Source organism: Novosphingobium sp. PhB57, from assembly GCF_004342985.1.
Classification (GTDB): domain Bacteria; phylum Pseudomonadota; class Alphaproteobacteria; order Sphingomonadales; family Sphingomonadaceae; genus Novosphingobium.
In genome coordinates, this window is sequence record NZ_SMBO01000001.1 from 115,344 (window position 1) to 172,814 (window position 57,471).

General features: G+C 66.6%; 50 protein-coding genes and 1 tRNA gene (2 of these 51 running past the window's edge). 38 read left to right on the forward strand and 13 right to left on the reverse strand.

The genetic code is table 11. The annotated features are described in order from the left end of the window. From EDF58_RS00480 to EDF58_RS00575, 20 genes are all read left to right on the forward strand, one after another. Nucleotides 1–1,183: the 3' portion of a UDP-N-acetylmuramoyl-L-alanyl-D-glutamate--2,6-diaminopimelate ligase gene (locus tag EDF58_RS00480; RefSeq protein WP_132261755.1), read on the forward strand. Its footprint begins 317 nt before the window's first position; the window shows 1,183 of its 1,500 coding nt (coding positions 318–1,500); its start codon lies beyond the left edge, outside the window; the stop codon is at nt 1,181–1,183. Between the two features lie 4 nt (nt 1,184–1,187). Continuing rightward, complete coding sequence (locus tag EDF58_RS00485; RefSeq protein WP_132261757.1) at nt 1,188–2,765, forward strand: Mur ligase family protein; 1,578 nt, start codon at nt 1,188–1,190, stop codon at nt 2,763–2,765. A gap of 16 nt (nt 2,766–2,781) precedes the next feature. Next, nucleotides 2,782–3,852, forward strand: a complete 1,071-nt coding sequence (mraY, locus tag EDF58_RS00490) for a phospho-N-acetylmuramoyl-pentapeptide-transferase (RefSeq protein WP_132261758.1) — start codon at nt 2,782–2,784, stop codon at nt 3,850–3,852. Nucleotides 3,853–3,865: 13 nt separating this feature from the next. Further along, nucleotides 3,866–5,266 (forward strand): UDP-N-acetylmuramoyl-L-alanine--D-glutamate ligase, encoded by a 1,401-nt coding sequence (gene murD / locus EDF58_RS00495; protein ID WP_132261760.1) that lies wholly within the window; start codon nt 3,866–3,868, stop codon nt 5,264–5,266. Continuing rightward, nucleotides 5,266–6,477 (forward strand): putative peptidoglycan glycosyltransferase FtsW, encoded by a 1,212-nt coding sequence (locus tag EDF58_RS00500; protein WP_132261761.1) that lies wholly within the window; start codon nt 5,266–5,268, stop codon nt 6,475–6,477. Before murD ends, EDF58_RS00500 begins: the two co-directional genes overlap by 1 nt. Next, complete coding sequence (murG, locus tag EDF58_RS00505) at nt 6,474–7,685, forward strand: undecaprenyldiphospho-muramoylpentapeptide beta-N-acetylglucosaminyltransferase (protein ID WP_132261763.1); 1,212 nt, start codon at nt 6,474–6,476, stop codon at nt 7,683–7,685. The genes EDF58_RS00500 and murG overlap by 4 nt, the downstream gene beginning before the upstream one ends. Continuing rightward, nucleotides 7,682–9,103 carry a UDP-N-acetylmuramate--L-alanine ligase gene (gene murC, locus EDF58_RS00510; RefSeq protein ID WP_132261764.1) on the forward strand — a complete coding sequence of 474 codons (1,422 nt, stop codon included), beginning with the start codon at nt 7,682–7,684 and terminating at the stop codon, nt 9,101–9,103. The genes murG and murC overlap by 4 nt, the downstream gene beginning before the upstream one ends. Further along, nucleotides 9,100–10,023, forward strand: a complete 924-nt coding sequence (gene murB, locus EDF58_RS00515) for a UDP-N-acetylmuramate dehydrogenase (RefSeq protein ID WP_132261766.1) — start codon at nt 9,100–9,102, stop codon at nt 10,021–10,023. The genes murC and murB overlap by 4 nt, the downstream gene beginning before the upstream one ends. Next, entirely contained in the window at nt 10,020–10,976 is a 957-nt protein-coding gene (locus EDF58_RS00520; protein ID WP_132261767.1) for a D-alanine--D-alanine ligase, read from the forward strand. The genes murB and EDF58_RS00520 overlap by 4 nt, the downstream gene beginning before the upstream one ends. Beyond that, nucleotides 10,973–11,938: a cell division protein FtsQ/DivIB gene (locus EDF58_RS00525; protein ID WP_132261769.1), complete on the forward strand. Its 966-nt coding sequence runs from the start codon at nt 10,973–10,975 to the stop codon at nt 11,936–11,938. The genes EDF58_RS00520 and EDF58_RS00525 overlap by 4 nt, the downstream gene beginning before the upstream one ends. Then, nucleotides 11,938–13,218 (forward strand): cell division protein FtsA, encoded by a 1,281-nt coding sequence (ftsA, locus tag EDF58_RS00530; protein WP_132261771.1) that lies wholly within the window; start codon nt 11,938–11,940, stop codon nt 13,216–13,218. The genes EDF58_RS00525 and ftsA overlap by 1 nt, the downstream gene beginning before the upstream one ends. A 261-nt stretch (nt 13,219–13,479) precedes the next feature. After that, complete coding sequence (gene ftsZ / locus EDF58_RS00535; protein WP_132261773.1) at nt 13,480–15,030, forward strand: cell division protein FtsZ; 1,551 nt, start codon at nt 13,480–13,482, stop codon at nt 15,028–15,030. Between the two features lie 150 nt (nt 15,031–15,180). Continuing rightward, nucleotides 15,181–17,244 (forward strand): SPOR domain-containing protein, encoded by a 2,064-nt coding sequence (locus EDF58_RS00540; protein WP_132261774.1) that lies wholly within the window; start codon nt 15,181–15,183, stop codon nt 17,242–17,244. Nucleotides 17,245–17,479: 235 nt separating this feature from the next. Next, complete coding sequence (locus tag EDF58_RS00545; protein ID WP_243654004.1) at nt 17,480–17,986, forward strand: YbjN domain-containing protein; 507 nt, start codon at nt 17,480–17,482, stop codon at nt 17,984–17,986. Nucleotides 17,987–18,269: 283 nt separating this feature from the next. Beyond that, nucleotides 18,270–19,079 (forward strand): pyrroline-5-carboxylate reductase, encoded by an 810-nt coding sequence (locus EDF58_RS00550; RefSeq protein ID WP_132261777.1) that lies wholly within the window; start codon nt 18,270–18,272, stop codon nt 19,077–19,079. Between the two features lie 147 nt (nt 19,080–19,226). Continuing rightward, a complete protein-coding gene (locus tag EDF58_RS00555; RefSeq protein WP_132261779.1) occupies nt 19,227–19,967 on the forward strand; it encodes a Bax inhibitor-1/YccA family protein in 741 nt (246 codons plus the stop codon). Between the two features lie 163 nt (nt 19,968–20,130). Continuing rightward, a complete protein-coding gene (locus EDF58_RS00560; RefSeq protein WP_132261781.1) occupies nt 20,131–20,826 on the forward strand; it encodes a hypothetical protein in 696 nt (231 codons plus the stop codon). Nucleotides 20,827–21,050: 224 nt separating this feature from the next. After that, nucleotides 21,051–21,126, forward strand: a tRNA-Ala gene (locus tag EDF58_RS00565). 161 nt (nt 21,127–21,287) lie between these two features. After that, nucleotides 21,288–22,343 (forward strand): GTPase ObgE, encoded by a 1,056-nt coding sequence (gene obgE / locus EDF58_RS00570; protein ID WP_132261783.1) that lies wholly within the window; start codon nt 21,288–21,290, stop codon nt 22,341–22,343. A gap of 143 nt (nt 22,344–22,486) precedes the next feature. Then, nucleotides 22,487–23,446 carry an alpha/beta hydrolase-fold protein gene (locus EDF58_RS00575; RefSeq protein ID WP_132261784.1) on the forward strand — a complete coding sequence of 320 codons (960 nt, stop codon included), beginning with the start codon at nt 22,487–22,489 and terminating at the stop codon, nt 23,444–23,446. A gap of 10 nt (nt 23,447–23,456) precedes the next feature. On the opposite strand, the gene EDF58_RS00580 is transcribed toward EDF58_RS00575, so the two are convergent. Next, nucleotides 23,457–24,785 (reverse strand): family 1 glycosylhydrolase, encoded by a 1,329-nt coding sequence (locus EDF58_RS00580; protein ID WP_132261786.1) that lies wholly within the window; start codon nt 24,783–24,785, stop codon nt 23,457–23,459. Between the two features lie 161 nt (nt 24,786–24,946). Between EDF58_RS00580 and EDF58_RS00585 the strand changes: the two genes are divergently transcribed. From EDF58_RS00585 to EDF58_RS00595, 3 genes are all read left to right on the forward strand, one after another. Continuing rightward, nucleotides 24,947–25,906: a DMT family transporter gene (locus tag EDF58_RS00585; protein ID WP_132261787.1), complete on the forward strand. Its 960-nt coding sequence runs from the start codon at nt 24,947–24,949 to the stop codon at nt 25,904–25,906. Nucleotides 25,907–26,037: 131 nt separating this feature from the next. Then, nucleotides 26,038–27,168 (forward strand): glutamate 5-kinase, encoded by a 1,131-nt coding sequence (gene proB, locus EDF58_RS00590; protein WP_132261789.1) that lies wholly within the window; start codon nt 26,038–26,040, stop codon nt 27,166–27,168. Then, the gene (locus EDF58_RS00595; RefSeq protein ID WP_132261790.1) at nt 27,168–28,091 is read left to right on the forward strand and encodes an NAD(P)H-binding protein; all 924 of its coding nucleotides are present in this window, start codon (nt 27,168–27,170) and stop codon (nt 28,089–28,091) included. Before proB ends, EDF58_RS00595 begins: the two co-directional genes overlap by 1 nt. 69 nt (nt 28,092–28,160) lie before the next feature. Here the strand turns inward: EDF58_RS00595 and fahA are convergent, their stop codons facing one another. Together fahA and EDF58_RS00605 are read right to left on the reverse strand one after the other, a co-directional pair. Further along, entirely contained in the window at nt 28,161–29,477 is a 1,317-nt protein-coding gene (fahA, locus tag EDF58_RS00600) for a fumarylacetoacetase (RefSeq protein ID WP_132261792.1), read from the reverse strand. Between the two features lie 85 nt (nt 29,478–29,562). After that, nucleotides 29,563–30,327, reverse strand: coding sequence for a TonB family protein (locus EDF58_RS00605; RefSeq protein ID WP_243654005.1), 765 nt, complete (start codon nt 30,325–30,327; stop codon nt 29,563–29,565). 195 nt (nt 30,328–30,522) lie between these two features. Between EDF58_RS00605 and EDF58_RS00610 the strand changes: the two genes are divergently transcribed. The 4 genes from EDF58_RS00610 (at nt 30,523) to EDF58_RS00625 (ending at nt 33,104) form a co-directional block, all read left to right on the forward strand. Beyond that, nucleotides 30,523–30,792, forward strand: coding sequence for a GlsB/YeaQ/YmgE family stress response membrane protein (locus EDF58_RS00610; RefSeq protein WP_054439274.1), 270 nt, complete (start codon nt 30,523–30,525; stop codon nt 30,790–30,792). 106 nt (nt 30,793–30,898) lie between these two features. Continuing rightward, nucleotides 30,899–31,186, forward strand: a complete 288-nt coding sequence (locus EDF58_RS00615) for a hypothetical protein (protein WP_132261795.1) — start codon at nt 30,899–30,901, stop codon at nt 31,184–31,186. Between the two features lie 317 nt (nt 31,187–31,503). After that, complete coding sequence (locus EDF58_RS00620) at nt 31,504–32,106, forward strand: superoxide dismutase (RefSeq protein WP_132261797.1); 603 nt, start codon at nt 31,504–31,506, stop codon at nt 32,104–32,106. A gap of 131 nt (nt 32,107–32,237) precedes the next feature. Next, nucleotides 32,238–33,104, forward strand: a complete 867-nt coding sequence (locus EDF58_RS00625) for an NAD(P)-dependent oxidoreductase (RefSeq protein WP_132261798.1) — start codon at nt 32,238–32,240, stop codon at nt 33,102–33,104. A gap of 165 nt (nt 33,105–33,269) precedes the next feature. Here EDF58_RS00625 and EDF58_RS00630 read toward each other — a convergent pair whose 3' ends face one another. Beyond that, nucleotides 33,270–33,923 (reverse strand): sigma-70 family RNA polymerase sigma factor, encoded by a 654-nt coding sequence (locus tag EDF58_RS00630; protein ID WP_243654006.1) that lies wholly within the window; start codon nt 33,921–33,923, stop codon nt 33,270–33,272. Further along, nucleotides 33,916–34,128, reverse strand: a complete 213-nt coding sequence (locus tag EDF58_RS00635; protein ID WP_132261800.1) for a NepR family anti-sigma factor — start codon at nt 34,126–34,128, stop codon at nt 33,916–33,918. Before EDF58_RS00635 ends, EDF58_RS00630 begins: the two co-directional genes overlap by 8 nt. A gap of 271 nt (nt 34,129–34,399) precedes the next feature. Here EDF58_RS00635 and EDF58_RS00640 point away from each other — a divergent pair, with 271 nt between their 5' ends. Beyond that, the gene (locus EDF58_RS00640) at nt 34,400–36,061 is read left to right on the forward strand and encodes a CHASE domain-containing protein (RefSeq protein WP_132261802.1); all 1,662 of its coding nucleotides are present in this window, start codon (nt 34,400–34,402) and stop codon (nt 36,059–36,061) included. 95 nt (nt 36,062–36,156) lie between these two features. Further along, nucleotides 36,157–36,534, forward strand: a complete 378-nt coding sequence (locus tag EDF58_RS00645; RefSeq protein ID WP_165921302.1) for a PilZ domain-containing protein — start codon at nt 36,157–36,159, stop codon at nt 36,532–36,534. Nucleotides 36,535–36,680: 146 nt separating this feature from the next. Here the strand turns inward: EDF58_RS00645 and EDF58_RS00650 are convergent, their stop codons facing one another. Further along, a complete protein-coding gene (locus tag EDF58_RS00650; protein ID WP_132261806.1) occupies nt 36,681–37,475 on the reverse strand; it encodes a response regulator in 795 nt (264 codons plus the stop codon). Nucleotides 37,476–38,019: 544 nt separating this feature from the next. Between EDF58_RS00650 and EDF58_RS00655 the strand changes: the two genes are divergently transcribed. The 3 genes from EDF58_RS00655 to EDF58_RS00665 all read left to right on the forward strand — a co-directional run bounded on the left by EDF58_RS00655 (nt 38,020) and on the right by EDF58_RS00665 (nt 39,683). Next, nucleotides 38,020–38,685 carry a sigma-70 family RNA polymerase sigma factor gene (locus EDF58_RS00655; RefSeq protein WP_243654007.1) on the forward strand — a complete coding sequence of 222 codons (666 nt, stop codon included), beginning with the start codon at nt 38,020–38,022 and terminating at the stop codon, nt 38,683–38,685. 108 nt (nt 38,686–38,793) lie between these two features. After that, complete coding sequence (locus EDF58_RS00660) at nt 38,794–39,201, forward strand: response regulator (protein WP_132261808.1); 408 nt, start codon at nt 38,794–38,796, stop codon at nt 39,199–39,201. 95 nt (nt 39,202–39,296) lie between these two features. Further along, nucleotides 39,297–39,683 carry a DUF2501 domain-containing protein gene (locus EDF58_RS00665; protein WP_165921303.1) on the forward strand — a complete coding sequence of 129 codons (387 nt, stop codon included), beginning with the start codon at nt 39,297–39,299 and terminating at the stop codon, nt 39,681–39,683. A gap of 94 nt (nt 39,684–39,777) precedes the next feature. Here EDF58_RS00665 and EDF58_RS00670 read toward each other — a convergent pair whose 3' ends face one another. Beyond that, the gene (locus EDF58_RS00670) at nt 39,778–40,242 is read right to left on the reverse strand and encodes a pyridoxamine 5'-phosphate oxidase family protein (RefSeq protein WP_132261812.1); all 465 of its coding nucleotides are present in this window, start codon (nt 40,240–40,242) and stop codon (nt 39,778–39,780) included. 120 nt (nt 40,243–40,362) lie between these two features. Then, nucleotides 40,363–40,845 carry a hemerythrin domain-containing protein gene (locus EDF58_RS00675; protein ID WP_132261814.1) on the reverse strand — a complete coding sequence of 161 codons (483 nt, stop codon included), beginning with the start codon at nt 40,843–40,845 and terminating at the stop codon, nt 40,363–40,365. Nucleotides 40,846–41,025: 180 nt separating this feature from the next. Here EDF58_RS00675 and EDF58_RS00680 point away from each other — a divergent pair, with 180 nt between their 5' ends. Beyond that, complete coding sequence (locus EDF58_RS00680) at nt 41,026–42,033, forward strand: DNA topoisomerase IB (protein ID WP_132261815.1); 1,008 nt, start codon at nt 41,026–41,028, stop codon at nt 42,031–42,033. A gap of 54 nt (nt 42,034–42,087) precedes the next feature. On the opposite strand, the gene EDF58_RS00685 is transcribed toward EDF58_RS00680, so the two are convergent. Further along, a complete protein-coding gene (locus EDF58_RS00685; protein ID WP_243654008.1) occupies nt 42,088–44,655 on the reverse strand; it encodes an HWE histidine kinase domain-containing protein in 2,568 nt (855 codons plus the stop codon). Continuing rightward, on the reverse strand, nt 44,642–45,283 hold the full coding sequence (locus tag EDF58_RS00690; protein ID WP_132261818.1) for a biliverdin-producing heme oxygenase: 642 nt from the start codon (nt 45,281–45,283) through the stop codon (nt 44,642–44,644). Before EDF58_RS00690 ends, EDF58_RS00685 begins: the two co-directional genes overlap by 14 nt. 345 nt (nt 45,284–45,628) lie before the next feature. On the opposite strand from EDF58_RS00690, the gene EDF58_RS00695 reads away from it, so the two are divergent. The 3 genes from EDF58_RS00695 (at nt 45,629) to EDF58_RS00705 (ending at nt 50,707) form a co-directional block, all read left to right on the forward strand. After that, nucleotides 45,629–46,384 (forward strand): Crp/Fnr family transcriptional regulator, encoded by a 756-nt coding sequence (locus EDF58_RS00695; RefSeq protein WP_243654009.1) that lies wholly within the window; start codon nt 45,629–45,631, stop codon nt 46,382–46,384. Between the two features lie 209 nt (nt 46,385–46,593). Further along, nucleotides 46,594–49,062 (forward strand): PhoX family phosphatase, encoded by a 2,469-nt coding sequence (locus EDF58_RS00700; protein WP_132261820.1) that lies wholly within the window; start codon nt 46,594–46,596, stop codon nt 49,060–49,062. 274 nt (nt 49,063–49,336) lie between these two features. Next, nucleotides 49,337–50,707: an aromatic ring-hydroxylating dioxygenase subunit alpha gene (locus tag EDF58_RS00705; RefSeq protein WP_132263997.1), complete on the forward strand. Its 1,371-nt coding sequence runs from the start codon at nt 49,337–49,339 to the stop codon at nt 50,705–50,707. A 67-nt stretch (nt 50,708–50,774) separates the two neighbouring features. On the opposite strand, the gene EDF58_RS00710 is transcribed toward EDF58_RS00705, so the two are convergent. Genes EDF58_RS00710 through EDF58_RS00720 form a run of 3 tightly spaced genes read right to left on the reverse strand, consistent with a single transcriptional unit; the run spans nt 50,775 to nt 55,034 of the window. Beyond that, nucleotides 50,775–51,623: a sulfotransferase gene (locus tag EDF58_RS00710; protein WP_243654011.1), complete on the reverse strand. Its 849-nt coding sequence runs from the start codon at nt 51,621–51,623 to the stop codon at nt 50,775–50,777. Beyond that, nucleotides 51,620–52,921, reverse strand: a complete 1,302-nt coding sequence (locus EDF58_RS00715) for a DegT/DnrJ/EryC1/StrS family aminotransferase (RefSeq protein ID WP_243654012.1) — start codon at nt 52,919–52,921, stop codon at nt 51,620–51,622. Before EDF58_RS00715 ends, EDF58_RS00710 begins: the two co-directional genes overlap by 4 nt. A gap of 13 nt (nt 52,922–52,934) precedes the next feature. Then, nucleotides 52,935–55,034, reverse strand: a complete 2,100-nt coding sequence (locus EDF58_RS00720) for a nucleoside-diphosphate sugar epimerase/dehydratase (protein ID WP_165921304.1) — start codon at nt 55,032–55,034, stop codon at nt 52,935–52,937. Between the two features lie 485 nt (nt 55,035–55,519). Here EDF58_RS00720 and EDF58_RS00725 point away from each other — a divergent pair, with 485 nt between their 5' ends. Together EDF58_RS00725 and EDF58_RS00730 are read left to right on the forward strand one after the other, a co-directional pair. Beyond that, nucleotides 55,520–56,761, forward strand: coding sequence for a glycosyltransferase family 4 protein (locus EDF58_RS00725; protein ID WP_132261823.1), 1,242 nt, complete (start codon nt 55,520–55,522; stop codon nt 56,759–56,761). 97 nt (nt 56,762–56,858) lie between these two features. Then, nucleotides 56,859–57,471: the 5' portion of a formyltransferase family protein gene (locus EDF58_RS00730; protein WP_132261824.1), read on the forward strand. 293 nt of this gene lie beyond the right edge of the window; only the first 613 of its 906 coding nucleotides appear in the window; its start codon is at nt 56,859–56,861; its stop codon lies off the right edge, out of view.

A 57,471-nucleotide genomic window follows, 5' to 3' on the forward strand; every position in this document is an offset into this window, starting at 1 on the left:
CCAGCCGGTTCCCGAGACCCTGGTGGCCGTCACCGGCACGAACGGCAAGACCTCGACGGTCGAGCTGACGCGCCAGATCTGGCGCATGGCGGGCCAACGCGCGGCCTCGATCGGCACGCTGGGCGTCACCACGAGCGACGAAACCGTCTCGACCGGGCTGACCACGCCCGACATCGTCACGTTCCTCGCCAACCTGACCGGCCTCGCGCGGGAGGGCGTCACTCATGTCGCCTACGAGGCGTCCAGCCACGGCCTTTCGCAGTACCGGATCGAGGGACCGCGCGTTTCGGTGGGCGCCTTCACCAATCTCTCGCGCGACCATCTCGATTATCATGCCGACATGGACGATTACTTCGCGGCGAAGATGCGCCTGTTCGACGAAGTGGTCGTCGATGGCGGCACCGCCGTGATCTGGGCCGACGATGCCTGGTCGGACAAAGCCATTGCCCATGCCGAAAGGCGCGGGCTCAAGACGTTCACCGTGGGTGCCAAGGGCACCAGCATCCGCCTCTCGGGTCGCAAGCCGGGCGGACTCGGCCAGAAGCTGGAGCTCGAGCATGAGGGCAAAGCCTACGTGCTCGAGCTTCCGCTCATCGGTGCCTACCAGGCCGCCAATGCGCTGGTGGCGGCAGGGCTGGTGCTGGCCAGCGGCGGCGATGCCCATACGACTTTCGATGCCCTGAAGCGCCTCGTCACCGTGCGCGGGCGGCTTGAGCGCGCCGCGATTTCCTCGGTAGGCGCGCCGGTCTATGTCGACTATGCGCATACGCCAGACGCGCTGGAAGCGGCTATCGCGGCGCTCCGTCCCCATGTGGAAGGGCGCCTGATCGTCGTCTTCGGCGCCGGCGGCGACCGCGACCAGGGGAAGCGGCCGGACATGGGCCGCGTGGCCAGCGAAGGCGCGGACGTGGCGATCGTCACTGACGACAATCCGCGCGGCGAGGATCCAGCGGCGATCCGCGCGATGGTCCTGGCCGGAATGGGCAAGGATGCGCGGGAAATCGGTGACCGGCGCGAGGCGATCGGCGCGGCCATCGCCGAGGCTGGACGGGGGGACATCGTCCTCATCGCGGGCAAGGGGCATGAACAGGGGCAGATCATCGGCAGCGGCGACTCCGTGCGCGTCCTGCCATTCGACGACGTAACCGTGGCCAGGGAAATGTCTGGTCCGCAGGGAAGGTAGTGCGATGAATGCTGTAGCCCGGATCCTCGATTGGCCCAGTGATTCGATCGGGGGAAGCGACGCCGCGGAGGAGAACCCGCTGGCCCCGTCGACGCAAGGCCTGTGGGATTCCGCCACGCTTGCGCGGGTGCTCAAGGGTGCGGCCAGCAGCGAGTTCACCGTCTCCGGCGTAGAGATCGACAGCCGCGACGTTCAGCCCGGAGACTTGTTCTTCGCGCTCAAGGGTGAGGCCATGGACGGCCACCGCTTCGTCGAGGGGGCTTTCGCCAAGGGTGCGGCGGCGGCCGTGGTCGACCGGCCGGTCGATGGGCCGCACATCCTGGTGGAGAACACCACCGAGGCGCTGGAACTGCTCGGAAACGCCGGCCGCCTGCGTGCCCGCGGCCCGATTATCGGCGTGACCGGGTCGGTCGGCAAGACCGGCGTCAAGGAAGCGATCTGGGCCGCGCTCGACCGCGCCAGCCGGGGCGATGCCCATCGCTCGGTCAAGAGCTACAACAACCACGTCGGCGTCCCGCTCAGCCTGGCGCGCATGCCGGCGCGCGCCCGTTTCGGCATCTTCGAAATGGGCATGAACCACGCGGGCGAGATCGCCGGGCTGACCCGGCAGGTCCGTCCAGGCGTCGCCGTCATCACCACCATCGCGCCGGCCCATATCGAGATGCTGGGCTCGATGGAGGCCATTGCCGATGCCAAGGCGGAGATATTCGAAGGGCTGGAAGAGGGCGGGATCGCCGTGATTCCGGCCGACAGCCCCTATTTCAACCGGCTGAAGGAAGCCGCGGTCGCCGTCGGCGCGCAAGTCGTTTCCTTCGGCAAGGCCCGCGACGCCGACGTCCGTCTGCTGGACGCGGTGCCGGCGATTGGCGGCGGCTCCCTGGTGACCATCGACATGGGCGACCGGCGCGTCTGCTATACCGTCGCGTCGCCCGGCGAACATCATGTGATCAATTCCCTTGCGGTCATGGCCGCAGTGCGCGGGGTGAAAGGTGACCTTGGCGCTGCAGGCGTGGCGCTCGCCGAAATGGGCGGGCTGCCGGGCCGGGGCGCGCGACTGGAAATCGACGTTCCGGGTGGGGAGCCCGACGTCGATGCCGATGCAGCCGGTCGCCGCCCCGCGTCGCCCCGCAATGGCGGCAAGGCGCTGCTGATCGACGAGAGCTACAACGCCAATCCGGCCTCGATGCGGGCGACGCTCGACCAGCTCGGGCGCACCCCCGCGCATCGCCGCATCGCCGTGCTGGGTGCGATGAAGGAACTGGGCAGCCACGGCCCGGATTACCACGCCGCGCTGGCCGGTCCGATCCGGGAGGCGGGAGTCGATTACGCCGTGCTGGTGGGCGAGGAGATGGCCCCGCTCGCCCAAGCTCTTGAAGCCGCCGAACATTCAGGGGAACTGGGGAAATCCGCTAGTCTTCCGCTTGGCAAGACGGTGCCCTTCGCGCATTGCCTGAGCGTGCGGGAAGCCGTGGATGCACTGCGCGAATTCGGTCTCGAACGGGATGACGTCATCCTGGTCAAAGGCTCGAATTCGGTGGGCCTGTCTTCCCTCGTGAACGCGCTCGACAAACAGGAAGGGTAGGGGGCAACCCCGCAAGATGCTGTATCTCATCGCAGATTGGTTCCATTACGAGGGACTGTCCAACCTCTTCCGCTACCAGACGTTCCGTTCCGGCGCGGCGCTGATGACGGCGCTGGGCCTTGGCCTGCTGATCGGTCCGCGCTTCATCAACATGCTGCGCGTGCGCCAGGGCAAGGGCCAGCCGATCCGCGAAGACGGCCCGCAGAGCCACCTTGCCAAGCGCGGCACCCCCACGATGGGCGGGCTGATGATCCTCACCGCGCTGGTCAGTTCGATGATCCTGTTCATGGACGTGACCAACCCCTTCGTCTGGGCCTGCGTGGCCGTGACCGTGGGCTTCGGGATCATCGGGTTCCTGGACGACTATGACAAGGTCGCCAAGCGCAGCACCGCCGGCCTGTCGAGCAAGTTGCGCCTGGGGCTGGAGTTCGTGGTGGCGGGCATCGCCTCGTACATCATCGTCAGCCAGCTCAACACCAACCTCTATGTTCCTTTCCTGTCGGGCCGCTACATTCCGCTCGGGCCGTTCTACTACGTCTTCGCGGCCGTGGTGATCGTGGGCGCGGGCAATGCCGTGAACCTGACCGACGGCCTGGACGGACTGGCGACGATGCCGGTCATCATCGCAGCGGGTACTTTCGCGATCATCTGCTACCTGGCGGGCCGCGTCGACTACGCCAATTACCTCGGCATTCCGCACGTTCCGCGCGCGGGTGAACTCGCCGTGTTCTGCGCCGGGATCATCGGCGCCTGCCTTGCCTTCCTCTGGTTCAATGCCCCGCCCGCGGCCGTCTTCATGGGCGATACCGGCAGCCTCGCCCTCGGCGGCGCACTCGGCGCCATTGCCGTGGCCGCGCACCACGAGATCGTGCTGGCCATCGTCGGCGGGCTGTTCGTGCTGGAAGCGGCTTCGGTCATCATCCAGGTGTTCTGGTTCAAGCGCACCGGCCGCCGCGTGTTCCGCATGGCGCCGATCCATCACCATTTCGAGCAGAAGGGCTGGAAGGAATCGACCGTCGTGATCCGCTTCTGGATCATTTCGATCGTCCTTGCCGTCCTCGGCCTCTCCACGCTCAAGCTGCGATAAGGGGCGCCGGGTCTTGATCGTCTCCCCCGCCTTTGCCGGAAAGCGCTACGCGGTGCTCGGACTCGCGCGCTCCGGACTCACGGCGGTGGAGACGCTGCTGGCCAGCGGCGCCCACGTCATGGCCTGGGATTCGCGCGAAGAGCCGCGCCACGCCCTCTGCGCGCGCCGTCACGAGGAAAGCATCGAAGTCGCGGACCCCGTCACCGCCGACCTGACGGGCTATGACGGTGTGGTCGTCTCGCCGGGCGTACCGCTCAACAAGCACCCGATCGCCGAAGCCGCGCGCCGCCACGGCGTGCCGGTGATCGGCGATATCGAGCTTTTCGCGCTCGCCCGCGGCAGCCTTCCCGCGCACCGCGTCGTCGGCATAACCGGCACTAACGGCAAGTCGACCACGACGTCGCTGGTCTGCCACCTGCTGGAAAGCGCCGGTGTGCCCACCCGCGTCGGCGGCAATATCGGCGTGCCGGTGCTGGGCGAAGATCCGCTGCCGGAGGGCGGCGTCTATGTGCTGGAGCTGTCCAGCTACCAGATCGATCTCACCCGCAGCCTGGACTGTGACGTGGCCGCGCTGCTCAACATCACGCCGGACCATCTCGACCGCTATGACGGGTTCGAGGCTTATGCCATGTCCAAGGCGCGCCTCTTCGCGATGCAGGACGCCGCGCGCCCCGCCATCTTCGGCACCGGCGACCGCGAGACCTCCGACATTGCCGAGACCGAGGAACTGCGCCGCGCGCCCGGCGCCGTCCGCCGCGTCGGCGGGCAGGACCTTGCGCCGCTCCAGAAGGACTGGCCCTCGCTGCAAGGCCCGCACAACCTGCAGAACGCCGCCGTGGCTGTCGCCATCGTCGAGGCCCTGGGCATTCCCGCGGAGCAGTGGCAGCCCGCGCTGCGCACCTTCAGCGGGTTGCCGCACCGCATGGAGCGCGTGGCCGAGGCCGGCGGCGTGCTCTACATCAACGACAGCAAGGCGACCAACCCGGCCTCGACCGCACCGGCGCTGGCCGCGTTTCCGCCCGATCCCGAGCCGCGCCTCCACTGGATTCTCGGCGGTCTTCCCAAGGGCGACGACCTTGACGAATGCGCGCCGTTCTTCGGCAATGTCGCGGCTGCCTATACCATCGGCGATGCCGGGCCGCGCTTCGCCGAAATCCTCGCCCCTTACACCGAAGTGCACCGCAGTGAGATGATGGCCGAAGCCATCCGCGATGCGATGACCCGCGCCAGACCGGGCGACGTCATCATGCTTTCGCCCGCCTGTGCCAGCTTCGACCAGTTCCGCGACTACGAAGCGCGCGGACTGGCCTTCCGCCAGATCGTCGAGGCTCTGCTCGAACTTCATGGCGAGCAGGAGCAGGGCGCATCCGCCGATACGCCCGAGGGTGAAGGCGAAGATGGGGTGAAGCACTGATGGCCACTGCCGCTCCCGGTTCCGCTTCGGGCGTTCAGCCCGCCAACGTCCGCTACAACCGCAACCGCCGGGGCCAGCTGGCGATCTGGTGGCAGGAGATCGACCGCACCGTCCTGGCCATCGTGCTGATCCTCATGGGCATCGGCGCCGTGGCGGTGGCGGCCGGTTCGCCCGCGAGTGCGCGGCGCCTGTCGACCGCGCATGAAAAGCTCTCGCAGCTCCACTTCTTCTGGCTGCACTTGCGCTGGCAGTTCGTGGGCCTTTGCGCGATGTTCTGGGCGTCCAGCCTGTCGAAGGACAGCGCCCGCCGCGTGGGTATCCTGATTGCCGCGGTCATGCTGGTAGGGCTGGTGCTGGTGCCGGTGATCGGCTCCGAAGTGAACGGCGCGCGGCGCTGGCTGAAGCTGGGCGTCTCGATCCAGCCGTCGCAGTTCCTGGGCTCCGGCTTCCCGATCCTGCTGGCCTGGATCCTGTCCTGGCGCGCGCGCGATCCGCATATTCCGGTGGTGGCGATCTGCTTCTGCCTCATGGGCCTGCTGGGCGCGCTGCTCATGGCGCAGCCGGACTTCGGCTCGACGATGCTGTTTTCCGGCACGTTCTTCGTGATGATCCTGCTGGCGGGCATACCGCTCAAGCGCATCGGCATGTTCGCCGGGCTGGGCGTCGCGGGTATCGTCCTGATGTATTTCACATACGACAACGGCCGCAACCGCATCGATTCCTTCCTGTCCGGCGGCAATGCCTTCGACCAGGTGGACCTTGCGCAGCGCACGCTCCTGAACGGGGGGTGGTTCGGGCAGGGCTTCTGGATGGGCGCGCGCAAGATGGCGCTGCCGGAAGCGCATACCGACTACATTTTCTCCGTCATCGGCGAGGAATTCGGGCTGATCGCCTGCGTCGTCATCGTCATGATCTACCTTGCCCTGCTGACGCGGGTCATGCTGCGTCTCGTGGATGAGGAGGACCTCTTCACCGTGCTCGCCGCCTCGGGCATCGCCTCGCAGTTTGGCGGGCAGGCTTTCATCAACATCCTGGTCAACCTGCAGCTCTTCCCGTCGAAGGGCATGACCCTGCCGCTGATCAGCTACGGCGGCTCGTCCACGGTGGCCATGTGCATGACTGTCGGCCTGCTGCTGGCGATCACGCGCCGCAATCCGTTCATCAAGCGCGAAAAGTTCTCACTGCGCGCCGTTGGAGACTTTTCTTCATGAGTTCGGCCGTATCCGGCTCGGTCAGCCGCCACTACGTCCTCGCCGCGGGCGGAACGGGCGGCCACCTCATCCCCGCCTTCGCGCTCGCCGCGGAGCTGGACCGTCGCGGCCATCACGTCGCGCTCATCACCGACGAGCGCGGCGCGGCCATTCCCGGCAAGCCCGACTATCTGCCCGCCCATGTCCTGCCGCAGGGGCGCATCGCGGGCAAGAATCCGCTGAACTGGCTCAAGGGTTTCAAGGGCATCCTGTCCGGCCGCGCGATGGCGCTGCGCCTGTTCGAGAGTTTCGAGCCGACTGCCGTGGTCGGCTTCGGCGGCTATCCCGCCTTGCCGACGATGCTCGCCGCCCGTTCGGCGAAGATCCCGACGGTGCTGCACGAGCAGAACTCGGTGCTCGGCCGGGTGAATCGCTACTTCGCCGGCAAGGTCAACGCCATCGCCACGGCCTTTGCGCAAGTGGACCGGCTCGATCCGAAGCTGGCGGAGAAAGTCACGCTGGTCGGCAACCCGGTGCGCGAGGAAGTGCTGGCCCTGCGCGACGCGCCGTTCCCCGAATTCGGCGAGGACAGCCTGCTGCGCATCCTGGTGACCGGCGGCAGCCAGGGCGCCCGGGTGCTTTCCGAAGTCGTGCCGGACGGCCTTGCCATGCTGCCCCCGGCGCTGTGTTCGCGGCTCCAGGTGATCCAGCAGTGCCGTCCCGAGGATATCGATGCCGTGCGCGCGCGCTATGCCGGCCACGGCATCCCCGCCGAACTCGCGACTTATTTCGAAGACATGGCCGAGCGGCTTGCCGGCGCCCATCTCTTCATCGGCCGCTCCGGCGCCTCGACCATCGCGGAGCTTACCGCGGTCGGCCGACCGGCGATCCTGATCCCGCTGCCGATCGCCACCGACGACCACCAGGCCGCCAATACCCGCGAGATCGTCGCGGCCGGCGGCGCTCGCGCAATCCGACAGGAAAGCTTCACCGCGACCATGCTCGCGAAACAGATTCAGGCCATGGCCCAGCACCCCGAAACCCTTGCCAACGCCGCTCACGCCTCGTGGAACTGCGGTTATCCCAATGCCGCCAGCGATCTTGCCGACCTTGTCGAGAGCTTCGGCGCGGCCCCGATCATGGACGTGATCCGCCTGGAGAAGGCCATGCCCGCCAAGGGCGGCGAGGCGCTCGCAAAGAGCCAGCTCGCGAAGGTGCCCGCACAGTGAGGGGCGTCGGCACCGACATCGGCACGATTCACTTCGTGGGCATCGGCGGCATCGGCATGTCCGGCATTGCCGAAGTGATGCACAACCTGGGCTATTCGGTGCAGGGCTCCGACATTGCCGAGGGCTACGTGGTCGAAGGCCTGCGCGGCCGGGGTATCAAGGTCATGATCGGCCAGTCGGCGGAGAACGTCGAGGGCGTCGCCGTGGTCGTCACCTCCACCGCCGTGAAGCGTGACAATCCGGAAGTGGTCTACGCGCTCGAAAACCGCATTCCCGTGGTCCGCCGCGCCGAGATGCTGGCCGAGCTGATGCGCCTCAAGAACACCGTGGCCGTGGCCGGCACGCACGGCAAGACCACCACGACATCGATGGTCGCGGCGCTGCTCGATGCCGGCGGGGTCGATCCCACTGTCATCAACGGCGGCATCATCAATTCCTACGGCTCGAACGCGCGCCTCGGCGCTTCGGACTGGATGGTGGTGGAAGCCGATGAGAGCGACGGTTCGTTCCTGCGCCTCGACGGCACCATCGCCGTCGTCACCAATATCGATCCCGAGCATCTCGACCACTACGGCTCGTTCGACAAGGTGAAGGACTCCTTCGTCGAATTCATCGAGAACGTGCCCTTCTATGGCGCGGCGATGCTCTGCATCGACCACCCGGAAGTGCAGGCGATCATCCCCAAGGTGCGCGACCGCCGCGTGGTTACATACGGCTTCTCGGCCCAGGCTGACATCCGCGGCGAGAACGTGACGCCGATCCCCGGCGGCAACCGCTTCGACGTGGCGCTGCGCCAGCGGGACGGTTCCTTCCGCCGGATCGAGGGCATCGAACTGCCGATGCCGGGCCGCCACAATGTCCAGAACGCGCTCGCCGCGGTGGGCGTGGCAGTGGAGATGGGCTGTTCGGAAGAATGCATCCAGACCGGCTTCTCCAAGTTCGGCGGCGTGAAGCGCCGCTTCACCAAGGTCGGTGAAGTCGAGGTCGAGGGCGGTGTCGTCACCGTGATCGACGATTACGGCCACCACCCGGTCGAGATCCGCGCCGTGCTGGCAGCGGCCCGCGAAGGCGTGCGCAACCGCGTCATCGCCGTGGTCCAGCCGCACCGCTTCACGCGCCTGCGCGATCACATGGAAGACTTCGAAGGCGCGTTCAACGATGCCGACGTGGTCTACGCCGCCCCGGTCTATGCCGCGGGCGAGCAGCCCATCGAAGGCGTCGATTCCGAGCATATGGTTTCGGGTATGAAGGCGCGCGGACATCGCTCGGCGCAAGTCGTCGCCGGGCCGGATGCGCTGGCCGATGTCTTGGCCACGTCGATTCAGGCGGGCGACATGGTCGTCTGCCTCGGCGCGGGCGACATCACCAAGTGGGCCGCAGGTCTTGCCGAGGCGATCGTCAAGCGGAGGGTCGCTTGAGCGAAGCGGCAAGCCTTCCCCAGGTAGCCGGCAAGCTCAAGGCCGATGCGCCGCTGGCGCCGCTCGTCTGGTTCAAGTCGGGCGGCGCGGCGGAGTGGCTGTTCGAACCGAAGGATCTTGCCGATCTGCAGGGCTTCCTGCGCGATCTCGATCCGTCGGTCCCGGTCATGGCGCTCGGCCTCGGCTCCAACATGATCGTGCGCGACGGCGGCGTTCCCGGCGTGGTGATCCGCCTCGGCAAGGCTTTCGCGAAAGTCACCCGCGTGGATGAGGTCACGCTGGAATGCGGCGGCGGCGCCAGCGGCATCCTCGTCTCCTCCATCGCGCGCGACAACGGCATTGCCGGTGTCGAATTCCTGCGCTCGATCCCCGGCACGGTCGGCGGCTTCGTGCGCATGAACGGCGGTGCCTATGGCGTCGAGGTCAAGGACGTGCTGGTCGATTGCGACGTGGTCCTGCGCGACGGTTCGCTGGTCACGCTCGCCAACGCCGACCTCGGCTATACCTATCGTCACTCCGAACTGCCGGAAGGCGCCGTGGTTGTCGCAGCGCGCTTCAAGGGCCGCGCGGGTGAGCCCGACACGATCCAGGCCGAAATGGACCGCATTTCCGCCAGCCGCGAAGCCAGCCAGCCGCTGCGCAGCAAGACCGGCGGCTCTACCTTCAAGAACCCCGAGGGCCACAAGGCCTGGCAACTCGTGGATGAAGCCGGATGCCGCGGCCTCACGCTGGGCGGCGCGCAAGTGAGCGAGAAGCACACCAACTTCCTGCTCAACGTGGCCGAGGCCACCAGCAGCGATATCGAGGCCCTGGGCGAGGAAGTCCGCCGCCGGGTCAAGGAAAACTCGGGCGTGACGCTCGAATGGGAAATCCAGCGGGTTGGACTATCCGCTGAAGCAAGAAGTGAGTTGACGCAGTGACCCTCCCAAAACTCCACGTCGCAGTCCTGATGGGCGGTTGGTCGAACGAACGGCCGGTCTCGCTGATGAGCGGCGAGGGCGTGGCCAAGGCGCTTGAGTCCAAGGGCCACAAGGTCACGCGCATCGACATGGACCGCGATGTCGCGCTGCGCCTGTCGGAGGCGAAGCCGGACGTCGTGTTCAACGCGCTCCACGGCGCGCCGGGCGAGGACGGCACGGTGCAGGGCATGATGGACCTGATGGGCCTTACTTATACCCATTCGGGCCTCGCCACGTCGGTCATCGCCATCGACAAGGAGCTGACCAAGCAGGCGCTCGTGCCTCACGGCATTCCCATGCCCGGCGGCCGCATCGTCGAGAGCGCGGAAATCCATGAGCGCGATCCGCTGCCGCGTCCCTATGTGCTCAAGCCCGTCAACGAGGGTTCCTCGGTGGGCGTCGCCATCGTCACCGATGAGGGTAATTACGGTAATCCGATCGCGCCGGACGCCAAGGGCCCGTGGCAGGAATTCGACCGCCTGCTCGCCGAACCCTTCATTCGCGGCCGGGAACTGACCACCGCCGTGATCGGAGACCGCGCTCTGCTGGTCACCGAACTCAAGCCCAAGTCCGGCTTCTACGACTTCGACGCCAAGTATACCGACGGCATGACAGAGCACGTCTGCCCGGCGGAAATCCCGGACGAGATCACCGCGGCCTGCAAGGACCTTGCCTTGCGCTCCCATCAGTTGCTGGGCTGCAAGGGCGCCAGCCGTGCCGACTTCCGCTGGGACGACACGCAGGGGATCGAGGGTCTGTTCCTGCTTGAGGTCAATACCCAGCCCGGCATGACGCCGCTCAGCCTGGTTCCCGAGCAGGCGCGCGCCTGCGGCATGGAATATCCCGATCTCGTGGAAGCAATGATTGCCGAAGCGCTTGCCGACGCCGGAAAGGTCGCCAAGGGGGCCAAATGAGCCAGACGATCCGGCGCAAGCCGAAGACAGCGCGAAAGGCCGCCGCGGCCCAGAACACCAAGGCCAAGGTCCGCCAGGCCAAGGCGACCAGCGGCACGGCCGTCGATACAGTGATGAGCTGGCTGCCCTTCACCGAGGAGCAGCTTCACAAGATTTTCCTCGTCGCCATCCTCGGCGGCGCGGGCCTGCTCATCTGGGTCGTGGCCAATGCGGCCGGCGTGCCGATGTTGGCGGGCAAGCAGTTCGCCCAGGTCGCCGCCGACGCCGGTTTCGAGGTGAAGCGCGTCGAAGTACGCGGGGTGAAGAACCTCAACGAGCTGAAAGTCTACGAAAAGGCCCTGGCCGAGCGCGACCGGGCAATGACCCAGGTCGATCTCGACGGGCTGCGCAGCGAACTGCTGGGCCTGTCGTGGGTCAAGGACGCGCGCGTCTCGCGCCAGCTGCCGGACACGCTGGTGATCGACATCGTCGAGCGAGAGCCCCATGCGGTGCTCCGCAAGGCGGACCGTTTCGTGCTCATCGACGAGACCGGGCAGGAACTGGAAGCGATCAACCGGAAGGACGCCAAGGGCAAGCTGATCGTGTCCGGCCCAGGCGCGGGCCAGCAGGTGACCCAGCTCGGCCATTTGCTCGAAGCGGCGCCTGCGCTTCAGCCGAAAGTGCAGGAAGCGGAATGGATCGGCAACCGCCGCTGGAACCTGACGTTTCAGACCGGGCAGGTGCTGGCGCTGCCGGAAGGCGACACCGAATCCGCCGGGGCGCTCGTCACTTTTGCCCGGCTTGACGGCACCAACCGGCTGATCGGCGGCAAAGTCACGGCTATCGACATGCGCGCGAAGGACCGCATCTACTTGCGGGTCCCGGACGCCGAAGGACAGGAACTGGCGATGAAGGCGGGCGCAGTCCCCCATACGAGCGTCGAAGCGAGCAGCCAGAGTGCCGCCGCAGCGGAGGAACAGTGATGGCACCCCCACGCATCACCCGCGTGTTCGGCGCGGTCAATATCGGGTCCTTCCGCATTTCCGCCATTGTCGCGGGCATGTCCGAGATGGGGGACATGATCGTGCTCGGCTCGGGCCACCGCGCCAGCCAGGGTATCAAGCGCGGCTTCGTCACTGACATGGCCGCCGCCACTTATGCCGTCCGCGATGCCATCGACCGGGCGGAGAAGATGGCCGACACCAGCGTCACCAAAGTCTGGATCGGCTGCTCGGGGGCGGGGCTCGCCAGCCGCATCGACCAGTTCGATGCCGAGATCGGCGGCCGCCGCATCGAGCAGGAGGATATCGATCAGCTCCTGATCTCGGCGCGCGAAGTGATCCAGCCCGACGGGCGCATGGTGCTCCATGCCCAGCCGGCGCAATATCGCCTCGACGGTGCGCACGGCGTGGGCAATCCCAAGGGTCTTCATGCCGAGCGGCTTGGCGTCGACATCCACATCGTCCTGGCCGACGGCGCCCCGATCCGCAACCTGACTGAAGCGGTGCAATGCGCACATCTCGAAGTGGAGGCCGTGGTCGGCTCGCCCATCGCGGCGGGGCAGGCCTGCCTCTCGCCCGAAGAGCGTGACCTGGGCGTGGCACTGGTGGAATTCGGCGCGGAAGTCACCAATGTCGCGGTCTATTCGCATGGGCTGCTGATCGACATGATCTCGATCCCGATGGGCTCGGCCGACATTACCGACGCCGTCGCCTCGGCCTTCGGCATTCGCCGGTTCCAGGCCGAGCGGCTCAAGTGCGTGAACGGCTCCGCCATCGCCAGCCCGCACGATCACCGCGAGATGATTCCCGTCAATGCGCCGGGCGAGGAAGGCACCGGCCCGATCGCCCGCCATGCCGATGACAAGAACCGCATCCCGCGCGCCGAACTGATCGGGGTGATCACCGGCCAGCTCGGCATCCTGATGGAAGAAATAAACAAGGCGCTGAAGTTGATGCGCTTCAACGCGCAGCGCGGCAAGCAGGTGGTCTTCACCGGGGGCGGCGCGGAACTGGTGGGATTGGCCGACTATGCGCAGGCGGCGCTGGGCAAGCCGGTGCGCATCGGCCGCGTGCCGCATCTTTCGGGACTGGCCGAAGCCCACGTAAAACCGGGCTTCTCCACGCTTGCGGGACTGGTTCTCTATGCCGCCGCGGACCCGATCGACATTCGGACTTTCGGCAAGAACCGCCAAGGTACAGTGAGTTACGGCGGTCTTGGCGTGGTCAATCGCGTCTATAGAGCATTGAAAGAGTACTTTTGAGCAACTGTTTGGAAGATGCCCGGCAGGGCATTTAGTGGGGCGAGGGCCAGTGCCGCTGAATTCCTGTCCGCGAATTTCCAAACCGACTCAAAGCCCTTTGGTCAGTCGTGCATTCCCTGCGACGGGAACGGCACGATTGGCTGGAATTCGCGGTTTCGGCTGTGGACAACAAGGCTGCACGCTTTGCCTTGACGGAGGCTGCCGTGCAATCAGGCTAGTCAAGGTAAATTTCTTCGCGCACGTGCCTGCCAGGAGATCGAAATGAGCATCAACATCGGACCGCCGGCGATCGAAGAGCTTCGTCCGCGTATTGTCGTCATCGGCGTTGGCGGAGCAGGCGGCAACGCCATCGCCAACATGATCCAGGCCCAGATCGAGGGCGTGGACTTCGTCGTCGCCAATACCGACGCGCAGGCGCTCAACAACGCGATTGCCGAAACCCGCATCCAGCTCGGCCCGGAAATCACGCAGGGCCTCGGCGCCGGTGCGCGTCCGGAAGTGGGCCGCGCCGCAGCGGAAGAGACGATCGAAGAGATCGAACGCCTGCTTGACGGCGTCCACATGGTCTTCATCGCCGCCGGCATGGGCGGCGGCACCGGCACGGGTGCGGCGCCGATCATCGCGCAGGCCGCGCGCGCCAAGGGCGTGCTGACGGTGGGCGTGGTTTCCAAGCCCTTCATGTTCGAAGGCACGCGCCGCATGCGTTCGGCGGACTCGGGCATCGAGGAGCTGCAGAAGCACGTCGACACCCTGATCGTCATCCCGAACCAGAACCTGTTCCTGGTCGCCAAGGCGGAAACCACGTTCAAGGAAGCGTTCCAGCTTGCCGACGAAGTGCTTCAGCAGGGCGTGCGCTCGATCACCGATCTTATGATCATGCCGGGCCTCATCAACCTCGACTTCGCGGACGTCCGCTCGGTCATGGGCGAAATGGGCAAGGCGATGATGGGCACCGGAGAGGGCGAAGGCCCGAACCGCGCACTCGAAGCGGCCGAACGCGCCATAGCGAACCCGCTGCTCGACGGCGTGTCGATGCAGGGCGCCAAGGGCGTGATCATCTCGATCATCGGCGGCGACGACATGAAGCTGCTGGAAGTCGACGAAGCCGCGAACCACATTCGCGAACTGGTCGACCCTGACGCCAACATCATCTGGGGCTCGGCCTTCAACCCCGACCTTCAGGGCAAGATCCGCGTTTCGGTGGTTGCCACCGGCATCGAGCAGACCACGGAAATGGCCGAGATCGCCTCGCGTCCACTGAACCTCAGCGCCTCGCGCGGCCCGGTTCGTCCGATGGTGTCGCGCCCGGTGCCCAGCGCACCGACGCCGCTCGTCACGCCCGCTCCGGCCGCCGCAGCGCCGGTCGCTCCGGCTTCCGAGCCCTTCGAACTGTCGACGCCGGCTGCCGAGTCGGCCGACCAGCCGTTCGAACTGGAACTCGGCGCCAGCGAGGAAGTCGAGCAGGAGGCCCCGGCCGCTTACGCCGGCCTTCGCAGCGCGCGTCCCGAACCGCTCGATCTCGGCGCGATGGCGCAGGCCCAGCCCCCGCACCAGCCGGCTCCGCAGGCCGCCAGCCAGCGCCAGCAGGATGAACTCCTGCTGGGCGGCGGGCAGCCGCAAGCCGCTGAACCCGCCCGCGCGCGTCCGGCCGACCCCGCACCGGCTCGCCCGGTCGGCGGCGGCAGCACTTTGTTCGAGCGCATGACCAGCCTTTCGCGTCCCAAGGCGGCCCCGGCCGAACCGGCGGGCGATGACGATGATGGCGGCTCGATCAGCATCCCCCGTTTCCTGGGGCGCCAGAACAACCAGTAATGAAAATGGGTGGGCAGCGGCCGGTTTGCGGCCGTCGCCTCCCGTTTTCGCAAGGTTCATGAATCGGACGACATAGACGCGGCCGATCGGTTTCCAGCAAAGGCCCGATTCCAGTCGGGCCTTTGCGCGTTTTGAGAGGTTTTTCGGGTCTTGCGGGTACGTCAGAGGGTTTCGAGCAAGTGGCTGGCCTCGGCCGCCGTGCATGTAGCGCTGGTCGTTCCCGCTGCGTCCCTCTCGTTCGCCGTCCTCCCGGCCGCAGCCATCGCCGCGCCGGTGGTGCAAGCGCTGCCGAGCGCCGACCAGTTGAAGCTCAACGCCGCGCTGTCGCGACTGGCGCGCGATCCGCGGGACACCTCTGCCTTGCTCGACGCGGGCGATGCGGCGCGCAAGCTGGGCGATTTCGACGCCGCCATCGGCTTCTATCGCCGCGCCGACGAAATTTCGCCTGGCAATGCGCGGGTCAAGGCGGGGCTCGCCGCCTCGCTGGCGCAGAGCGGCGATCCCGTTGCCGCGCTGCCGCTGTTCGCCGAGGCGGAGAAGGCGGGCGCCAGCCCCACGCAACTGGCGGCAGACCGCGGCCTGGCCTACGACCTCGTAGGCGACAACGCCGCCGCGCAGCGCTATTACGCCCTGGCGCTCGGCGGTGCCAATGACGAGGATGTCCGCATGCGACTGGCGATCAGCCAGGCGATTGCTGGCGATGCCCAGGCCTCGGAAACGACGATCATGCCCCTGCTGCGCAAGCAGGACAAACCGGGCTGGCGTACGCGCGCCTTCTCGCTGGCGATCGCGGGCGACGCCAAGCAGGCGGTGGAAGTCTCGAACACGATCCTGCCCCCGCAACTGGCCCAGAATATCGCGCCTTACTTGCGCTACATGCCGCGTCTCACCCGCGCGCAGCAGGCGGCGGCGGCCAATCTCGGCAAGTTCCCGCGCGCTTCGGAAATCGGGCATGACGATGCCCGGATCGCGGCCTACACGCCGACGCGGCTTGCCAGCGCGGACGCGAATCTCGTCCCGCGCGGCGAAGCCCTGGGCAGCGGCAGCACTGCGGCTACCCGCACGTCCCGCACGGCCAAGGCCAGCACGAAACCGGCAAAGGCCGGCCCGCGGACCGGCGGCACATCGGTGGCCGCGGCGGATCCCTATCGCATCGGCGGCGGGCGGACGACCTCCACGCGCACGGCGCCCGCTGCGGCGGCAGAGCCGGCACGGGTCGCGCCGCCCGAACCGATGCCGACCATCGAGCGCGCCGATACGCCAACGGGCGAACTGCCGCCCGTGAAGCCGAAGGCGGAGCAACCCGCCCCGGTCAGCGCCAAGCCGCCCGCCACGGCAACGGCCGCGCCTGCCTCTACCTCGGTGACGCGCGAATGGGCTGCCGCCTCGCTTGCCGCCCGGAGTAGCTCTGCGCCGTCTACGGCCGCCGCAAGCCCCGGTTTCGACCTTGCCCGGGTTCCGGCGGGTCAGCCTGCCGCGGCGCCCTCGACGTCGCCCGTTGTCTCCAAACCCGCGGCACCCGCGACACCCGCGCCTGGGCTCGCCGCCACGCCGAGTGCGGCAGCTGCGCCGCTTGGCAGCGCGCCGGCCAAGGCGCCCGTGGCGGAAGCGCCGCCCGAACCGAACGCCCAGCAGCTTTCGCTGGAGCAGATCTTCGCGGATCTGGGCAAGCCCACCATGCAGATCATGCCGGCCTCGGGCGCGGTCGACATGCGGCAGATCGAGCCTGCACGTCCGGCGCCGCCCAAGATCGACCTTCCCAAGCCCGAACCGGAAGCGCCCAAGGTGCCCGAGCCGAAAGCCAAGGCAGACCCCAAGGCCAAGACCAAGCCCGATGACAAGGCGGAAGACGACAAGGCCTCTGCCAAGACCAAGGCTGCCGCGAAGGCCAAGGCCGATGCCGCCGCCAAGGCCAAGAAGCCTGCGCCGCCGTCGCATCCCAGCCGGATCTGGGTGCAGATCGGCGTGGGCCGCGACAAGGCTGCGATCGCTTTCGACTGGCGCCGCTACCTCAAGCAGTCGCCCGCGCTGTTCAAGGGCCACGAACCCTATGTCAGCGACATGGGGCGGACCAACCGCATCCTCGTGGGTCCGTTCGAGACACAGAAGGCGGCCGGCAGCTTCATCGCCGATGCGAAGAAGCAGGGCTTCAACGACGCGCTTCCCTGGACGAGTCCGGCGGGGCAGGTCGTCGACGCGCTTTCGGCGAAGTGACGGGCGGGTCGCGGAGGCGGCCCGTTTCCCTATGCGTAAAGCGGGCCTGAGGGCCGCGTCCGGCAAATTCGGATGACTTCGAACTGTCCTAATGGCGGGGCGGCGGGCCTTATCCACATCCTGTGAACAGGCTTGTGCAGTTTTGCTCAGGCGATCGCATGCCCCGGATTGTGCTTGCCCCCCCAGGCAAAGCATCCATGGCTCGTCGCGTCGCGGAGGGCAAATGTCGGAAATCATGAGGCAGGTACAGGACGACATCAGCCGGGAGGACGAGTCCGCCCCGATCGAGATGCTGGCGTCGCTGTTCGAAGCGCGCGACTGGGCGTTCGAGCACTCGGGCGAGGATGAGATCTCCGCCGAAGTGAAGGGCGCCTGGGCGACCTATCAGATCCAGGCGATCTGGCGCGCGGAAGACCGTGTGCTGCAATTGCTCTGCCTGCCGGACATTCGTATCGCCGACAGCAAGCGGCAGGCCATGTTCGAGGCCCTGGCTCTCATCAACGAGCAGCTCTGGGTCGGCCATTTCGACACCTGGTCCAGCAGCGGCGTGGTGCTCTATCGCCACGGGCTGATGTTGGGCGAGGAAGGCCTGCTCGGTCCGGGCCAGGCGCAGACCGTGGTGGAGGCGGCGATCGAGGAATGCGACCGCTTCTATCCGGTGTTCCAGTTCATCCTCTGGGGCGACAAGACGCCGACCGAGGCGCTTGCCGCAGCCATGATCGACGCGGCCGGAGAGGCCTGACCCCGCTGCGCAGGCGCTGACAGCGCTGGCGGAGGGATATGGGGGCGGGACTGCCATGCCGGCGCCGGTCAGTGCAGGTTCGGCGTGGATGGCCCGTCTCGTCGGGCTTTGGCCCTTGGCAGTGTGCCGTCGCTCCCTTAGAGCGGGATCCGATCCTGCTGCGTCGGCCCTGTCGCCGCAGGTTTTTGGTTTGCCGCGTTTTCCGAGCAATCAGGTGATCCCATCTGCTTGGCAAACGCTCTAGGCGCCGGGACGTCGCTAGGTCTCGCGCAAGGGGAATGACATGGAGCGGTTTCAGAACATCCTTCTCGTCGGCTGCGGCAATATGGCCGGCGCCATGCTGGAGGGCTGGCTGAAGGGCGGTATCGCCGCATCGCGTTTCACCATCGTCGATCCCAAGCGCACCGAAGCGCCCGAGGGCGTGACCCTGCTCGGCGAACTGCCGCGCGAAGGTCGCTTCGACGTGGTCATGCTGGGTATCAAGCCTCAGGGCCTGGATGAGGCCGCCCCGGCGATCGGCGCGCTGGTCGGGCGCGAGACGACGCTCTTCTCGATTCTTGCAGGTGTGGAGTTCGAGAGCCTTGCCGCGCGGTTCCCCGCGGCGGGCGCCGTCGTGCGGATCATGCCCAACCTTGCCGCCGCCATCGGCAAGTCGCCGATCGCGCTGGATTCGCGCGGTCTCGATGAGACGGGGCGCGCAGCGGTCACGGCGATGATGGCGCATCTCGGCACCCCGGAATGGCTGGCGGAAGAGGCGCTGTTCGATTCCGTCACGGCGCTGGCAGGCTGCGGCCCCGCCTTCGTCTACCGCTTCATCGATGCGCTGACGGCAGGGGCCGTGTCGCTCGGGCTGGACGAGGCGCAGTCGCAGCGGCTTGCTCTGGCCATGGTCGAAGGGGCGGCGCAGCTCGCGGCCGCCTCGCCGTTCTCGGCGGGCGAACTGGCGGACAAGGTGGCCAGCCCTGGTGGGTCGACCCGCGCCGGCATGAACGTGCTTGATGCGGACGACGCCCTGACGCGCCTGATTGCGGCCACGATGGCCGCCTCGCGCGACCGTAATGCCGAAATGGCCGCGGAGGCCCGCAAGGCCTGATCGCCGTATTCCGGCGGGTTCCGACAGTCTTTACATTTTGACACAAAGTCGATCCGCCGGTTTTCCTTGAATTCGGAGGCCGGACAGCAGATATTCGTGCCTGTACGGGTGCCGCATTTCGCAAGCGCCTGTGAAAGGGAGTTTGAAATGGCGAATTGGAACGACCCCCAGCCCGGCACGGGCTTCGGTGCGTCTCCGAGCCTTGACGGACGCGAAGCCGGCCGGGCCACGTATGACGCGGGCCTGCGCAGCTACATGCTGTCCATCTACAACTACATGGCCTCGGGCGTGCTGCTGTCGGGCATCGTGGCGCTGTTGTTCGCTTCCTCCGGCATGGCGATGCAGGTGCTGACCACCCCGCTGCGCTGGGTTATCATGCTCGCCCCGCTGGGCTTCGTGATGGCGATGAACTTCGGCCTCAACCGTATGAAGACCTCGACCCTCCAGATGCTCTATTGGGGCTTCTGCGTGGTCATGGGTCTGTCGCTGTCGACGATCTTCCTGGCCTTCACCGCCACGTCGATCGCCACGACCTTCTTCGCAACGGCTGCGGCCTTCGCGGGTCTTAGCCTGGTGGGCTATACCACCAAGAAGGACCTTTCGGGCTTCGGCACGTTCCTGATCATGGGCCTGTTCGGCATTCTGATCGCGATGCTGATCAACATCTTCGTAGGTTCGACGGTGCTGCAGCTGGCGATCTCGGTGCTCGGCGTGCTGATCTTCGCCGGCCTCACCGCCTATGACACGCAGATGCTCAAGAACCAGTACGCACAGCTTCGCGGCACCGAATTCCTCGGCAAGGCCGTGGTGATGGGCGCGCTCAGCCTCTACCTGGACTTCATCAACATGTTCCAGTTCCTGCTGAGCTTCCTGGGCGATCGCCGTTAATCCACCGTTTTTTGACGGATGAAACGATCATGCCCGGTGCGATTCGTCGCACCGGGCATTTTCATTGGAGTCAAGACGAGATAGAATCCCGGCCATCGTGAGAACTGGAGTGTCCGGGGTGGTAAACCTGAAGAAAAAAGGCCTTTTGCGCGGCCTTGCCATTATGACGGGCTCGCTCGTCGCCATGCTGTCCGGCTGCGGACCCAAGGAGGTTGCCGTTGCGCCGCCGCCGCCGCCGCCCGTGGTGGTGATCCCGCCGCGGCCGATGCCGCCGCTGGGCGCCGCGCCGAACATGATCGTGCCGGTCTTGGCGGTGGACGGTTCGCGCCGCACGGTGAATTCGGGCATCTCGGCTGCCCAGTCCCTGTGGAACCTGCGCTCTGCCTACAACGTCGCGGCGCTGAACTGCGTCGGGCCGCAGTACGAGCCGATCCTGGCGGGCTACAAGGACTTCCTGAAAAAGCACGTCAAGAGCCTGACGGCGGCCAACAAGGAACTCGACAAGGAGTTCAAGTCGCGGTTCGGCGCCAAGTCCGTTCGCGAGCGCGAAGCCTATCAGACCCAGGTCTACAACTTCTTCGCGCTGCCCCCCGTCGTTCCCGCGCTCTGCAACGCGGCGATGGGTCTCGCGGTCGATCTCCAGGCCGTGCCGGCCGGCCAGCTTGACGGTTTCGCGGTGAGCGGCCTTGCCAAGGCGGAGGCTCCCTTCAAGGAGTTCTTCAACAGCTATGACCAGTACCGCGCCGATCTGGCCGCCTGGGAAGCGCGCTACGGCGCGGGCGCCTCGGCCAGCGCGCCTTCGGGCACGACGCCGGTGGCGGCAGCGCCTACGGTGAGCCAGCAGGCCTACTCGCGGTAAGCCCGAAGGGGCGAGAGGGCAGGGGCGCGCAAGGCCGCGATCCTGCCCCGCTCCGAACCTGACAGGGCCAGTTCTCTTCCGGCCGAATTAAGGGCGAGTCTCGGGTGCCAGATCTCGGGAATCGAATCTCGGCCCGGTGCATTTTTGCTCTTTCATGCGGAAGAGCACTTCGCTAAGGGGACGCCTCGCGAAGGCGCTTGTCGTCCCAGCGAAAATACTGGAACGGGGCCGTAGCTCAGATGGGAGAGCGCGTCGTTCGCAATGACGAGGTCAGGGGTTCGATCCCCCTCGGCTCCACCAGTATGAAATTCTGAAGCGATCCGGGTCTGCCCGGGTCTACCCCGGCATGAGGCGTTTGACGCGACATGGCCGGGTTTTTTGTTTATCTGCGATGGACGGATAAGGCTCTGCCGCTGTCCCTTCGCCTTTGAACGTCTTTGAACGCGCCGGAAACATACAAGATGCACTTTCTCGACCAGGCCAAGATCTACATCCGTTCGGGCGGAGGCGGCCCCGGCGCGGTTTCGTTCCGGCGCGAGAAGTACGTCGAGTACGGCGGACCCGACGGCGGCAATGGCGGGAAGGGCGCGGACATCGTGTTCGAGGCGGTTGCGGGCCTCAATACCCTGATCGATTTCCGCTACACCCAGCATTTCAAGGCGCCGCGCGGCGGCCACGGCATGGGCAAGAACCGCAATGGCGCGGCCGGCAAGGATCTGGTCATCAAGGTTCCCGTCGGCACCCAGATCGTCGACGACGAGGATCGCGAAACGGTCCTGGCCGACCTGACCGAGGCCGGCCAGCGCGTGACGCTGATGGAAGGCGGCATGGGCGGTCGCGGCAATGCCAGCTACAAGACCTCCACCAACCGCGCCCCGCGCCAGCACCAGCCCGGCATTCCCGCACAGGAAATGTGGGTATGGCTGCGCCTGAAGCTGCTGGCCGACGTCGGCCTGGTCGGCATGCCGAATGCGGGCAAGTCCACGTTCATCAACAAGCTGTCGAACGCCAAGGCGAAAGTCGGCGACTATGCCTTCACCACGCTGCGCCCGCAGCTTGGCGTCGTCATGCACAAGAATCGCGAATTCGTGCTGGCCGACATTCCGGGCCTGATCGCCGGCGCCGCCGATGGTGCGGGCATCGGTGACCGCTTCCTGGGTCATATCGAGCGCTGCCGTGTGCTCGTCCACCTCATCGACATCTCGAACACCGATCCGGTGGAAGCGATGCATGTCGTCGAGGAAGAGCTGGCGGCCTATGGCGGCGATCTCGAGAACAAGCCGCGCCTGGTCGCGCTGAACAAGATCGACCTCGTGGACGACGATCTGGCCGCGGCCTATGCCAAGGAACTGCTGAAGGCCGGGGCGGACGAAGTCTTCCCGATCTCCGGCGCGACCGGCAAGGGCATGTCGAAGCTGCTGGACGCGGTGATCGACTATCTTCCCGCGGCCACCGTTACCGAGCGTCCCGAAGGCGAGCGCGAGGAATCCGACGACAAGCCCTGGTCGCCCATTTGATCTCGGCTATTTGACGTCCCTATATTGACGGCCCGCATATTAACGGCGGCGCCTTGATTTCGGCGTTCCGACCCGGAGGCACCGGGTCGTTCGCCGTGACGGTTTGAGTTGGCGCCGGGCCTCGCTCCGGCTACAGCTTTGCCATGAAGATCATGCACATGGCACTGGCGGCGGGCTTGTTCCTGTCGCCCCTTCGCGCTGCTGCGGCAGAGCCGGCTCCGGTCGCCAGCCGTCCGATCGAGATCGGCACGAGCTACAGCCTCCCATCGGCGGTGCTGGGCGACACGCGCGAAGTGAACGTCTGGCTGCCGACCGGCTACGCGGCGTCGCACGATCGCTATCCGGTGGTCTACCTGCTGGACGGCGCGCTCGATCAGGACTTCCAGCATATCGCCGGCCTCGCCAACCTTGCTTCGCTGAGCTGGACCTATGGCCCGATGATCGTGGTCGGCGTGCAAACCAGGAACCGCCGCGCGGAACTGACATCGCGGCCCACCGATCCCCGCTACCTCTCCGCATTTCCCGAAAGCGGCGGGGCCGACCGCTTTCGCCGCTTCCTGCGCCAGGAGGTGATCCCCTTCGTGGAAGCACGCTTCCGCACCGGAGAGCGCCGCGCGATCATGGGTGAATCGCTGGCCGGCCTCTTCGTGGTCGATACCCTGCTCAACGATCCTGCGCTTTTCGCCGACTATGTGGCGATCAGCCCCAGCCTCTGGTGGGACGACCGCCGGCCGCTCGCTCATCTCGACCGGACGGCCCGCGTGAAGGGGCTTGCCAAGGCCCGCCTCTATCTGGCGGTGGGCGACGAGGGTGGGACCATGCAGGACGGGATCGATCGGCTGCGCACATTCCTCGAGAGCCAGCCTGCGGACCGCGTCACCTTGCGCTACGACGATTTCAGCAAGAGCGCTTCGCATGCCACCGTCTATCACCATGCGGCGGAGGACGCGCTGCGCTGGCTCTATCCCGCACCGCCCTATGAAGGCGGGGGGACGCCGTGGTTCATGATCGAGGGGGCCCAGCCCCCACCACCGTCGCCTACACCACCTTCGTCCCCGCCACCTTCGCCTCCACCACCGTCGCCCACCACGCCCGCGGGCTGAGGCCTTTCCCTCAGAGCGAATTGCGCCGGGCGATGGCGGCCAGCACGGCGGCGCTGGGCTTGGGTGTGCGCTTGAAGGTCGTGCGGTCCAGCGTGTGCAGGCCGAACTGCGGCTTGTAACCGAAAACCCATTCGTAATTGTCGACCAGCGACCAGTGCATATAGCCGAGCACGGGCACGCCATTGTCCATGGCGCGCTTGAGTTCGCCCAGCGCCGCCGGGATCAGCCGCGCGCGCTTGGTGTCGTCGGCCGAATTGATGCCGTGCTCGGTAACCACCACCGGCACGCCGCTGACCGCATGGGCATAGCGCACCGCGCCGGCGAGGGATCCCGGGTAGATTTCTGAGCCGGCGTCGTTGGTTTCCGCGCCGCTGGGCGGGGGCAGGCGGCCCTTGTCGTTCCAGACGGTCCGCTCGTAGTTCTGCACGCCGACGAAGTCGTTGCCGCGCGCGGCCTCCAGCCAAGGCAGGTAGAGCTTGGCGCGCATGGCATCGCGCAGGCTGTTGCGGCCGGCGGCCTGATCGTCGATCACGGCAAGGCTGACCCCGACCGGCAGGTCGCTCCGCACGGCCTTGATCGCCGCGCGCCCGGCCTTGTGGCCTGCCAGGAGGTTGCCCTGCACCACTTCCGGGTCAGCGACGTAGAGCGGATTGCCGGGCAGGAAGCGGGCGACGGCATGCTCGCGGGCGGCGGCTTCCTGCATGGCCTTGTCCGCGCCGAGCAGGCGCGGCCCGATGTCGCCGGGAAGCACAACGTCCAGCAAGCCGCTCAGATTGGGCTCGTTCAAGGTGGTGGCATGGCTGATCCCCGCGGCGAGATGGCGGGCTGCGCGGTCGCAATAGCGGGCGAAAAGGGCAGGGGCCTCGGCATGGGACCATCCGCCCTGGGCTGCGAACCAGGCGGGGGTGGTGAAGTGGTTGAACGTCACCATCGCCTTGAGGCCGCGCGCGTTGCAGCCCTCGATCATGGCCTTGTAATGATCGAGCATGGCGATCGAGAACTGGCCCTTGGCAGGCTCGATGCGCGCCCATTCCAGGCTGAAGCGATAGGTGTTGAGCCCAAGGCCCTTCACCAAGTCGAGGTCCACCGGCCAGAGCGCCAGGCTGTTCGCGGCGTCGCCGGAGGGTTCCATGTAGACCGTGGGATTGGCGTGCTCCATGGCCCAGACATCGCTGTTGACGTTGTTGCCTTCGATCTGGTGCGCCGCCGTTGCCGCGCCCCAGAGGAAGCCGTCCGGGAACTTGGGATCGACGGGCCTGGCCGTGCGCGCCAGGGTGGAGGTGCTCACAAGCGTGGCCCCGGCGGCCGTGGCGGCCAGCATGGTTCGGCGGTCGATCACGCGGTTCTTCTCCCTGTTCGCGCCGGTTTCGTTTCGAATCGGCCAAGAATGTAAAATTAGAACGATAAATCTAAAATGAAACCCGCATCGTCGGACCTGACCGAATGGCCGCGACAAAAAGGGACTGCCGCCACCCCGGCGCGGGCGCTAAGGGCGGGATCATGGACATCGACCAGCCTCTTTCGCGCAAACCCGTGGACGGCCGTGCGGCCCTGCTCATGGTCGGCCTCTGCGCGATCTGGGGCATGCAGCAGACGGCGCTGAAGGCAGCGGCTCCGGACATGGCGCCGGTGCTTCAGATTTCCTTGCGCTCGGGCATCGCGGCCCTGTTCATCGCCGCGCTGGTGTTCATGCGGAAGGAAGGACATGCCCTGCGCGGCGGGACCTGGAAGGCGGGGCTGGCGATCGGCGCGCTCTTTGCGCTCGAATACCTGTTCATGGGCGAGGGGCTGCGCTTCACCAGCGCCTCGCACATGGGCATCTTCCTCTACACCGCCCCGATCTTCACCGCGCTCGGCCTGCATTTTCGGGTGCCCGAGGAACGCCTGAGCCCGCTGCAATGGCTGGGCATCGCCGCGGCTTTCGGCGGTGTCGCGGTCTCGTTCCTGGGCGGCGGAGCGGATGGCCCGCGGCGCGATTCGGCCTGGATCGGCGACCTCATGGGCATCGGCGCAGGCGCCGCCTGGGGCGCGACGACGCTGACGCTGCGATTCTCCCGGCTCTCGCAGGCGCCGAGTTCGGTCACCACGCTCTACCAGTTGCTCGGCGCTTTCGTGCTGTTGGGGCTGCTGGCGGTCGGCACCGGGCAGACCTATGCGCGGCCGACAATGCTGCTGGGCGTGAGCATGGTGTTCCAGGTGGTCTTCATGTCGCTGATCAGCCTGCTCGTCTGGTTCGGACTCTTGCGCGTCTACCTGGCCTCGCGACTGGGTGTGCTCTCGTTCATGACGCCGCTGTTCGGCGTGCTGTTCGGGGTCGTTCTGCTGGGCGAACGACTGGACGCGGCCTTCATCGCCGGTGCGCTGATGGTCCTGGCGGGCATCCTGCTGGTCAGCGGTCACGAAATCTTCAAGGCCCGAAAGGCGCGGCGGGCGCAGACGGTGCTTATCGACCCGGCCTGATCGACCCGGCCTGACCGATCCGGCCTGATTGATCCGGGCGTCTCGCCGTTCCCGTGGCGGGACGGGGCGTAGCGCCTTTCGCAAGCGAGCGCTTTCCAGCGGGCGGCAACTGTCCTAGAGGCACTGCCTCCATGCCTGTATCGCGTCTTTCCGATCTCTCCGACAGAGCCCTTGCCCCCCGCCTCGTCATCAAGGTGGGCTCGGCGCTGCTCGTCGGCAAAGGGGGCGTAAGGCGCGCGTGGTTGACGGCGCTGGTGGCGGAAATCGCCGAGGCGCGCGCACGCGGGCAGGATGTGATCGTGGTGTCCTCCGGCGCGATCGCCCTTGGCGCCGCCACGCTCGGCCTGGAAAAGGGCGGGCGCGGCTCGTTGGCCGATGCCCAGGCGGCGGCCGCTGTCGGTCAGATCGCGCTTTCCGGCCTCTGGGCGGAATTGCTCGGCAGCCACGGCCTCACTGCCGCGCAGATGCTGCTGACGCTGGAAGACCTTGAAGACCGCCGCCGCTACCTCAACGTCACGGCCACGCTCACGCGGCTGCTCGATGCGGGGGCCGTGCCGGTGATCAACGAGAACGATTCGGTCGCCACGCAGGAAATCCGCTTCGGCGACAACGACCGCCTTGCCGCGCGCGTCGCCCAGGCTGCGCAGGCCAGTGCCGTGCTGCTGCTCTCCGACATCGACGGGCTCTACGATCGCCATCCCCGGGAGCCGGGTGCCAGGATGATCCCGGTGGTCGAAGGCGTGACCGGCGAGGTCCACGCCATGGCCAGTACCGAATCGAATTCGGGCATGGGCTCGGGCGGCATGGTTTCGAAGCTGCAGGCCGCGGAGATCGCGGAACTGGCCGGAATCTGCCTCGTCATCGGCAATGGCCAGCATGAACGCCCGGTCGCCCGGATCATCGGCGAGGGCATCGGCACGCTGTTCCTGCCGCGACGCCGGGCCGGTGCGCGCAAGGCCTGGCTTGGCGGACGGCTGCGGCTGAAGGGCAGCATCCACGTCGATGCCGGGGCAGCCGCTGCCCTGCTGCGGGGATCGAGCTTGCTGGCCAAGGGCGTGACGCGCGTGGAGGGAGCCTTCGAACGCGGCGACCCGGTAGCCATCGTCGACCCTGAGGCACGGGTCCTGGCCCATGGCCTTTCCGAATATCACGCTGGCGAATGCACCGCGATCCGCGGGCTGCACTCCAGCGAGCAGGCCGAAGTGCTCGGTTACGCGCCCCGTTCATCCGTCGTGCATCGCGATCAGCTTGTCTTGAAGTAATGGAACTCGACCGCCCCACCATCGCGCTGACCGGCGCCACCGGCTTCGTTGGCCAGAGCCTGCTCGATGAGGCCGTTGCCGCCGGATACGATGTCCGCGCGCTCGCCCGCCGCGAACAGGAGCCGCGTCCGAACGTCACCTGGGTGCGCGGCGAACTGCGCGACACCGGCTCCCTTTCCGAACTTACGCGCGGGGCGGAGGCGATCCTCCACGTTGCCGGCGTGGTCAATGCGCCCGACCCGGCCGGATACGAAGCGGGCAATGTCGCCGGGACGCTGAACCTGATCGAGACGGCCGTGGCCAAGGGCATCCGGCGCTTCGTGTTCGTCTCCTCGCTCTCCGCGCGCGAACCGCAGCTCTCCGCCTACGGGGCCTCCAAGGCCAAGGCCGAGAAGCTCTTGCGCGCCAGCCCGCTCGATTGGACCATCGTGCGCCCGCCTGCGATCTACGGCCCGCGCGACAAGGAAATGTTCGAGCTGTTCCGCGCGGCGCGCTGGGGCCTCGTGCCGGTGCCCAAGGGCGGCAGCGCCTCGATGATCCATGTCGAGGACCTTGCCCGCCTGCTGGTGGCGCTGGTTCCGGGCGGCGAGGACGTGACCGGCAAGCTGTTCGAACCGGACGACGGCAAAGTCCACGGCTGGGACAATGCCGAGATGGCCCGCGCCATCGGTGCAGCCGTCGGCCGCCGTGCGCGCGTACTGTCGCTTTCCGCCGGAGCGCTGCGCAAGGCGGCGAAAGTGGACCAGTTCCTGCGCGGCGACGGGGCGAAGATGACCGCCGACCGCGCGGCCTATTTCAGCCACCCGGACTGGGTGGTCAGCGCGGGGGCGGCGGTGCCGGCTTCGATCTGGGAGCCGCGTATCGATACGCGCGACGGTCTGCGCGCCACGGCCGAGTGGTACCGCGCGAACGACTGGCTTTGAGCGGATCCCGCTAATCGAACGGCGCCGAGGTAGCCCCGTTTTGGCGCTACCCCGGCAAACCCTGCCGCACTAGTTCAGGGCCATCGCCGGCTGCACCACCCCGGTGCAGGCCCCGAACCCGATCGACACGGCGCCTTCCGCCACGAAGCGGCCGGACAGCGCCAGTTCGTCGCCGTCCTGAAGGAAGGTGCGTGTTTCGCCGGTGGGCAGGGTCAGGGCTTCCCGGCCGGAGCGGGTGATCTCCATGAGGCTGCCCTGCGAGCCGTCCTCGGGGCCGGAGATCGTGCCGGTGCCCAGCAGGTCGCCCGGGTTCATCTCGCAGCCGTTCGATGCATGGTGCGTCACCATCTGCGCGATCGTCCAGTACATGTTGCAGGCCGGGCCGCGGCTGAGGCGCTGGGCGGGCAGGCCCTGTTCGCGCATCGTCCGGGTGCTGAGGCTGACTTCGAGGTCCAGCGCAAGCGCGCCCTCGCGCTGGTCGGCCTCGTTCCAGAGATAGGGCAGGGGGCGCGGGTCGCCTTCGGGCCGCGCGGGCTGGGCTATGCGGAACGGGGCGAGCGCTTCCATGGTCACGATCCAGGGCGAGACGGTGGTGAGGAAGTTCTTGGCGAGGAACGGCCCGAGCGGCTGATATTCCCAGGCCTGGACGTCGCGCGCCGACCAGTCGTTGAGCAGGGTCAGTCCGGCGACGTGGTCGAGCGCCGCGTCGATGGCGATGGGCTGGCCGAGCGTGTTGCCCTGCGCCATCCACACGCCGAGTTCCAATTCGTAATCCAGCCGTCCGATGGGGCCGAACGAAGGCGCTTCGGCATCGGGCGCCTTGGTCTGGCCGTTGGGACGGATCACCGGGGCGCCGCTCGCCCGTACGGTGGAGGCACGGCCGTGATAGCCGATGGGAACGTGCTTGTAGTTGGGCAGCAGCGGATTGTCGGGGCGGAACAGTTTGCCGATATTGGTGGCGTGATGGATGCCGACGTAGAAATCGGTGTAGTCCGCGATGCGCGCGGGCAGGTGCAGCGTGGCTTCGGCCATCGGCACCAGCAGCGCTTCGACTTGCGCGCGCTCGGCCGCGCCTTCGGCCAGGAGCGCGGAGACACGGCGGCGCAGCGCACGGCGCGGGCCGGCACCCAGGGCCAGCAGGGGATTGAGCGTTTCGCCGGCTCCGGCGTGGGCGGCGTGCAGCGCATCGCCTTCGAGCAGGGTCGTGGCCGCTAGCGCGCCGAGGTCGAGGATCATGTCGCCGATGGCGATGCCGCCCCGGGCAGCTTCATCGCGGCGCGAGAAGACGCCGAGGGGCAGGTTCTGGATCGGAAAATCGCCGTGGCCGTTCGCGCTTTCGACCCAAGAGCGCAGAGCGCGGTCATGGGTTTCGTCGATCGTGGCCATGGTCTTACCTCTTCCGTTGGTGCTGGGCGTCCGTGACGCGCGTTTCTCGATGGGAGCGCTTCACTAGCCGGTCGCACAGGCCGCGTCACGGGCCTTCCTGGACATCGTCCCATCCATGGGTCTCGGTCATGACGAAAGGCACCGGATCGCCGCGCGCGTCGCGGGCCGGGCGGAAGCGGAAACGTGCGGTGATGCGCTGGCAGGTGCCGGCGTCGAGGTCCGGTCGGCCGCTGGAGGAAACCACGGTGCAGCCGCTGACCCGGCCGTCCGTCCCGATCCGGTAGCGTACCGTGATGTCGCCGCCGCTGCGGGACTTGCGCAAGTCGGGCGGCAGGTCGGAGTAGTGGAGGCGTCCGGAGGTCTGGCGGGGGAATTGCGCCACGCCGGCATTCGCGCCCGATCCCTCGCCGCCCTGGCCGCCGCCGCCGTCGCCTCTCCCGGTGCCGCTCGCCCCGGGGCCGGAACCGCTGTTTCCCGTGCCCTGGGACGATTGCGCGCCCTGTCCGGGGCGCGGCGCGGCGATGATCGGCGGGGCAACGGGCAGGACGATCCGCGGCGCCGGCGCGACCAGGGGTGCGACCAGGGGCGCGGCCCTGGCCCTGCGTCCCTCGGGCGCGGGGGCGGCCTTCGGCGCTGCGGCGGACTCTTGCTTGCGCGGTGTGGGTGTGGGCGTCGGTGTGGGGGTGGGAGGCGGCCGATCCGGCACGGTCACCATGGCCGTCAGCGCAGCGCGGTCAGGAAGCTGCGGCAGGTCCACGCCCAGCCCGAACGCCAGGGCGGCCAGCCCGGCACCGACGACGGCGGCCGATGCCAGTGCGGAAACCCACCTGTCGCGTCGCGGCGCGTGCAAGACCTGCTCCTTCCCCGTCGAGACCCACCGGACCAACCCCGGTGCCGGGAAAACAAGTCGCGCCTGCGAAAGGTCCCGCAAGTGGCGACCGGTGCCGACGAATCGCCTTTGCTGCGGCAGGACGATCACATGTTGCGGAACCATGGCTCGACATCATCGTTATTCCGCCAACGAGACAATTTCGGAGAAGCAACAATGACTCTACTTCTTATTCTCCTGGTCGGTGGCGTCATCGGCTGGCTCGCTTCGATCCTCATGCGCACCGATGCGCAGCAGGGTGTCTTCCTCAACGTGGTCGTCGGTGTCGTCGGCGCCCTGATCGCGGGCCTTATCATCACCCCGCTGATCGGCGGTGCGCCCATCACCAGCGGTGCGTTCGACATCATGTCGCTGTTCGCTTCGTTCCTGGGTGCGGTTGTCCTTCTGGCGATCGTGAACCTCTTCCGTCGCGGTTCCATTCGCTAAGATTGGCGGCTAAACGGTAGGTTGCGACTCTTATAGGTCGCCAAGGAGGCTGGCGCGTCCTCCAACCCCGAACGCGCCCTTTTCAACAGGGATAAGGAAGCCTGACATGAAAGCCATCAACACTTCGCGTCTTGCCATGATCGCTGTCGTCGCTGCCGGTTCGCTGGGCCTCGCGGCCTGCAACAACAAGGCGGACGATGCCACCGAGCAGCAGGCCGACGCGGTCGAGCAGTCGTCCGACTCCGCCGCAGACGCCATGCGCGACCAGGCGGACCAGATGACCGGCGCTGCTTCCGAGGCCGTGGATGAAAAGGCCGATGCCGTCCAGGCGGCAGGCGAGGCCAAGTCGGACGCGCTGGAAGAAAAGGCAGACCGGATCAAGGAACAGCACTGATCCGTTCCGCGACCCTCATCGCAAGAAGACAGGAAGGATGGCGGGTTCCGCCATCCTTCTTTCGTTGGGCCGGCTCCTTTCGTCAGGCCCATTTCCCGGTGTCGCCTTTCCCGGGCAAGGGGAAGGCACAGGCACCCGGTGCGAAGCGAAACTATCCGGCCGTGCAATCAAAATGCCGCCAATAGATGCTTGAATTGTCGGGCAAGAGGGCAGACATAGCCCCCGAAAGTTCGACGTCCCATATGACGTGCCGTCCAACCCTGCCAAGGTGGGCGTGCAGGTCCAAGCCTTTGACAACCTGAAACAGGAAGACAGCCATGACCATTCAGCTGATGCCGCTGCCCTACGCGCAGGACGCGCTCGAACCGCATATCTCGGCCAAGACGCTCGAAATTCACCACGGCGCTCACCACAAGACCTACGTCGACAAGCTGAACGCTGCCGTCGAAGGCACGGACAACGCCGACAAGTCGGTCGAGGAAATCGCCAAGCTCGCCTCCGGCCCGCTGTTCAACAATGCCGCCCAGACCTGGAACCACGGTTTCTACTGGCACTCGCTGAGCCCGGAAAAGACCGCGCCGAGCGAAAGCCTGCTGGCCGCGATCACCAACGACTTCGGTTCGCTGGACGCGCTGCTCGAAGCGCTCTCGAACGAAGCCGTCAATCACTTCGCTTCGGGCTGGGCATGGCTTGTCGTGGACGGTGGCAAGCTCAAGGTCATCTCGACCCATGACGCGGGCACCCCGATCACCACCGACGTCAACCCGCTCATCACCATCGATGTCTGGGAGCACGCCTACTACATCGACCAGATGAACAAGCGCCCGGCCTACGTGAAGACGGTTCTGGAGAACCTCATCAACTGGAAGTTCGCGTCGGACAACTTCGACCGCGGCACGGCCTGGACCTATCCGGCCTGATTTCTCGCTCCGCGCAGCGATGCGCGGGGCGACATGACATGCTGAAACGGGCCGGGTCGCCGCTGAAAGGCGCGATCCGGCCCGCAGCATGTCCGGCACACCTGTTTCCTCCTTTTTTTCGGGAATTGAATATGGACATCGGCTTCATCGGTCTGGGCGCGATGGGCAGCGCCATGGCGCGCAACCTGGCGGCGGCAGGGCACCGGGTGCGGGCATGGAATCGTTCGGGCGGCGCGGTGGAAGGCGTCGAGATGGTTGCCACCCCGGCAGAGGCCTTCACCGGCGACGCGGTGCTGACCATGCTCTCCGAGGACGGGGCCATCCGACAAGTCCTGCTGGACAGCGGTGTGCTGGATGCTGCGCCGAAAAGCGTCATCCATCTCGTGTGCTCCACGATCTCGGTCGCTTTCGCGCGCGAACTGGTGGAGCGACATGCGGCGGCGGGCGTGGGCTATCTTTCGGCGCCGGTGCTCGGCCGTCCCGATGTGGCGGCGGCCGGCCAGCTCAACGTGATCCTCGGCGGTCCCGCCGAACATGGCGCGCGGCTGGAGCCGGTCTTCGCGGCGATCGCCGGCAAGGTCTGGGACATGGGCGAGGACGCCACGGTGGCCAATGCCGCCAAGATCGCTTGCAACATGATGATCACCATGGCGATCGAGGGCATGGCCGAAGCCGTCGTGCTAACCGAAGGCAAGGGCCTCCCGCGCGAAAAGTTCTTCGAGCTGATCCTGGGCACCCTGTTCGGCAGCCGGGTCTATCAGAACTATTCGGGCATCATTTCCGCGCGCGAATACGAACCGGGCTTCAAGGCCGTGCTCGGCCTCAAGGACCTTCGCCTGGCGCGTGAACTGGCGGCGGAAACCGCTCCGGGCACGCAAGGCAGTCTGCCGATGCTCGATGCCGTGCACGCGCGCATGGGGGAGGCCATTGCGGCCGGCCATGCGGACCGCGATTGGGCCGTCATGGCCGAACACACCATCGACACCGCCCGGGGCTGAGGCTTCCGGCAAGGGCGAGACGGCACCGCGAGGGAGAGCGATTGGCCCCCTCGCGGCTGCCGAACCAGATCATTGCGGTGGACGTTCTACGGAACTCTCGCGGCCAGCGAGCCCCAGGAACGGCAGGGGTTGGAGCAATCTCGGCCAGTCCGGCCGATGGGGCCGTCAGCCCTTGCGGCGCTCGCCCACTTCCAGCAGGTCGGCCTCGCCATCCAGCATGCGGGCCAGGTCGGCGCGGGCGCGGGCGACGCGGCTTTTCATCGTGCCGATGGGGCAGCAGGCGATCTGGGCCGCTTCCTCGTAGCTGAACCCCGAGGCGCCGACCAGCAGGACGGCCTCGCGCCGCTCGGGCGCCAGCTTCTGCAGGGCTGTCTCCATGTCGCCGAGATGCAGCGGGCCTTCCTGATCGGCCTCCATCACCAGCATCCGCTCCACCGCGCCTTCGTCGAGGTCGGTCTGGCGCTTGCTCTTGCGCAGCTCGGACAAGTAGTGGTTGCGCAGGATCGCGAAAGTCCAGGCGCGCATGTTGGTGCCGGCCGTGTAGCGGTCGCGCGCGGTCCAGGCCTTGATCGCGGCCTCCTGCACGAGGTCGTCCGCGAAATCGGGACGGCCTGACAAGCCGCGGGCGAAGGCGCGCAAATGCGGCAGCACGGTCAGGAGTTCGCGGCGGAACTCGTCGTCCTCGGGCCGGGGAATGCTGGGATCGACGCGCGTTACCGCGGGTTCCTTCGCGGTGCTCGTCGGTTCGGGCGGGGTGGGGGAGTGGGGTGGGCTTTCGGCGCCTGACCGGCCGGGCAAGGAAGCCTTGGCGTCAGGCATCGTCCGCCCCGTCCAGCTTCTTGAGAAGATCCTTGAAGCTGTCCGGAAGCGGTTCGTCCACCACGGAGTTGTAAAGCTTCCTCAACCCTCCGGCCCAGCCCGGTTCGCCGTCCTTGCGGACTTCCGGCGGTAGCCCAGGCGTTGCCGTATCACCCCCTCCAGGGGCGACGCGGCGGTCGGCGCCATGTCCTTCGGATTGATTCAACTTTGACTCCATCGCAACCTGAACACTTGCTTGCTGGCGGGGAGCGGGTCAAGAGTCATGCTGCAACCGCGTTGCAACGCCGTCGATGGCACACCTGATCGCTGTCCTATCGCCGGCAAGGCAACCGAACGTCGTTTTCGTTGGAACAATCGAGGCCTGTCTTGGTTCCCTCTGCTATGAAGTCTTGTCCTGGGCTGGCTTGCGAATGGTCCGGAGCATGGCAATGCTCTTGAGAAGTGATTCGGCTCGGCTGAAATGGCGTGGATTTCCGGTGATTGACCAAGCCCTGCTGGACAGGGTTCAGAAACAGGCGTGGTTCCACAAGTACCCGCGCGGCTGGCCGTTCCTGCTGTTCGTGATCGCCTCGATCACCACGGCGGTTTCGGTCATGGCCATTGAGCGGGCTGATCGTCAGACGCGGCAAGTCGAATTGGACCGCAATCTTACCGAGATCGCTTCGGCGTTGCAGCGCCGCGCCACGGAGAACATTGCGTTGCTGCGCGCCGGGGCCGCGCTCTTCGCGACTCAGGAAAACGTCAGCGCCGGCCAGTTCCGCTCTTTCGCGGAGGACCTTCAGGGAAAGGGCGATCTCTACGGCTCGCTGGGCATGGGCTGGGCGCCGCTGGTGCCGGCCGACCGCCTTTCGAACCTGGAACTGTCGATCCAGGGCAGCGACCGACCGGACTTCCTGGTCTATCCCCGTCCCGACGTTTCGCGGCGCAATCTGGCCCCGATCGTCTATCTAGAACCCGACGACGGAACGAACCGTGCCGCGCTGGGCTACGATATGCTGTCGGAAGACGTTCGCCGCGCTGCGATGGAGCGGGCGATCAAGCTGGGCAAGCCGGTTGCCTCGGGCAAAGTCCACCTGGTCCAGGACGTCAGCGACAGAAAACAGACGCCGGGCTTCCTCATCTACATGCCCGTCATCGCGCCGCGCTCCGGCGGGCAAGTGAAGGGCTTCGTGTTCAGCCCGTTCCGCGCCGAAACTTTCCTGGAATCCGCCAGCGAACTCTACCGCAACAACAATATCGACCTCGGCGTCTATGACGGCGCGGTGGAGCCGGAAAAACTCCTGGCCGAACGGCGCACCGAGGGTTCCTCGGGGCCGCAGATGGAGCGCCGGATCGATCTCGGCAGCCATACCTGGGTGGTTGTCATCAGCGACCGCAAGAGCGGCGTGCTGTCGACCGCCTCGCGCATCACCCTGTTCTTCGGCGCGCTCGCCTCGCTGATGGTCATGGCGATCGGCCGGCTGATCACGCGGCGCGCGGCGGAAGACCGCATGGTGCTGGAATGGTTGCAGAGCCAGGCCGCGATCCGCAATTCGCTGACGCGTGAGCTTAACCACCGCGTCAAGAATACCCTTGCGAACGTGCTGTCGATCGCCGCGCTCACCCGGCGGCGGGCCTCGGACATCGACGATTTCACCGAGAGCCTCACCGCCCGCATCCGGGCGCTTTCGGCCACGCACGACTTGCTCTCGCAGTCCGACTGGACTCACGCGATCCTGGGCGATGTCGTCCGATCCGAACTGGCGCCTTACATGGAGGGCAACGAAAGCCACGTCGAGCTGTCCGGCCCGGAGATCCGCCTGGCCCCCAACGACGCGATGTCGCTGGGCCTGGCCATTCACGAGCTGGCCACCAATGCCGCCAAGTATGGCGCGCTCAGCAGCAGCGGCGGGCGTATTCACGTCAACTGGGTGCTGGTCAGCCCGGATCTGGCCGAACTCGATTGGCGCGAGGAGGGCGGTCCGCCCGTGCGCGAACCCGTCAAGCGCGGGTTTGGCCGCGACCTCATCGAGAAGATCGTCGCGCATGAACTCAAGTCCGAAGTGGATCTTCGCTTCAAGCCGGAAGGCGTCGAATGCCGTCTCAAGGTGCCGGTGCGCGCCAGCCGCGAATTCGCGCTGAGGACCGACCGCAAATAGCGCGCGCATGTTCTCCAAGTCGTCTTTCGGCATTTTCACCAAAACTTAGGTGAATGCCGGTTAGGATGAACAATCGTTCATCCGGGAGGTGGGACATGGACGCGCGTAGCTGGGATCGACACATCGTCGAAAAGAAGATCGAATGCCGGGACGGGGAAACGGTGGGGAGCGCTTTCCTCTACGACCTGTCGGCGGGTGGCTGCATGCTGGAATTTCCGAAGGACGGACCCGGCAGGGGAACGCGGCTGGAGCTGGATCTCTGCCGCGACCAGCTCGTGCCGGGGGAAGTCGTCTGGCAAGTGGGGGGATGCGCCGGGGTGCGGTTCCTGGCGCCGATCCACGAGGCGGTCGTGCGCCACCTCGGTTTCCAGCCGCCGCCGCTCGCGTTCGACGCGCAGACCCCGCGCGACCGTTTCGGCCGGACTTTGCCGCCGCTGGACGCCGGGGAGCGCAGAAGCGCGCCTCGGGTGTGACGAGCGGATAACCGGCCGGGGCGGGGGGACGACTGCCTTTCACCCGAGCCGGCATGTTCCATGCGTCGAGCCCGTATCAGCGGCCTGAACGCGTCAGCGCCGCGCCGGCCGCTGGGCCGGGCGCCACGCCGAAGTCTGGAACAGGTTCAGCCGAGCGGCTTGCTCGAACCGAAGAACAGCGCCTGGCTGATCGCCGCGCGCACGGTCGCTTCCTGGAAGGGCTTGGTGACGAGGTAAGTCGGCTCCGGACGCTCGCCGGTGAGCAGGCGTTCGGGATAGGCGGTGATGAAGATCACCGGCACGTCGCCGAACTTGAGCAGGTCTTCCACCGCTTCGATGCCCGAGCTGCCATCGGCCAGCTGGATATCGGCCAGCACCAGTCCGGCAGGCGAGCGTTCGAAGATGTCGAGCGCCTGGGCATGGGTGGCGGCAGTGCCGACCACGCGGTGGCCCAGTTCGCTGACGAGGCCTTCGAGCTGCATGGAGATCAGCGGCTCGTCCTCGATGATGAGAACGTCGGTGGTGCTTTCGCTCTCGATCTCGAGGATCGCCTGGGCAACGAGGGCATCGACCTCTTCGGGCGAAACCGCAAGAATGCGGGCAGTATCCTCGCGCGAGAATTCTTCCACCGTGGTCAGCAGCAGGGCCTGGCGATGGGTGGGCGCAATCGTGGCGAGGCGGGTCTGCGCCGCCTGTTCGTGCTGGCCGCTCTCGCCCGAAAGGCCGGGCTCCTCGACATGGCCGGTCGCCCAGATGCGGGTAAAGGCGGCGTAGAGCGCGGCGCGGCTGCGGGCGATATCCTCGCGCAGCAGCTTGTCGGCCAGGGCCGCTTCCAGAGTGGCGCGAACGTAAGTATCGCCCGACTGCTGCGAGCCGGTCAGCGCGCGTGCGTAACGGCGCAGATAGGGCAGCTGCATGGCGATCTGATCAGAGACGGACATTGAAATTCCTCGGATCGTGGGAAGTCATCTTCCTGTGTTCTTCATCGTATCGGTGGCCCGCGCCCCTCCCGACCAGTCATCGATTTCTGACGCCGCAAGGGGTGCAGGGCAACCTCAAAATTTTTCTCCGAAAGCCAGCATTCGCGGGAACCAAGTCGAGGGTCGCTCGTTTGCTCGGTATCACCACTGGCTCCCCCACCCCCCGCAAACCGGTGGTGACCCGATCCCGGAGGCCTTCGTTCACTTTCGAGTGGACGGAGGCCTCAAAGTTTACGGGCCGGCGATGTTCCCAAGATGAACGAAAAAAATTGCACTGGCTGCCGTGGATTTGACCTGCGGTTGCGAGTTGCCGAGCCTGGACCATCGAGGCTGCCCACTCGCGGGTTTCACTGAAGATCGCGCATCCGGCTCGTTCTGTCTTGTATCGAACGTAGAAAACCGTCGCTGCTGCGTGTCTGCGGAACTCTTCGGGAACTTTGTGTGCATTAGTCGCGTTTGCCAATTCGACGGACCATGAAACGTGGTCAGCCAAGGAGGGAACGCAATGTCCGCAGCAACCGAAACCAGCGCCGGCACCGAAACAGTGAAGGCCGTGGCCGTGCCAGTGGCAGCCCTCAGCGACCGGGATTTCAAGCGCGCGCTTGCCGAAGTGGCGCCGCATCTTCGTGCATTCGCCCGCGGCCTCTGCGGCTGCCGCGATCGTGCCGACGATCTCGCCCAGGAAGCCATGCTGCGCGCATGGGCCGCACGCGAGCGTTATGCAGCGGGCACCAACTTCAAGGCCTGGACCTTCACGATCCTGCGCAACCACTTCTATAGCGAAGCCCGCCGCGCCCGCTTCCACGGCGAGTACGACGAACTGGCGGCGGAACGCATCCTGCGCGCCGAAGCCAGCCAGGAAAGCGCTGTCGAACTGGCGGACGTGCTTCGTGCACTTACCGCCATTCCGGAAACCTATCGCGAGGCCCTGATCCTCGTAGCTGCCGGCAATCTTTCCTACGAGGAAATCGCGCGTATCTGCGGCATCGCCCTTGGTACCGTGAAGAGCCGCATCTGCCGCGCCCGTGCCATGCTGTCGAAGGTGATCGAATCGGGCCAGCTTCCCGATTTCCGCCACAACTTCGTCCTCACCGGCGAAGCAATCGACGCCTTCTTCGCCGAACTGGTGAAGATCGCCAACGTGGACGAACGGGATGCCATCGCAGCCTGACGCCGCAGTGGCCCCCCGGTCGCTTACAACGCGCTTGCTTTCGAGGCCCTCGCTTTCAAGGCCCTCGCTTTTACGGCCTAAGTCTTTGGGAACAGTGTCTTGGGCGCGATGATACAGGCAGCCGCCAAGATCCTCATCGTCGAAGATGAGTTTCTGGTGGCGCTACAACTCGAAGACATCCTTTCGGACGGCGGCCACGCCGTCCTGGGCACTTTCCCCGATGCCGCTTCCGTGGCGGCATTCGGGGAAGCCCCGGATGTTGCGCTGGTCGATCTCAACTTGCGCGACGGGCTCACCGGCCCGGCCGTGGCGCGCGATCTCGCCCTGCGCTTCGGCGCCCGCGTGATCTACGTGACCGCCAATCCCGGCCAGATCGACAAGCCGGCCCAGACCGCGGTGGGCATCGTCCAGAAGCCGTTTTCGCGGCAGGCTATCCTCTCCGCTATCGCTTATGCGATGGAAGACTGCCCGGACCACCCGCGTCCCGCCGAACTGGAACCGCTGTTTCGCGCCTGATGGGGCTGCTTCCTGCCTGACGGCGGCGATAGTGTATGGTATGGCCGCAAGGCGCGGGACCGTCTCGGTCCCAAGCCTTTTGCAGGGAGCCGACCATGACGCTTCGCCGCTATACTTTCCCCCTTATCGCACTCGCCGTGCTGACCGGCACCGCGCAGGCGCAAATCCCCAGCCAGATCAATCCGGGCGCCATCGGCAGCTCGGCCTTGCCCGATGTCGCTTCCACCGGCGCAGGCAATGCCGCGGGTGTGCTGAGCTATTGCATGAAGCAGAAGCTGGTGGATTCGGTGGAGGGCAATTCCGTCTTCGGCCAGCTTTCCAAGAAGCCGGAGGTCTCCCAGCAATCGGATGACTACCAGTCCGGCACTTCGGGCAACCTCATCAGCGCGGGCAAGGCGCCCTATTCTCTGGACAAGGCGCCCAAGTCCGTCCGCAAGACCGTGTGCAACATGGTGCTCAAGCAGTCCCGATCCTTCCTCTGACGCCCTGACCCTTACGGCCGGACACGAAAAGGGGCGCGAAGGGGCTGGCCTTCGCGCCCCCCGGGAGCACTCGGTCGCGCGATCGACGAGGGATTCAGACCGCGCCTACCTCGTGCTCGCCAGCCTTTGACGGATCGATCGTACCGCCGGTCGCCAGCTTGAACAGGCCGGTGATCCCGACGTCCGAAGTCCAGACTTCGGCATCGTCGACCTCGAAACGCAGCATGACGGTGGAGGGATCGTCCTTGCCGTTGGGGAACCATGCCTCCACGGCATTGCTCCAATGCTTGTCGCGCACGGCGCGGTCGGTTTCCTCGACCAGTGTGCCGGAAACGCAGGCGAATACATCGTGGCCCTTGGTCATGACCTGGCCCATGGCGCGGCCACCGGCGCCGATGCGGTTGTCCCGCTTGCAGAAGAACCACACGGCGTGGTGCGCTTCCTTGTCGAGCAGGGCGGTCATCGGCTCGGCATGGCCATGTGCGGCATCGAGCTTGATCATCATGAACGGGCTGGCGGCGAAGGCTTTCCAGAACCTCTCGCGGACGTGGCTTTCCATGGCAGGTCTCCTCCTGGTTGTTAACGAAGCAACGCCGCCAAAGCCCCGGATGTTCCCGTACCGCATGGCGCGTTCGGCGCGTTCGCAAACGCACCGAACCGCGCGGCGGGGCAGGGCCGGCTATTCGCGCTCATCGCCCGGCTTCTGTTCCGCCGCCAGCTGGAGTTCCTTGGGTTTGCGGTTCTCGAAGGTCTTCGCCATCGTCCGTTCGGCTTCGGCCGAGAGTGTCTTCGCGGCGGAGGGGAACATCTCTTCCTCTTCCTCATCGATGTGATGCAGGTAGCGGTGGCGCATGTCCTTGAACTTCATGAGCCAGGCGCTCGAACTCATGTCGATGTCCAGCAGCTCGCCCAGGAAATCGTCGATCTCCTTGTGCTCCGAAACGGAGTGGCGCGCTTCGTCGCGAAGGTCGGGGCAGGCCAGCATCGTCGCATAGAGGGACTCCTCCTCGGCGGCGGCATGGGCCTGGAGTTCCTGGCGCAGCGCTTCGAACAGTTCGCGGCGTTCGGGGCTGTCGCCCTGGGTGTCGCCCAGACGGGCCAGCATGTCGCGGTGGCGGTCGTGGTCCGCCTTGAGATCCTTGAAAATACGGGCATCGGCCATGGTGTCGCTCCTTCCTGGGGCAATTCGTGTTGCCGAAGGAACGGGCGCCCCCGCGTTGCGGTTCCGCAGCGCCTACCGGTGGCCGACAACCTCGCGCCATATCGTGCGTTTTCCTGGGGGAGATGCCCGCAGGCCGAAACGCCCCGAGGCTGACCGATATCGCGACCACAGGATAGATCGATGCCCCGTCTGACATTTGCCGAAGAAACGGAGCCCGGCATCAGCCGCAAGCCGGTGAAGGGCGGCAAGATCGTCAGATGGGCCTATTTCGACCCTGATGGAGACCGCATCAAGGATCGGGACGAAATCGACCGGCTCAATCGCATCGCCCTGCCGCCCGCTTATGTCGACTGCTGGTTCTCCGCCGATCCCGAGGCGCATCTCCTGGCGACCGGCTTCGATGCGCGGGGGCGCAAGCAATATCGCTACCATCCCGACTGGCGCGCCGACCGCGACGCGCGCAAGTTCGACCGCTGCGCCGCTTTCGGCAAGGCGCTGCCCGGCCTGCGCCAGCGCGTGGCGGAGGATCTCGCCCTGTCGCGCCTCTGCCGGGAGCGGGCGATCGCCTCTGTCGTGGCCTTGCTGGACAGTGCGGCGATCCGCATCGGCAACGAGCGCTATGCCGAACAGAACCGCAGTTTCGGCGCGACGACGCTGCGGGGTCGGCACGCGACGGTGAAGGGGCGCACGTTGAAGCTGCGGTTCCGCGCCAAGCACGGCAAGCTGCGCGAGGTCATGTCCAGCGACCGCGCGGTGGTGGCCTGCGTGCGCAAGATGCAGGACCTGCCGGGGCAGCATCTGTTCCAGTATCTCGATGAGGAGGGCTGCGCCTGTCCCGTGGGTTCGCAGGACGTGAACGATTACCTGCACGAAACCATGGGCGATGATTTTTCGGCCAAGGATTTCCGCACGTTCGCTGCCAGTGCCCTGGCTTTTGCCCGGATCTGGCAGGAGCCGGACGTGACACTCAAGGGCCTGCTGGAGGACGTGGCGGAGCATCTCGGCAATACGCCGGCGATTGCCCGCAAGTCCTACGTCCATCCAGCGCTGATCGCTTTCGTGCGCGCAAGCGATCCGGTGCCGAAGCTGCCCGCCGAACTCCCGCGCCGAACCCGGTGGCTTGCGCGCGAGGAACGGGGATTGATGGCCTTTCTCGAAGCCGCGCCGCCGGCGGCAAGCTGGGGTTAGTGCCCGAGAAGGTCAGGTCTGGAGAGACGGGGCAAGTGCCTATGCCCGATCCCCTTACCCTTCGTGCAGCCGGGCGATGGCCGCGCGCACTTCGCGTTCGCCGTAAGGCTTGGTGACCACGGGCACGCCCTTGAACAGGCCGGACATCAGCGATCGCTCGCCATAGCCGCTGGCGAAGATGAAGGGCACGCCGCGCTCCGCAAGCGCCTGCGCCACCGGCTCGCTGGTTTCCCGGCCGAGGTTGACGTCGAGCATGGCGAAGGAGACTTCCCCGGTCTCGATCAGCGCCATCGCCGGCTGGATCGAACCGGCGACGCGGCAGTCCTGGAAGCCTATGTCGCGCAGCAGGTCCTCCGCTTCCATGGCGATGATGATGTTGTCTTCCACCACCAGGGCGATGCCGTTCTGGAGCGCGCCGGTGAGGTCCGCGCCGTCCGCAGGTGCGGGGCCGGGGCGCAGTTCGGACGGGCTGGGCGTCTCGAAGCTGGCGACATGGTCCGCGGGCAGGAGGAACAGCGCCTTCATCCCCTCCCTGGGGTAGATCACCGAGGCGGATCCACCCAGTTCGTGCGGGATAGTGCGCTCAATGATGGTGGAGCCGAAGCCGCGCCGGGTGGGCGTGGCGACGGGCGGACCACCGGCTTCGCGCCAGTCGATCTCCAGCGAGCCGTCGTCGCCGCGGTCGAGCGTGACCGTCACGGTCCCGCGCGGATCGGACAGGGCGCCGTACTTGCACGAATTGGTCATCAGCTCATGGAACACCAGCGCCAGCGTCGTGAAGGCGCTGGGTGCGACCAGCGCGTCGGGGCCGTCGATCACCACGCGGTCGGCGCTGTCGCTGGCATAAGCGGCGGTCTCGGTACGAATGAGGTCGTAGATCGAGGACGGCGTCCAGTCCTTCTGCGTCACCTGATCGTGCGCGCGGGCGAGGGCGTGGATGCGGCTGCCGACGATATCGGCGAATTCGTCGATCGTCGCGGCGCCCTCCTTGCTCTGCGCCACCAGGCCGCGGATCAGGTTGAGGATATTGCGCACGCGGTGGTTCAGCTCCGCGATCAGCATGTCCTGCTGGCGAGTGGCCTGCTCACGCTCGACATGGGCGGCATCGGACAGACGCAGCACGACTTCGAGCAGGGTGATGCGCAAGGCTTCGGCGGCGAGAACTTCTTCCTCGGCCCAGGGCAGGGAGAAGCCGCGGCGTTCCTCCTTCCAGATCTCGAAGCTCTTGCGCGGCGTCAGGCGCGCGCCGTTGGGGCCAAGCTCGACCGCCTTTTCCGGGTTTCCGGCCCATTTGACCTCGCGTACTTGCTCCTGGCGGAACAGGACGATGTAGTCGCGCGGGGAGCGGCTGACCGGCAGCGCCAGCAGCCCCGCGGCCTTGTCCAGCCATTCGCGGGCAGGCTCGAAGACCGCGCCGATGGAATCGGTGGACCAGATCGTGCTGGCGCCGGCGGTGTTGAGGAAGCGGGCGAGTTCGGCGAACTGCTGCTCGCCGGGCGCGGCGCCGTGGGTCATGAAGCGTCCGTCCACCCAGCCGATCGCGCCGTCGAAGGGGATCACGCGGCCGATCGATTCCGAGAAGTCCTCGAAAGCCTCCAGCAGCGACCCGCCACCCGCGACCCGCGACATCATCTCGTCGTGAAGCCGCATCGAGGCTGCGCGCTGTTCCAGCGCGAAGTCGGTTTCCTTCTGCTCCAGCAGATAGGCGAAGAACTCGCCGAACAGCTCGCTGGCGGTGCGGACCGAGTAGGACAGACGCAGCGGCGAATAGTGATGGCAGGCCATCAGCCCCCAGAGCTTGCCGCGCCGCATGATCGAAACCGACATCGATGCCTTCACGCCCATGTTGCGCAGGTATTCGATGTGGATCGGCGAAACCGCGCGCAGGCCCGACATGGACAAGTCGAGCGGGTCGCCATTGGGGTCGGTCACCGGATGGATCGCCACGGTGGGGTCGTCGATGTCGCTGATGATGCGCAGCAGGTTCCGGGTGTAGAGCCGGCGTGCCTGCGCGGGAATGTCGGACGCGGGGAAGTGCTGGCCTTTGAAGCTGTCGACCATGCCGTTCAGGCTTTCGGCGATCACTTCGCCGGCGCCGTCGTTCTCGAAGCGGTAGACCATCACCCGGTCGAACCCGGTCAGCCCGCGCAAGTGGCGGGCGGCGTTGGTGCAGAGCTGCTCGATCGAGGTGGCCTGGCGCAGCCGGTCGATCATCGGGCGCACGTAGCTCACGAAGTCGCGGCGGCGGCCGCCTTCGTGCGGCTCGATCTCCAGCACGTAGGACCGGCCGGAGACGTGGATCGCCATGTCGAACAGGCGGCCATCGCCGCGCAGGTCCACCTCGAAGACGCGCTCCACCGCGCTCGCCCCGCCCAGCACCTGCAGGCGCGAGCGGATGTCGTGCATGGCGGCGGGGGACAGGAACTGCATGGCTGGCAGACCGACCAGTTCACGCGGCGCGATGCCGAACAGCTCCGCGCAGTTGAGCGAGACGTGGTTGATGATCCAGTCGCTGGAGAACGACAGGAGCCATCCGAAGCTCTGGATACGGCCGATGACGTGGATCGGTTCGAGATCGCAGGTGGTGAGGTCGACCTGGGGCATGTCGTCAGCCACGAACATCGCCTTCCGGTACCGGAGCCGCGCCTTGCGCAAGATCGAAGGCCTGCGCGAAAGTGGCGAAGGCACTGCGGGCGGCCGAGACCGCCGCCTGGCCCTCCAGGGTCCCGGCGCGCTGCGCCTTGAGCCAGGGCACCAGCACCTTCCACAGGCCGTGGCCTGCCTCGTCCTCCATATAGCGCGAGGGCGTGCCATGCGCGCGGCCCCAATAGCCTTCGCGGCGGATTACCGTCATGCCCAGTCGCGATCCGGCGACGACGTAGCAGGTGCCTGCGGCTCCGGCATCGGTGGCTCCGGCATCAGGGGCTGGCGCACCGCGTGCCGCGTCGTCAGGCGTGGGGAGCGCCGCAAGGGGCGCGGCATCCATGCCCAGTTCGGCAAGGTCGGCCCGCAGCATGGCGGGATAGTCCGGGATGGACTGGCCCAGCACCGTCTCCGCGAAATGGCGGACGACGGGAAATAGCGGCGCAAGGCCGATGGCATGGGCGGCCAGGAAGCGCGCCTGCTCTTCGCGGCGGCTCAGGTCGAGCGAGCCGAAAGCACTGTCGAGCCCTTCGTGAGCCGGAGCGGTGGCGCCGCGCAGGGCAGCCAGCAGGTCGGCTTCTTGGGCAGTCAGGTCCTCGGTCCGCATCAATTCGTTCGCCTAAAAGGAAATATCTACAAGCACTTGGTTCAGGATGCGCGAGCGTCGCCCGGGCGCGCCTGCATACGGGACGTGCTTAAGCACAAGGATGCCCCGACGCGCCAGCATTTGTGCGCCTCGCGCCTTTGCCCCGCCCTTTTGTCCTGGCACATCCCGTCCCAACACCCCGTGCCCCGCGCATCTTGCGAGGCATCACAACTCCGGCACTGGAGAAATGTTCCTCCGTAACGCTTTAACGGCCCGGCGCCCCTGCGTCTGTTCACTTCTGTACGCGGCCCAAGGGAACCGCAAGCGGCCAGCCGCATTACTGGCCTTAAGGCGCGGGAGAATATGGTGAGTTATATCAGGGAGCCGATGAAAATGGCCGTCCAGTCGGGCCACGAGCAGAGCGATCTTCTCGCTGCCCTGAGGCCGGCGGATTTCGCCCTGCTCGAACCCCACCTGGCCGAAGTGCAGATGCGGCCCGGCGAAGTGATCTATCAGCCGGGAGACCCGGTCGATTACTGCTTCCTCCCGCGCGGCGGCGCGATCTGCTCCTATTTCGTCGAACTCGACAGCGGCATCTCGGTGGAGACGATCCTGGTGGGCCGCGAAGGCGCGCTGGGCGGGGTGGTGAGCCACGGCAGCCTGCCGGCATATGCGCGCGCCAACGTGCTTCATGGCGGCCTGTTCTGGCGCATCCCCACGCGCCAGCTCGATGACGTGAAAAGCCGCTCCCCGTCGGTCGCCAGCCTGTTCGCGCGCTATGCGGACTGCGTCATGGCGCAAGTGTTCCAGTCGATCGCCTGCAACGCGGTCCACACCATCGAGGAACGCGCCGCCAAGTGGCTGATCGCCGCGGTGGACCGGATCGGCCGCAACGACGTGACGATGACCCAGGAACAGCTCGCCTCGATGATGGGGATCGGGCGCAGCTATGCCAGCCGCGTGCTGCAGCGCTTCAAGCGCGAGGGGCTGGTGCGGACCCGGCGCGGCGGGATCCATGTCGCGGACCGTGAAAGCCTGAGCGAGAAGGCCTGTTCGTGCAACGAGCACGTTGCCGCGCATTTCGAGAAAGTGCTGGGCGGGGTCTACCCGAAAGAGGACTGAGCGCGAAAGAGAATGGCTTGTCCGCCGCGCCGGTGATCCCCCAAGAAATACCGCAATCGCCTCCGTAATCGAGCAAAGTTGCCGGCGTTCTGCTGCAACACGGAGTCATGTCGTGAAATAGACATCGAAGTGACATCGAATTTGCGCTCAATTGCCATGAAGCGCTCTTAGCTACCCCTGTGCGAATGTCACAAGAACAGGGGCACACCATGACTGAAGGGCTTCCCGCCAACGGCTATACCGATGGCGATGTCGATACGAATCCAACTACCGAGCGCTCGCTGGAGAGCATGGCCGCGGAGCGTTACTCGCGCCGCCAGGCCCTGTTCCGCGGCGCCGGCGCCACGACCATGGCCTTCATGGGCACGGCCCTGCTGGCCGCCTGCGGCGATGACGACAACGAAAACACCGTTTCGGTCAGCGCCGGCGCCAATGCCGCGACCAGCGCCGGCCGCGTCGTCACGCTGACCGGCACGCCCGAGAACGGCTTCGGCGGCTTTGCCACCGGCTGGGCCCAGACGTCCGGCACCGCCGTGACCCTCACCGGCACCGGCTCCACCGTCAGCTTCCTCGCCCCGGCCGTGAGCGCCGCCAGCGATCTGGTCTTCACGTTCTCGGCCACCAGCGTGACCGGCGAAGTGCGCACCGCCACCACCACCGTGCGCGTCTCGCCGGCGGTGCTCGGCTTTGCCGCCGTCGCTCATAGCCTGGAAGACAGCGTCAAGGTGCCCTCGGGCTATTCGGTCACCGTGATGACCCGCCTTGGCGACCCGCTCGCCACCGGTGTTTCGGCTTATGCCAACGACGGTTCGGACAGCAACTTCGCCCAGCGCATCGGCGATCACGGCGACGCGCTGCACTTCTTCGGCCTCTCGGCCGCCGGCGGACGCGACGATGCCAGCTCGACCCGCGGTCTCATGGTGCAGAACCACGAGAACCTGAACGTCCAGTACCTCCATCCGAACGGCCCCACGAACGTTTCCACCGGCCCGCGCCCGGCTGCCGAAGCGCTCAAGGAAATCGAGGCCCACGGCGTCTCGGTGTCGGAATATGTCGATGCCGGAAGCCGCAAGTGGTCCTATGTGCCCACCGGCAGCTTCAATCGCCGCATCACCCCGAACACGCCGATGAGCTTCCACGGTCCGGCAGCCGGTTCGGCGATGCTGGTCACGGCTTACTCGACCAATGGGTCGATCGGCCGCGGCACCATCAACAACTGCGCCAACGGCATCACGCCCTGGGCCACCAACCTCACGTGCGAGGAAAACTGGGCCGGTTACTTCCGCCGCGACGCAGCGGACGACGCCAAGCGCAGCGTTCGCGAAATGACCGCGCTTGCCCGTTTCGGCGTCACCAGCCGCACCGGCAGCTATGCCTGGTCGTTCGCCGATTCGGCCGACTCGATCTACACCAAGTGGAATGCGACCATCATCGGCGCCAGCGCGGCCGAAGACTATCGCAACGAGCCCAACCAGTACGGCTGGGTGGTCGAGATCGATCCCTACGATCCCAAATCGACCCCGCGCAAGCGCACGGCACTGGGCCGCTGCGGCCATGAAGGCGCCTTCGTTCGCGCCGTCGATGGCCAGAAGCTGGGCGTCTACATGGGCGACGACTCGCGCCGCGAATACCTCTATAAGTTCGTGTCCTCGGCCACTTACGCCGCAGCCGATGCCGCCACGACCAGCCGCCTGGCCATGGGCGACAAGTACCTCGATGCCGGCACGCTCTACGTCGCCAAGTTCAATGCCGACGGTTCCGGCCAGTGGCTGCCCATGGTCTTCGGTTCGGTGCCGAACCGTGCGGCCGTGGGCACGACCCCGGAATATGTCTTCGCCGACCAGGCCGACATTCTCGTCAACACCCGCCTGGCCGCCGACGCGCTCGGCGCCACGCCGATGGACCGTCCGGAATGGACTGCCGGCAACCCGGTGACCGGTGAGATCTACCTCACCCTCACCAACAACAATGCCGCCGGCCGTCCGCTCACCGGCACCGACGCTGCCAACCCGCGCCACTACAACGACCCCAAGGGTTCGTCGAACACCGCGCAGTACGGCAACCCCAACGGCCACATCGTCCGCCTGCGCGAAGACGGCGACACCACGGCCGCGCTCACCTTCAAGTGGGACATCTACCTGTTCGGCGCGGATGCCGCCGACGCCGGGGCCAACGTCAACATCTCGGGCCTGACTGCCGACAACGACTTCTCCAGCCCGGACGGTTGCTACTTCTCGCGCGCAACCAATGCGGCAGGCCAGTTCAATCCGGTGCTCTGGATCGAAACGGACGACGGCGCGATGACCGATCGCACCAACTGCATGCTGCTGGCGGCCATTCCCGGCCATGTCGGAGACGGCGGCGCGAAAACGATCACCAACACCGGCTCCACCGGCGCCACCGCCACCCAGGCGACCATCGTTGGCGCGGCAGCGACCGCAGCGAACCTGCGCCGCTTCCTCGTCGGACCGGTCCAGTGCGAGATCACCGGCATCGACATGACGCCGGACGGCCGCACGCTCTTCGTCGGCATCCAGCACCCGGGCGAGGACGGCACCCCGGCCGCGCCGTCGAGCCACTGGCCCGACAGCCAGACGGGCGCGGCGGCTGCCACCGTGCGTCCGCGCTCGGCGATCGTTGCGATCACCAAGGATGACGGAGGCGTTATCGCTCTGTGAGCGATGATGGGGGCGCTATCGCGCTCTGACGGAAATCCTTTAGCGATCGAGGGAGGAGGGGACGCAGCGCGTCTCCTCCTCTTTTCGTTCAGGGGGCAGCTTCGGTCGTATCGCCCCGGCGTTGCGCCGAGGGGATACTGCCGCTGGAACTGGTGCCCGCGATGGCTTAATGAACAGTCCTGTTGATAACAGGAGAGGCCGCGTGAAAGAGACGGGCAAGCCGCAATATGGCAATGGGCAAGCAAGCACCAGGACCACGCTGACCGCGCAGGACATGGACGAGGAACGTCTCGCCACCTACCCCACCACCGCCTTCCTTTCGAAGGACTACCTTGCCGCGGAAAAGACTCTGCTCTGGCCCAAGGTCTGGCAGATGGTGGAGCGCGAGAGCGACCTGCCGAATCCCGGCGACTGGATGACATACGACGTCGCGGACGAATCGATCATCGTCCTGCGGGGGGATGACGGCAGCCTGCGCGCCTTCCACAATGTCTGCCCGCACCGCGGCCGCCAGCTCGTCTCGGTGCCGTCGATGCTGCCCGGCAAGGTCCACGACGTGCGCGGCAACAACCGCAAGAGCTTCGTCTGCGGCTTCCACGGCTGGACGTTCGACCTTGACGGCAAGAACACCTACATCCTCGACCCGCAGGACTGGCAGAACAAGCTGACGCCGGAGATGACCTGCCTGTCGGACGTGCAGGTCGATACCTGGGGCGGCTACATCTACATCAGCATGGACCCCGATGCGGTGCCGCTGAAGGAATGGATGGGCCGCGCGGGCGAGATCCTGGACCATTTCGACCTGGCCGGCATGCACTACAAGTGGCGCCAGTGGGCGATCTACGACTGCAACTGGAAGACCGCGATCGAGGCGTTCCTGGAACCCTACCACGTCGCCGGCACGCATACGCAGCTGCTCGCTTATGGCGACTACTATGCGCTGTCGAAGCAGTACGGGCTGCACTCGGTCTCCAGCTACGACACCCGCGACAGCAAGTTCCAGATGAGCGAAAGCGCCGGCACCACCCGCGCCGGCAAGGGCGACGACGCGCGCGTCTCCACTTACGAACTCATCCGCGAAAACTACGAAACGGTGAACTACTCCGCCTCCACCGAAACGCTGGTCAATGCCGCCAGCCGCCTGGTGGACGAATTGCCCGACACCGCCACGCCCGGCGAGATCATCGCTCACTGGCTGAAGTCCGCCCGTGCCGACGATGCCGCGCGCGGGGTGGTCTGGCCGGACGTCCCGCCGGAGATCAAGAAAGAGGGCGGTCTCGCCTGGGGCCTGTTCCCCAACCAGAACATCCTCCACGGCGAGACTTTCGCGCTCTGCTACCGCGTGCGTCCTTACGGCGACGATCCGGACAAGTGCGTCTTCGAAAGCTACGCCCTCGAACGCTTCCCTGATGGCGAGGCGCCGGAAACCGAATGGACTTATGCCGACCCGATCGGCGAGAACTGGGGTTCGGTTCTGGCGCAGGACTTCTCGAACATGCAGTTCGTGCAGAAGGGCATGAAGTCCAGCGGCTTCCGCGGCCCGCTGCCCAACCCGCACCAGGAGCAGAAGGTCATCAACCTCCACCGCAACCTGGCCAATTTCATGGACGGCATGGGCGCGCCGACGCGGCTGGAAGTGAAGTAAGCCGGAAGCGCGGCAAAAAGCCCGTCGTCCCGGAACGGTTCCGGGACGACGGGCTTTTTGCGCGCGTTCAGGCGGCGGTTCGCGCCGTCACTTTCCAGCGCGAGAGGTCCAGCCCGCAGATCGCTTCCAGCGTCTCCACGTCGCGCGCATAGAAATCGCGCAGCTGTTCGCGCAGGCCCGGCGCGAGCGGGGGATAGGTCATTTCCCGCGCCAGCAGCGAGCGGACGTTCTCGAACACCGGGGTGCCGCGCAGCGGGCGCACCGTGTCTTTCAGCGGGGCCAGCGCCTTGCGCAGCGGCAGCGGCAGGATCGCGGCCCGGCTGTTGTTGGCGCGCTCCCGCGCGGCTTCCGGCCGATAGACCGGCGAGACGCCGATATGTTCGGACACGGCCTCGACGATTCGCTCGGGCTGCACGGTCACGTCGTCATAGAGGTAGATCAGGATCTGCTCGCGCGGGAACAGGTCGTACCAGCGCGCCAGATGGCGCGCATAAAGCCCGTCCTCCAGAAAGCGCGGATAGGGATTGTCCATCGAGCGCAGGTATTCTTCCGGGGGCCCTTTCAAGGTGCCGCGGCGGTAGAACATCTTGTAGTCGGAATAAGCGCGCTCCACCGGGTTGCGCAGCTGCAGCACCAGCCGCGCCTGCGGCAGCGCGCGGGCGATCCGATGCGCGGCCAGCGGATGGGCAAGATAGTCGGCGGATTTCTCGCCGATCACCTGGGCCTGCGCAGGGCGGTTCGCGAAGAAGCCGCGATACCAGTCCTCGCCGCGATCGAATTCGGAACTGAAGTAGTGCGGCTCGGCATCGGGCATGAAGATCGCCGGATTGTCCTGAAGGCGCGCCTGGATCCAGGTGGTGGCTGCCTTAACCGCGCCGATGACGATGAAACCGGGATGCCATTCGGGGGTCATCATCGTGCCGTCGTCTCCATCATCGCCTCGCGCAGGGCTTCGGCCATGCGTGCCATGTCCTGCGGTTCCAGCGTGTGATCGACCGGGAACATCAAGGTTCGCCGGCCGAGATCCACGGCATTCGCCAGCGCGCCGTCGCGCCGGACGGGCAGGCCGGAGAGCGCATGTTCGCGGCTCATGTCGGGGCACGATCCGCTTCCGGCGGGAATGCCGCGCGCCAGCAGACCGGCCAGCACTGCGCGGCGGCGCTCCTCCACCCGGTCGGCGCTGCCTTCCAGGCGGACATAGAACTTGTACCAGGCATGGCCCACTTCCGCCGGCGCTTCGGGCAGGATCAGGCCGGGCACATCGGCCAGCATTTCCAGCAGCGCCTCGGCATTGCGGCGGCGGGCAGCCAGCCAGCGCGGCAGCTTGCCGAGCTGGCAGCGGCCAAGCGCGGCCTGCATCTCGGTCATGCGATAGTTGGAGCCGGGCGTGTCGTGGATATAGCGGAAGGCGCCGGGCGTACCGCCGCCGTCAGTGACCTTGAGGTAGCTCTTGCCGTGGTCCTTGAAGGCCCAGCCGCGCAGCCAGACCTGATGGTCGCGCAGCAGCAGCAGGCCGCCTTCGCCCCCGGTGGACATGATCTTGTCGGTGCAGAACGAGAAGGACGATGCCGCGCCGAAGGAGCCGACCTGGCGGCCGCGCCAGGTGGCGCCGTGGGCCTGGGCGCAGTCCTCGATGAGGTGGAGGCGGTGGTCCTCGCAGATCCGGCCGAGCGCATCCATGTCGCAGGGCCAGCCGGCCAGATGGACGCAGAGCACGGCGCGCGTCGCGGGCGTCACCAGCCGCTCGACCGAGGCCGGATCGATGTTCTGGCTGACCGGGTCGACGTCCGCGAAGACCGGCAGCGCGCCCACCGCCAGCACGCAGCTGGCTGTGGCGAAGAAGCTGCGGGCGGGGACGATCACTTCATGGCCCGGCCCGACGCCCAGCGCGCGCAGCGCCACTTCCAGCGTCAGCGTGCCATTGGCCAGGCACATCCCTTCCGGCATGCCGACGAAGCGGGCGAACTCGGCGGCAAAGGCGCGGTTCTCCCCGCCGTGCACGAGCGCGTTGACCTTGCCCGAGCGCAGGACATGGGCGACCGCCTCGATCTCGTCGGCCTCGTGGCGGGGCCAGAGGCTGCGCACGGGCCGGGGCGGCACGGGCTCGGTCGCGGTCGTCGTCACGGCCGATGCCGCGGAGGCGTGCAGGGGACGGGTGGTGTCTGCCGCCGGCGAGGACGCATCCTCGACGGCGGGCGGGGAAGCCAGGTTCACGAGAATGCTCTCCTCAAGCCTTGACCGGTTCGCCGGTGCCGTGCGGGTGGATCATGCTCTGGTTCTCGACCACTTCGAACCCGGCGCTGCCGCTCGGCACCTTGACGAGGGTGTGCGTGATCCGCCGCGCTTCGGTGTGGTCGCCCAGTTCCACCGCGCGGGCGAGCCGGTCGATGCTGCGCGAGATGAAGGGCAGGGGGATCGGCTTGGACTGCGCCTCGAAGATGCCCTTGATGCCCGAGGGAAGCTGTTCCTCGCAGATGTCGAACAGCTCTTCGTAGAGCTTTTCGCCGGGGCGCAGGCCTACGAATTCCACCGGCACGTCGATCTCCGGCTGAAGTCCGTAGAGCCGGATCATGCGGTAGGCGAGGTCGACGATGCGCACCGCCTTGCCCATGTCGAGCACGAAGATCGTGCCGCGCTGGGAGTTCTGGCTGAGCGCGGCCGAGCTGCTCTGGAGGATCAGCTGCACCGCTTCGCGCACGGTCATGAAGAAGCGCTCGATGTCAGGATGGGTGACGGTGAGCGCGCGGCCTTCGCGAAGCTGGCGGTGGAACAGCGGGACGATGGAGCCGCTCGATCCCAGCACGTTGCCGAAGCGCACGGTCATGAAGCGCGGGGCTTCCGGATCGTCCACGCCGCACATGTCCAGCGCCTGGCTGTAAAGCTCGCCCACGCGCTTGGTGGCGCCCATCATGCCCACCGGGTTCACCGCCTTGTCGGTGGAGACCTGGACCATGGCCTTGGCGGAATATTCGCAGACCGCGTCAGCGACGATGCGCGTGCCCAGGATGTTGGTGTGGACCCCGGCGCAAGGGCTGGCCTCGACGATGGGCACATGCTTGAGCGCGGCGGCATGGTAGACGATCACCGGCCGGTGGCGCTCGAACACGCGGCGCACTTCGTCGCGTTCGCGGATGTTGCATAGCTCGGGCTGGACGTCGAGATCGGGATACTGCTCGCGCAGCTTCATCTCGATGGCATAGAGATGGTATTCGCTATGCTCCACCAGCACGATGCGCGAGGGGCGGAAGCTGGCGAGCTGCCAGCACAGTTCGCCGCCGATCGTGCCGCCCGCGCCGGTCACCAGCACGCACTTGCCGGTGATCTGGCTGGTGATCTGCTCGCCCTCCAGCGTGAATTCGCTGCGGCCGAGCAGGTCCTTCACCGAAAGCTCGTCGGGCGCGGCACCGTGGTTGCGCTGGAGGATATGGCTCCAGCCGTCGCGAATGCGCGAGAGTTCGAGGCCGAGGTTGCGCGCGCGCGACGTCAGCCGCGCCATCTCGCGGTTGGAAAGGTCGGTGCCGTCGTCGCAGGCGATCACCAGCGAAGGGCGGCGGCCCTGGAGTTCCAGCGTTTCCACCGCATGGGCCAGATCGTCGTGGCTGCCGAGCACCGGCACGCTGGCGATCTGCTGCAGGGTATCGTTGTCGGCCGGAAGCAGGACGCCGGTGACGAAGAAGCTGGGCGTGGCCTCGCGGCGCAGCATCTCGATGATCGAGAGCGCCCAGTCGGGCGAGCCCACCAGCAGCGCGCCGCGCAGGTTCTTGTTGTCGACATGCGCCGGCAGGATCTTGGCCGTGTGCGTCATCTTCTCGCGCAAGGCACGGCGGGCGCCGCGCACGAAGAACAGCGCGGTCATCGCGAAGAGCCACTGGGCCAGCGCGATCTCCAGCAGCTGCGCGCGTTCGGCGCGCACACCCGGCACGATCATGATCGCCACCCAGGCCAGCGCGAAGGCCGGCACCGTCAGCATCGCCAGCTGGATGGCATGGGCGAAGCTGAAGTAGCGCCAGCTGCGGCGATAGATCCCGGCGGTGTAGAACACGCCGATCACCACCAGGGCAAAGCCCAGGATGGCGCCCATGTGGCCGTCGGACTTGGGGAAGCCGGTCTTGCCGATCAGCGTGAAGGCCAGCGCCAGCGTGATCGACAGCACGATGAAGTCGATCGTCATCAGCACGGTATTGCGGAAAGTCCGCCGCAGGCTGAACTGCGTGGACGGAGAGCGCGAACGCCCGCCCGTCGATCCGAACTTCCGTACGCGCAGGAACCTGTTTGCGGAGCCGACGCTCATCGTCGAGGCACTGCTTCCCGTGGCGGTATGACTCATCGCGTCGACCTTTTCAGCTTTTCGGGCCCAATTTCCCCGGTGCATCCTGCCTCCCGGCGTTCCGGAGCAGTGCCCGTGGCAGTTTCCGCGGGTCCGGCTTTTCCGGCTCCTTCTTTCCGGCGCCGTTTTTCAGGACCGGAAAAATGCTCGGGGGGCCGCACCCGGCCTCATCGATTCATGATCTATTGACCAATTTCAGGGCGCGCACTTGTGCATGAAGCCATCAGCCGTAATTGCCGATTCTCTTGCGAATAGGTCGCGCCTTCGACTGTCGGACATGGGGGTGATCCAAAGGGAGCGGGCGCCCTTGCCGGAAACCATCCCTTAATCGCCGCGGGCCATCTCGAAGGGCTATCAGCCGATTAGTCGCTTGCGATCGGCGGTCCGAGGGTCATCATTCAGGGCGACATCGGGATGGGGCACACACGCGGGGGCGTGGGGGCTGCCTTGCGGCACCATCCGTCAGCCTGGGGCTCGATTACGCAATGAAGATACTCGTCCTGTCCAGTCTTGCCTATTCGCTCACCAATTTCCGGGGCGCCTTGCTGCGGGAATTGAAGGCGAACGGGCATGAAGTCGTCGCCGTGGCGCCTGACCAGAACGCCGCCGTGGAACGCGATCTCGCGGCCTGGGGCATAGGCTTCAGGATCGTGCCGATGGCGCGCACCGGCACCAATCCGGTCAAGGATGCGGCCCTGCTGTCCGCTTACGTCAAGTTGATGATGGCCGAAAAGCCGGACCTGGTCCTGGCCTATACCCAGAAGCCGATCATCTACGGCGGGATCGCCGCACGCATGCTCTGCGTGCCGCGCTTCTTCGCGCTGATGTCGGGGCTGGGCTACGTCTTCAGCGAGGATTCCAGCGCCCGCAAGGGCCTGCGCTGGGCCGTGACCCGGCTTTACCGCGAGGCGGTTCGCCGCGCCCGGGGCGTCTTCGTGTTCAATGCCGACGACCGGCAGGACATGATCGACCTCGGCATCGTCACGTCGCGCCAGAACGTGGTGCAAGTGCCAGGCTCGGGCATCGATCTCGAACGCTTCCGGCTGGAGCCGCTGCCGCGCAACCGCCTGCGCTTCCTGCTGGTCGGCCGGCTGATGCGCGATAAGGGCATCTACGAATTCGTCGAGGCGGCCCGGCAGCTCAAGCTGGACAATCCCGAAGTCGAATTCTGCGTGCTCGGCCATTACGAGCGCGACAATCCGACCGGGATCGACGAAGTCGAATGCGCCCGGCTGGCGCGGCAGTTCCCCGTCCAGTTCATCCCCGGCACCAGCGACGTGCGGCCCTATCTCGCGAGCTGCTCGGTCTTCGTGCTGCCGTCCTACTACCGCGAGGGTTTGCCGCGCACGATCCTCGAAGCCATGGCCACCGGCCGTCCGATCATCACCACCGACATGCCCGGCTGCCGCGAGCCGATCATCGAGGGCGAGAACGGCTTCCTGGTGGCACCGCGCGACGCGGGCGCGCTCAAGGCGGCGATGCAGCGCTTCATCGAGGCGCCCTCGCTGGTGACGAGCATGGCCGCGCGCTCACGGGATCTGGCCGAGAAGATCTACGACGTGCGCAAGGTGAACCACCAGCTGCTCGACGAGATGGACCTCCTGCGCGAACCCTGGAACGAGCCGGCGACGATCCGCTCGGAACCGGCGCCGTCGGACGACCGGCCGCCCGAATCCGCCGGGCCGCGCCTCCAGAGTGCCGGGCCTTCGCGGGCGATCGCGGGTTAGAGCGGTCACTCCAGTTATTCGTTTTTCGCATTTTCCGAGTCATCCGGTGTCCTAACCGATGCGAAAATGCTCTGAAGTCAGGATCGGGGGCAAGGCAATGCGGGCTGTCGTGATCGGCGCCGTGGGGAGCACCCAGGTGCTCGTCGAAGAACTGGCCGAGGCGCCGGGCTGGGATCTCACGCTGGTCGGCACCTTGCCGCCCGAACTGCACGGGCGTCACTCGGACCTGGTCGACATGGCGCCGTTCGCCGAAAGGGCAGGGGCGCGGCTCGCCCATATCGCGCGCACCAACGATGCCGAAGTGCTGGACATGGTTCGCGCCGAGCGGCCCGACTACGTCTTCGTGGTCGGCTGGTCGCAGATCGTCGGTCCGGAATTCCTGTCGATCGCCGCGAAAGGCGCGATCGGCTATCATCCCGCACCGCTGCCGCGCCTGCGCGGGCGCGCCGCCATTCCCTGGACGATCCTGCTGGACGAGCCGATCTCCGCGTCCAGCCTGTTCTGGATCGCCGAGGGCACCGACGATGGCGACATCCTGGGGCAGCACTATTTCCACCTTGCGCGCGATGAAACGGCGCAGGGCCTCTACGACAAGCACATGGACGCCCTGCGCGCGATGTTGCGCGCGCTCCTGCCCCGCCTGGCGCAAGGCGAGCAGCCAAGGCAGGTGCAGGACGAGCGCTATGCGACCTGGGCGACCAAGCGCACTC

Bases quoted from the DNA above. Each gene is read 5' to 3' on its own strand.
- EDF58_RS00725 (WP_132261823.1), top strand. From the start codon at position 55,520: ATGAAGATACTCGTCCTGTCCAGTCTTGCCTATTCGCTCACCAATTTC.
- ftsZ (WP_132261773.1), top strand. From the start codon at position 13,480: ATGAGCATCAACATCGGACCGCCGGCGATCGAAGAGCTTCGTCCGCGT.
- EDF58_RS00690 (WP_132261818.1), bottom strand. From the start codon at position 45,283: ATGCGGACCGAGGACCTGACTGCCCAAGAAGCCGACCTGCTGGCTGCC.
- EDF58_RS00645 (WP_165921302.1), top strand. From the start codon at position 36,157: ATGGACGCGCGTAGCTGGGATCGACACATCGTCGAAAAGAAGATCGAA.
- ftsA (WP_132261771.1), top strand. From the start codon at position 11,938: ATGGCACCCCCACGCATCACCCGCGTGTTCGGCGCGGTCAATATCGGG.
- EDF58_RS00610 (WP_054439274.1), top strand. From the start codon at position 30,523: ATGACTCTACTTCTTATTCTCCTGGTCGGTGGCGTCATCGGCTGGCTC.
- EDF58_RS00555 (WP_132261779.1), top strand. From the start codon at position 19,227: ATGGCGAATTGGAACGACCCCCAGCCCGGCACGGGCTTCGGTGCGTCT.
- EDF58_RS00620 (WP_132261797.1), top strand. From the start codon at position 31,504: ATGACCATTCAGCTGATGCCGCTGCCCTACGCGCAGGACGCGCTCGAA.
- EDF58_RS00675 (WP_132261814.1), bottom strand. From the start codon at position 40,845: ATGGCCGATGCCCGTATTTTCAAGGATCTCAAGGCGGACCACGACCGC.
- EDF58_RS00710 (WP_243654011.1), bottom strand. From the start codon at position 51,623: ATGATGACCCCCGAATGGCATCCCGGTTTCATCGTCATCGGCGCGGTT.
- EDF58_RS00670 (WP_132261812.1), bottom strand. From the start codon at position 40,242: ATGGAAAGCCACGTCCGCGAGAGGTTCTGGAAAGCCTTCGCCGCCAGC.
- EDF58_RS00485 (WP_132261757.1), top strand. From the start codon at position 1,188: ATGAATGCTGTAGCCCGGATCCTCGATTGGCCCAGTGATTCGATCGGG.
- EDF58_RS00525 (WP_132261769.1), top strand. From the start codon at position 10,973: ATGAGCCAGACGATCCGGCGCAAGCCGAAGACAGCGCGAAAGGCCGCC.
- EDF58_RS00550 (WP_132261777.1), top strand. From the start codon at position 18,270: ATGGAGCGGTTTCAGAACATCCTTCTCGTCGGCTGCGGCAATATGGCC.
- EDF58_RS00680 (WP_132261815.1), top strand. From the start codon at position 41,026: ATGCCCCGTCTGACATTTGCCGAAGAAACGGAGCCCGGCATCAGCCGC.
- EDF58_RS00595 (WP_132261790.1), top strand. From the start codon at position 27,168: ATGGAACTCGACCGCCCCACCATCGCGCTGACCGGCGCCACCGGCTTC.
- EDF58_RS00685 (WP_243654008.1), bottom strand. From the start codon at position 44,655: ATGTTCGTGGCTGACGACATGCCCCAGGTCGACCTCACCACCTGCGAT.
- EDF58_RS00615 (WP_132261795.1), top strand. From the start codon at position 30,899: ATGAAAGCCATCAACACTTCGCGTCTTGCCATGATCGCTGTCGTCGCT.
- fahA (WP_132261792.1), bottom strand. From the start codon at position 29,477: ATGGCCACGATCGACGAAACCCATGACCGCGCTCTGCGCTCTTGGGTC.
- obgE (WP_132261783.1), top strand. From the start codon at position 21,288: ATGCACTTTCTCGACCAGGCCAAGATCTACATCCGTTCGGGCGGAGGC.
- EDF58_RS00655 (WP_243654007.1), top strand. From the start codon at position 38,020: ATGTCCGCAGCAACCGAAACCAGCGCCGGCACCGAAACAGTGAAGGCC.
- EDF58_RS00585 (WP_132261787.1), top strand. From the start codon at position 24,947: ATGGACATCGACCAGCCTCTTTCGCGCAAACCCGTGGACGGCCGTGCG.
- EDF58_RS00560 (WP_132261781.1), top strand. From the start codon at position 20,131: ATGACGGGCTCGCTCGTCGCCATGCTGTCCGGCTGCGGACCCAAGGAG.
- EDF58_RS00630 (WP_243654006.1), bottom strand. From the start codon at position 33,923: ATGCCTGACGCCAAGGCTTCCTTGCCCGGCCGGTCAGGCGCCGAAAGC.
- EDF58_RS00650 (WP_132261806.1), bottom strand. From the start codon at position 37,475: ATGTCCGTCTCTGATCAGATCGCCATGCAGCTGCCCTATCTGCGCCGT.
- EDF58_RS00700 (WP_132261820.1), top strand. From the start codon at position 46,594: ATGACTGAAGGGCTTCCCGCCAACGGCTATACCGATGGCGATGTCGAT.
- EDF58_RS00720 (WP_165921304.1), bottom strand. From the start codon at position 55,034: ATGAGTCATACCGCCACGGGAAGCAGTGCCTCGACGATGAGCGTCGGC.
- murG (WP_132261763.1), top strand. From the start codon at position 6,474: ATGAGTTCGGCCGTATCCGGCTCGGTCAGCCGCCACTACGTCCTCGCC.
- EDF58_RS00545 (WP_243654004.1), top strand. From the start codon at position 17,480: ATGAGGCAGGTACAGGACGACATCAGCCGGGAGGACGAGTCCGCCCCG.
- EDF58_RS00665 (WP_165921303.1), top strand. From the start codon at position 39,297: ATGACGCTTCGCCGCTATACTTTCCCCCTTATCGCACTCGCCGTGCTG.
- mraY (WP_132261758.1), top strand. From the start codon at position 2,782: ATGCTGTATCTCATCGCAGATTGGTTCCATTACGAGGGACTGTCCAAC.
- EDF58_RS00625 (WP_132261798.1), top strand. From the start codon at position 32,238: ATGGACATCGGCTTCATCGGTCTGGGCGCGATGGGCAGCGCCATGGCG.
- EDF58_RS00705 (WP_132263997.1), top strand. From the start codon at position 49,337: ATGGACGAGGAACGTCTCGCCACCTACCCCACCACCGCCTTCCTTTCG.
- proB (WP_132261789.1), top strand. From the start codon at position 26,038: ATGCCTGTATCGCGTCTTTCCGATCTCTCCGACAGAGCCCTTGCCCCC.
- EDF58_RS00575 (WP_132261784.1), top strand. From the start codon at position 22,487: ATGAAGATCATGCACATGGCACTGGCGGCGGGCTTGTTCCTGTCGCCC.
- EDF58_RS00660 (WP_132261808.1), top strand. From the start codon at position 38,794: ATGATACAGGCAGCCGCCAAGATCCTCATCGTCGAAGATGAGTTTCTG.
- EDF58_RS00500 (WP_132261761.1), top strand. From the start codon at position 5,266: ATGGCCACTGCCGCTCCCGGTTCCGCTTCGGGCGTTCAGCCCGCCAAC.